Origin of the sequence: Arthrobacter sp. 9MFCol3.1 (genome assembly GCF_000620385.1) — a bacterium.
Taxonomy (GTDB): Bacteria; Actinomycetota; Actinomycetes; order Actinomycetales; family Micrococcaceae; genus Arthrobacter.
Genome location: NZ_JIBJ01000005.1, coordinates 1 through 56,251, shown reverse-complemented (window position 1 = coordinate 56,251; position 56,251 = coordinate 1). Strand labels below are relative to the sequence as shown.

Below are 56,251 nucleotides of genomic sequence, written 5' to 3'. Positions count from 1 at the left end.
CATGGGCATGGGAGCCATGTGCGCGGCCATGCTGCGGCTGCCGTTGACGTCGACGCTGCTGGCCACGCTGCTGCTGGGAGTGGACGGTGTGGCCGTAACACCGCAGGTGGTGGTGGCTGTGGCGGTGGCCTTCGTCATCTCCAACGTGCTTCCGGTCCCCGGGCCGAAAGCGCCCGCGGCGCCTGACGATGTCGGCAGCGTCCGACGTCGGGCCTCCTCGAGGGCCGACAATGACTGAGACCTCGAGCGCGGGCCGTCTGACCGTACGGGACCGGTGGATCGCCTGGTTGTTCATTATTGGCTCGAGTCTGTTCGCCCTGGGAGCGGTGCCGCTATACGCCGAGGCCGTGGGATTGCGCTTGTGTGCGCTCACCTTCTTCGTCGGTTCGCTGTTCTTCACCTCTGCGGCGTTCCTGCAGTACCGCGAAGCCGTTGACGCGCTCCCGGCCGTGGGTGCCACGCCGCGACATTCGTTTTGGGTTTGGGCGCCGCGAAATCCCGGTTGGCTTGCTGCCGCGGTTCAACTAGCCGGCACGCTGTGGTTCAACTGGAGTACGGCAAACGCAATGCGGGTCAATCTCAGTGCTGCGCTGACCGAGCAGCAGGTGTGGCGACCCGACGCTCTGGGTTCAGTCGCCTTCCTCGTTTCAAGCGGTGTGGCGTTGCGGGATGCCAGTCGCGCCATTGCCGGCAGGCCCAGGCCCCGGGTGTGGACGATCGGCGTGATCAACGTGGCCGGCTCTGTTGCGTTCGGCATCTCGGCTGTCGCGGCCTTTGTCATACCGTCGAGCGGCGATGTCTGGAACGCCGAGCTCTCCAATCTCGGCACATTCGTGGGAGGCCTGTGCTTCCTCACCGGCGCGATTCTGATGCTGAGTCCAGAATCCACCGATGCCTCGTCTCCCGCGGGCCGGGGAACTCATCCGTAACACCTTTTCAACAGTCTCTGAAGGAGAAGTGATGTCAATAAATTCCCAGCCATCGGATGCCGACGCGGCACTGTTCGGCAACCGCTTTGTCACCAAGGAAGTTCCGAGCCGGGAGTTCCCGGAGACCGGTCTTCCTGCTCAGGACGCTTTGCGGCTGGTGTCGGAGGACCTGGCGCTGGAGGGTGACCCGGCCCGGAACCTGGCGACCTTCGTGACGACATGGATGGAGCCGGAGGCCCAGCAGATCATCGCCGCGAACCTGCACCGCAATTTCATCGACCACGCCGAATATCCCCGCACGGCCGAGATCGAGCAGCGCTGCATTCGGATGCTCGCCGACCTCTTCCACGCGCCCGGCGAGACGACGGGAGCCCGAACCCAGGGATCGTCCGAGGCGATCATGCTCGGCGGCCTGTCCCTGAAGTGGAACTGGCGCAAGCGCCGCGAGGCCGCCAGCGCGTCGACGTCGAACCCGAACCTGGTGTTCGGCGGCGACGTGCATGTCGTGTGGGAGAAGTTCTGCCGCTACTTCGACGTCGAGCCGCGGATCGTGCCCCTGCAGCCGGGGAAGTACACGATCGGCCCGGAGGACGTGCAGGCCCATATCGATGAGAACACCATCGGCGTCGCAGCCGTGCTGGGCACGACGTTCACCGGGCACAAGGACGACATCGTCGGCATCAACGACCTGCTGGTCCGGATCAAGGGTGAGCGGGGCCTTGATGTGCCGCTGCACGTGGACGGGGCCAGCGGGGGGTTCGTCTGGCCCTTCCTGTACCCGGACTCCGAGTGGGACTTCCGGCTGGAGCAGGTCCGCTCGATCAATGTCTCCGGGCACAAGTTCGGACTGGTCTATCCCGGCATCGGCTGGCTGATCTTCCGGGAGAAGGCCGATCTGGCAAAGGACCTCGTCTTCGAGGAGAACTACCTCGGCAAAACCGACTCGACGTTCACCCTGAACTTCTCCACCGGCTCGGCGATGGTTCTCGCCCAGTACTACAACTTGGTGCGCTATGGCCGCGCCGGTTACACCTACATCATGCAGAACATGCAGACCAACGCCCGCGTCCTCGCCGAGAAGTTGGAAGCCATGGGCCGGTTCGAGATCATCGGCCCTGACGAGGAGCAACTCCCCCTGGTCGCGTTCCGGCTCGCCGCCGACCCCGGGTACGACGAGTTCGACATTGCCTGGCAGCTGGCGGCTGAGCGCGGCTGGATGGTGCCGGCCTACACCCTGCCGCCGAACGCCCAGGACGTGACGATCATGCGGGCGCTGGTCAAGGAAACGATGAGCCGCGAGCACGTCGACACGCTCGCCCGGGACATCGAGGAGGCGTGCTCAACGCTGGCGAAGAAGGGCGGCGCGCACGAATCCGAACGCAAGAAGATCGTCACCGGCCCCGGCCACTGACCGGGTGCACCGGTGACACGCCCGGCCCGGGACATCCGCCCGGGCTGGCGCGGGAACCGGCAGCGGTTCGTGCCTGCCAGACGGGGTTGGGAGCCCGGATCTAGTCCCCGGCCTTGGGTCATTTCTTCTCCGTGACCGCTGTCGTTTCGCGCTGGGTCGCGGCCCAGCTGGCGAGGACTTTCAGGGCGTCCTCGGAGGGTGTCCCGGGATCTGCTGTGTAGACGTTGATGCGCAGTCCCGGGTCCGCGGGCAGTTCCAGTGCTTCGAAGCTCAGGTCCAGGTCCCCCACGATCGGGTGGTGGAGCCGTTTGCGGCCGGTGCGGTGGTACTTCACGTCGTGCCGGGCCCACCGGGTGCGGAACTCCTCGCTGCGGGTCGAAAGCTCTCCGATCAGGTCGGTGAGGTCCCTGTCGTAGGGGTTTTTCCCGGCAGTGGAGCGCAGGACCGCGACGATGTCGTCCGCGCTGCGTTCCCAGTCGGCGAAGAACTCCCGCGCTTTCGGGTTCAGGAAGGTGAACCGTGCGCTGTTCGGCGGAGTGGTTGTTTCGGCCATCAAGTCCAGGTAGAGCGCACGGCCGAGCTCATTGGCGGCGAGGACATCCCCGCGGTCGTTGCGGACCCAGGCCGGCGCCGTCGTGATCGCATCAATGACGCGTTGCACGCTCGGCCGCACCGTCTGCGGGCTGCGCTTTCGCCGGACCCGGGGAGCGGCCGTGGCCGCGCGGGCCAGGTCAAAAAGGTGGGCCGTCTCGGCGTCGTCAAGCTTCAGCGCACGGCAGAGGGCTTCAAGGACGCTGTCCGAGGCGCCGGAGAGGTTTCCGCGCTCAAGGCGGATGTAGTAATCGATGCTCATCCCGGCGAGCATCGCGACTTCCTCGCGGCGCAGCCCGGTAACGCGGCGGTTGCCGCCGTAGACCGGGAGGCCGGCCTCGTCCGGCGTGATCCTGGCACGGCGGGAGGTCAGGAACTTCCGCACGTCGTCGCTGTGTGTCATGGCCTCCACGCTACCCGCGGCCGATGCGACGAGGGAGGCACTGGCATTACCCGGAACGACCGTGACTCCCCGCCGTTGAGGGATCAGGGTTGCATTGAAAGCATGAAACCTGAACCGGCACCTGCTGCCCACCCGGCAGCGATCCTGGCGATCATCCTCGTCAGCTACTTCATGATTTTGCTCGATAACTCGGTCATCTTCACGGCCCTGCCGAGCCTGCAGGCGGATCTGCAGCTGAGCACGGGTGAGCTCTCGTGGGTCCAGGACGCGTATACCCTGGTCTTCGGCGGCCTGCTGCTCCTCGGCGCCCGGGCAGGAGACCTGCTCGGCCGGCGGCGCGTCTTTGTGTTCGGGCTGGTGGTGTTCTCGATCGCGTCGCTACTGATCGGCCTGGCCCCGGCGGGCTGGTGGGCGATCGCCGGCCGGGCGATCCAGGGTATCGGGGCGGCGATTGTCGCGCCTGCCTCGCTGTCCCTGCTCACGGCGAGCTTCCCGGAGGGCCGTGGGCGCACCCGGGCCGTGGCGTTGTACGGCGCGACCGCAGGGATTGGTGCCAGCCTGGGCCTGGTCATCGGCGGGGCGTTGGCCCATTGGATCTCATGGCGTGCCGGGTTCTTCGTCAACGTACCCATTGGCGCGGCCATGATCGCGCTCGCTCCGCGGTTCCTCCCGGAAACCGGTCGGGCGAGCGGCCGCTTCGACGTGTTCGGGGCGCTCAGCGCGACCCTGGGTGTCGGCGCTCTCGTGTTCGGCATCATCAACACCGCCGACGCGGGCTGGACCTCCCCGGCCACGGTCACGGCCGTCACCGCCGGCGTCGGACTGCTCATCGTGTTCGTGCTGATCGAACGCGGGGCCGCCCAGCCGATCATGCCGCTGCGGCTGTTCGCCAGCCGCCGCCGCACCGGCGCCTACGTTGCACGCTTCCTGTACTTGGGCGCGATGATTGCGTTCTTTTTCTTCACCACCCAGTTCCTGCAGGAGGTACTCGGTTTCGACCCCCTGCAGGCCGGCCTGGGATTCCTGCCCATGACGGCCGTCAACTTCGCCGTCGCAATGAGCATCCCGCGGCTCCTGAACCGGATGCCGGGCTCATTTCCCCTCGTGGCCGGCATCCTGGTCACCCTGGCCGGGATGTTCTGGCTCAGCCGGGTCGGCGTCGACTCCTCCTACCTGACGGGCGTCGCTTTCCCGATGGTCCTCATCGGAGCCGGACAGGGCTTGGCTTTTGCGCCCCTTACGTCGTTCGGCATCGTTGGTGCGCCCGCGGCCGACGCCGGCGCGGCATCGGGCCTGCTGAACACCTTCCATCAGGTGGGCACCTGCCTCGGGCTGGGCATCGCGGTCGCGGCCGCAGCCACCGTCCCGGCCGCCGGTTCTGCCGTGGCGCACCTGGCCGCGCAGGTCAGCGCTGCCCTCACGACAGGCAGTGTCCTGCTGCTCCTTGCCCTGGCTGTCACCGCGGCCCTCATCCTGCCGGCTGACCTCGCGGCCCGCCGGGCCCGGACACCGCTCGGGGCCGCGCCCGAGGCGCTGCCCGCCCGCTGACCTCTCAACATCCGAGATGGGGGTACTCACGTGCCCTCCCACAATCCCGCACCTCTGAATACCGTGAAAGGCATGCACATGGAACTCACTCTCAACAACGGCGTCACGATGCCAGCCCTCGGCCTGGGCGTCTTCCACAGCGCGCCGGAGCAGACGACGGCGGCCGTCGAGGCGGCGCTGGAGGCCGGCTACCGGCACATCGACACCGCAGCCGCGGCGTACATCGACGCCCTCGAGCCCGGCGTGCGCAACGAACCGGATCCCGACGAGGCCCGCGAAGAGCGCTTCGCCATGGTCATCCCCGAAGCCTGAGACAGAGAGAAGGAACCACCATGAAATACCGCCCCCTTGGCCGCACAGGCGTGCAGGTCAGTCCCCTATGCCTCGGCGCGATGATGTTTGGCCCCTGGGGCAACAACGACACCGCGGACTCCATTCGCATCATCCACCGCGCCCTCGACGCGGGCATCAACTTCATCGACACCGCCGATGTCTACTCCGGCGGGGCATCCGAGGAAATCGTCGGGCAGGCACTGGAAGGCCGGCGTGAGGACGTGTTCCTCGCCACGAAGTTCTTCATGCCCATGGGCGAAGACCCGAACCAGCGGGGTGGATCCCGCCGCTGGATCATGCGGGCGGTGGAAGACTCCCTTCGCCGGTTGAACACCGATTACCTCGACCTCTACCAGGTACACCGGCCCAGCCCCGACACGGACGTGGAGGAGACCCTCGGCGCCCTCACCGACCTGGTCCGCCAGGGCAAGGTGCGTTACATCGGGTCCTCGTCGTATTCCGGATCCCAGATCGTGGAGGCCCAGTGGGCATCCCGGGACCGCAACCTGGAGCGGTTCGTCACCGAGCAGCCGCCGTACTCGATCCTCGTGCGCGGCATCGAGGAAGACATCCTTCCCACGGTGCAGCGCCACGGCATGGGCACCCTCACCTACAGTCCGCTCAGCGGCGGCTGGCTCTCCGGGCGCTGGCGCAAAGACTCAGCGTCCGCCCCCACCTCGAGTGCCCGCCCGAGCGCCCGGTTCGACATGACGAGCCCGGCCAACCAGCGCAAGCTCGACATCGTCGAAGAACTCGCCCAGCTGGCCGAACAGGCCGGGCTGACACTCATCGAGCTGGCCATCGCCTTCGTGATCAACCACCCCGGCGTCACGGCCGCCATCGTGGGACCGCGCACCATGGAACAGCTCGAGTCCTACCTGCCCGCCGCGGACATCACATTGGCCACCGACGTGTTGGACCGCATCGACCAGCTGGTCGCACCCGGCGTGACCGTCAACCCGGACGACAACAGCTACGGCGCCAACGAACTCACGGCGCAGTCACGGCGTCGGACGACCCCGTGACCGCCGCGGCTGTCGAGGCCCGCGGCGACGGCTGGGTCATGGCACGCACGGTCGCAGCAACCTGGTAACAGCCGGACACCTCCAGCCCGTCCTACGGGCGGATGCACCAAAAACATACATCGAGCAGATCGAGCTTCCACTGAAAGAAGGAACATCATGACTGACCAACCCAAGCAGGTCGGCGGGGGCCGGAACATGTTCGGAGACTTCGCCCCGAAGCTCGCCGAGCTCACCGACGACGTCCTCTTCGCGGACGTCTGGAACCGCCCGGAGCTTCGGGCCCGTGACCGCAGCCTCATCACCGTCGCCGTACTCACGGCCGGCGGCAACACCGAACAGCTCGGCTTCCACCTTGGCCGCGCCATCGAGAACGGCGTCGCCCAGGAAGAACTCATCGAAGCCATCACCCACGTTACGCTCTACGCCGGCTGGCCCAAGGGCATGGCCGCCATGGGCGTCGCCAAGCAACTCTTCACCGAGAGCAAGTAAGGATCACCATGAACATCGAACCCACTGTCCCCACGTCGAAGAACCCGCCGGCCCGGTTCGCCGGCGACGTCTGGCTCGATCCGATCGCGCTCCCGCACGAGCCGGATCAGACGATGGTGGTCGCGACCGTCCGATTCGCGCCCGGAGCCCGCACCGCCTGGCACTCCCACGAACACGGCCAGTACCTCCGCGTCACCCAGGGCGTGGGCCGCTTCGGGACCCGGGACGGCAAGATCATCGAGGTCCACCCCGGCCAGACGCTCTACACGCCGCCCGGCGAGGAGCACTGGCACGCAGCTGCCCCTGGCTGCTTCATGGAACATATCGCCATGCTCCAGAACGGCGAGGACCCCGCGGCCACCACCACGTGGGGCGCGCACATCACCGACGACGAGTACAACGGCCGCTGACCAGCCTGCGAGGCACTGGCGGGGCGCCCTGGATGACCGCAGGCAACAGAAAGGGCGCCCCGCTGAGCCGGAGCGCCCGAAAAATCGCCGTTGCCCGCCGTTTAGAGCTGGTAATCAGCTGCCGTGGTGATGTTCTCGTGGACGCACAGAATATTGTGCTCGGAGTCCATGAACCAGGCGCATTTCTCTGAATCCGTTGTACAAATGTGGTTCTCGGTCTTGAGATCCGGGCGATCGTAGTCCTGGAACATGACGCCCTTTGCCTCCATTTCCTGGACGGTGCGCTCGATCTCGTTGACTTCGAAGCTCAGGGTGGTGTGCTCTGAGTGCTTTCCATCCTTGACTGGCATCAGCTGCAGCATTGGGCCGCCTTCTGAGCCGAACAATTCGCTTCCGTCATCTGCCACGCCGCGGTGCGGGAGCCCCAAAGTGTCCGCGTAGAAATGCCGGGCACGCGCTGCATCATCAACTGGCAGGACTGTTGTGGCTTTATTGAGTACTAGGGTCATTTCGCCACCTCCTACGAGCAAGATTTTACGCCGGAGCGTGGTGGAAAGAGCCTGTAAATTGCCCCGCGGACAGCTGACGCTCCCTCACATTTTGCAGCCCAACAGCCAACGCCCCCTAAGAAGGTGAGGGAGCGTCGGCTGTGGAATCGCAGGAAGTGAGAGAGCGTCGGACGGGCTACTTCTCGACGAGGGTCAGGACGTCGTAGGTCGCCACGATTTCGTCGTTCTGGTTGGTCAAGACGGCGTCCCAGGCCACCTCGCCGTATTCGTCGGTCTCGCGCGGGGTGATCTTCTTGGCCGTCAGAGTCACCCGGATGGAGTCGCCCGCAGCCACCGGGGTGATGAACCGCAGGCTCTCCAGCCCGTAGTTGGCCAGGACCGGGCCCGGTGCGGGCTCCACGAACAGGCCGGCGGCCCAGCTGAGCAGGAGGTAGCCGTGCGCCACGATGCCGGGGAAGAAGGGGTTGGCCGCCGCGGCTTCCTGGTTGGTGTGGGCGTAGAAGGTGTCCCCGGTGGAGTTCGCGAACTTGGTGATTTCCTCCAGCGAGACCTCACGCAGCTCCGAGCGGATGGCGTCGCCGATGTGCAGCGTGGCCAGGGATTTCCGGAACGGGTGCTGGCCCTCGGTCTCGAGCGTGAAGTTGCGGTCGGCGCCGGTGTGCCACACCCCGGTGACGGCGGTGAGCATGTTCGGCGAGCCCTGGATGGCGGTGCGCTGCATGTGGTGCATCACCGAGCGGATTCCGCCGAGCTCTTCGCCGCCGCCGGCGCGGCCGGGACCGCCGTGGACCAGGTGCGGGACCGGGGAGCCGTGGCCGGTGGAGCTGCGGGCGTCCTCGCGGTTGAGCATGAGCACACGGCCGTGGTGGGCCGCGATACCGGTGACCAGCTGCTGGGCCACGGCGGGATCGTTCGTGCAGACCGAGGCGACGAGAGAGCCGCCGCCGCGGGCGGCGAGGCGGACGGCGTCGGCCAGGTCCGTGTAGCCGATCACCGAGGACACCGGGCCGAAGGCCTCGAGCGAGTGGACCTCCTCGGCCTCCGGGTTGGCCCAGCTCAGCAGGACCGGGGACATGAAGGCGCCGCCGTCAACGACGCCGATGCTTCCGTCCGCGCTGGTGACCTTGGGCGCATCGAGCGTGCCGTAGGCGAGCTCCCCGCCGGCGTCGAGCATGGACTGGACGGCGGCGCGCACGTCGGCGAGCTGCTCGAGGGAGGCCAGGGCGCCCATGGTGACGCCCTCGGCGCGGGGATCACCGAGCACCACGCGTTCGCGGATGCGGTCCCCCACGGCCGCGGTGACGTCGGCGACGAGGTCCTGCGGCACGATTGCGCGGCGGATCGAGGTGCATTTCTGGCCGGCCTTGGCGGTCATCTCGGTGACGAGGGACTTGATGAAGGCGTCGAATTCCGGTGTGCCCTTGACGGCGTCCGGGCCCAGGATCGCGGCGTTGAGCGAGTCGGTCTCGGAAGTGAAGCGGACCCCGCCCTTGACCACATTGGGGTGGGATTTGAGCGTGTTGGCGGTCGAGGCGGAGCCGGTGAAGGCCACGAGGTCGCGGTAGTCCAGGTGGTCCAGCAAGGTGCGGACGGAGCCGGAAATCAGCTGCAGCGAGCCGGTGGGCAGGATGCCGGATTCGTCGATCGCCTTGACCACGGCCGCGGCCACGTACCCGGTGGGGGTGGCGGGCTTGACGATGGTGGGGACGCCGGCGAGGAAGGCCGGGGCAAGCTTCTCCAGCATGCCCCAGACCGGGAAGTTGAAAGCGTTAATCTGCACGGCGACGCCGGGAATGCGGGTATAGATGTGCTCGCCGGCGAACGAACCGTCGCGGGACAGCACCTCCATGGGGCCATCCACCACCACCTGGGAATTGGGCAGCTCGCGGCGGCCCTTGGACCCAAAGGTGAACAGGACGCCGATGCCGCCGTCGATGTCGATCATGGAGTCGATCTTGGTGGCGCCGGTCTGCGCCGAGAGCGCGTAGAACTCCTCGCGGCGGCCGTTGAGGTACTGCGCCAGCTCCTTGAGCTTGAGCGCGCGCTGGTGGAAGGTCAGCGTGCCAAGTTCCGCCTGGCCGGTGGTGCGGCCATAATCCACGACGGCGGCGAGGTCGAGCCCCTCGGTGCTCACCTTCGCCAGGAGCTCGCCGGTGCTGGCGTCCAGTACCGGCGCCGCGCCGGCGGCGGAGGTGGCGTCGGGAGTCCACCAGGAACCCCGGATGAAACTGGGAACGATCTCGACAGTGTCTACTGTGGGTGCGGCTGTGGTGGTCATCGTTGACGGGTCCTTCCAACGGGGGAGCAAGATCAACACGGCCGGAACATTACTGACCGTCCGTTCGGTAATATGATCTACAGTACATGAATGAGGCCTGCCGCACACTAGCCGCGGCGGCACCGACTGTCCGGGCCCCGGCCGGGCGGCAACAAAGGAGACGCTATGACGCCCGAGACCGGCAGTACCGACTTGTGGAAGATTACCCTGGGCGAACTCGACGAGAAGATGGGCGTGAAGATCGTCGAGGAGTCCGTGGACCGCGTGGTGGCGACCATGCCGGTGGAGGGCAACCGGCAGTCGTTCGGGCTCCTGCACGGCGGCGCCTCACTGGCCGTGGGCGAGGCCGTGGGATCCTGGGCCGCCGTCATCCACGCCAGCACCCTGGGCAAGACGGCGGTGGGCGTCGACGTCTCGGCCACGCACCACAAGTCGGCCCGCGAGGGACTGATCACGATCACGGCAACCCCCATCCATCTGGGCGGCACCCTGACCACCCACGAGGTGCTGATCACGAACGAGGCCGGCCAGCGGATCTGCACGCTGCGGATCACCAACCTGCTGCTGGACCGCAAGGCCTGAGTAGCGTCCCCGCCCCTCGAGGTCGCCGGAACCGTGCGGGGTCGCCGTATCTTTCCGGCGACCCCGCAGCGTTCCGGCGAGCCGGGGCCTTAGCGGCTGAGCAGCCGGGGGCTGAGCACCCGGCTACACCGGACTCCGCCGGCGATGTAGGGCCGATGGACCCGGAAGGACCGCTGCCCCGGCTGTTAGCGTGGAAGTGCTGAGTCGCCCGGCACCGCTGGGTATCACCGGTCTCACCGGAAGGGATGCACCATGCTCTCAGACACTTCACTTCCCGTCATCCAGGCAACGCTTCCCGTGGTCGGCGAGCACATCGAGGAGATCGCCAAGCGCTTCTACAAACATATGTTCGAGGCGCAGCCGGATCTCCTGGACGGGCTGTTCAACCGGGGGAACCAGGCGGATGGCCGCCAGCAGCAGGCACTCGCAGGATCCATCGCGGCATTCGCCGGCATGCTCGTGGAGAAACCGGACCAGGTGCCGGACCATCTGCTCTCCCGGGTGGCCCACAAACACGTCTCGCTGGGACTGAGCCCGGACCAGTACCAGATTGTCCACGACCACCTCATGTGGGCGATCGTGGATGTTCTGGGGGATGCGGTCACGCCCGAGGTCGCCGCGGCCTGGGACGAGGTCTACTGGCTCATGGCGAACCTGCTCATCAACAAGGAGCGCGGGCTGTACAACGCAGTGCACCTGACCCCCGAGACCATTTGGCGGACGTGGCGGGTGGTGCAGCGGATCCAGGAGACCGCCGACGTCGTCTCGTTCGTCGTCGAACGGACCGACGAGCGGGACGTCAAACCGTCCCTGCCCGGGCAGTACGTGACTCTCAAGATGACCATGCCCGACGGCGTACAGCAGCCCCGGCAATACAGCCTGACCAAGGCCGACGACGGCCAGCACCGGCAGTTCGCTGTCAAGAGGGTCCACGGACTTCCGACTCCCGACGGCGAGATGTCCACGCTGCTCCACAACGATGTCCAGGTGGGCGACGAGGTGGTGCTCTCAGCACCGTTCGGCGACGTAGTGCTGGAGTACACGGACCGGCCCCTGGTCATGGCCAGCGCCGGAATCGGCATCACGCCCATGGCCGGAATGCTCTCCCACCTCGTGCAATCCGGGTCGCGACGCCAGGTGATGCTCCTGCATGCCGATGACAGCGAGGCAACCTTCCCGCTCAGCGCGCAGGTCACGGAGGATCTCGCGAAACTCGCGGACGGGACCCTGAAGACGTGGTTCCTGACTCCCGCGGAGGCGGCGGAGACCGGCGGGGCGGGCGAGACCGGCGGGACGGGGGAGACCGGCGGGACGGGCGAGACCGGCGGGGCGTCCGGGTCCGTGTTCTCCGGTTTCATGGACGTCAGCGACGTCGAACTCCCCGACGACGCCGAGTACTACCTCTGCGGTCCCCTGCCGTTCCTGAAATCGGTCCGGAGCGCCTTGATTGCCGGTGGCGTGCCAGCCAAGGACATTCAATACGAGGTTTTCGGCCCGGATCTCTGGCTGGCCGACTTCCAGTAACCGCGCCGGGCTGTTCTGTCCCGACCGCGCGGATTCGCCCAAAACTCGCGGGGTCGCCGTAGCCGTACGGCGACCCCGCAGGTTTCCGGCGAGCCCGGGCTTGGAGCCCCTGCTTACCGCACCGCCCGGCGCCGGCCGAACGCCACGAAGGCCGCGCCGAGCAGCAGGGCCCCGGCACCGAGCCCGGCGACAGGCAGAAGCCCCCCGGCGCCCGTGCTCGCCAACTGGTCTGCGGTGCCCGGTGTGTTGCCGGGTGCTGTGCTGTCCGGTGCTGTGTTGTCCGGTGCTGTGCCGCCCACGCTGACGGAGGTGTCCGACGGCGGGGCGGGGGCCTGCACCGGTTTGGCCGGTCCGGAGGGAGCCCCGGCGGGGTTGGCCGGCTGCTGCGGGACTGCCGGCTGGCCGGGCGTTGCCGGCGTCCCGGCTCCCGGTTTCCCGGATCCCGGCGTGCCGGCCGGGGTGCCCCCGGGAGCAGGCGCGGCATCGACAACGAATGCCACGGCTGCCGGCAGCGATGCGACACCGTCAATGGCTTGCGTCACGGTCACGGTGTGCGCTCCGGCGGCAAGTTTCGCGGGGAACGGGACACTCCACCGTGCACTGCCGGCCGAGGTCTGCGTGATCCCGGGCTCAAGCGCGGTCTCCGCCGCTCCGGAGCCGGGACCGGCCTGCACGGAGTCAACAGCAACGCCGTCCACCGCCACGGCCACGTCGGCGCCATCAATTGCCCTGCCGGAGATGGTCGCTGGGAGGGCGTCCTGGCGCAGGTGTTTGCCGTCCCTGAGGTTCGACACCGCCGGTGCCGGCGGAATGACGGAGTAGGTGCGGGTCACCGCGGGGCTGTCCACTTCTCCGGGGGCGGTGAGCACGGCCGTGACCGAAATTTTTCCGAAGACCGGCTGATCGGCCACGTTGATGCTCCAGCGGCCGTCTGCGTCGACGAGTCCGGTCCCGGTGAGGTCGCCGGAGAGCCGCACCGTGCCTCCGGCTTCTCCGGTGCCCGCGATGGTTTCGATGGCGGCGAGTCCGGGGCCGTCCACCGGTGAGGTGATGGCCGGAGCCGCGAGGCTGGAGACGTCGACGGACAAGGCGACTGTACCGGAGCCGCTGAAGCCGTTCACGGTTTCAGCGGAGAACTTGAAGGTCCCGGCCGACGACGGTGCGGGGAACTGCCAGTTTCCCGACGCGTCGACCGGCACTTCCAAGGGCTCGCCGTCCTTCTGGCCTGGTGTCTGGCCCGGTTTGTGGTTCAGGACGGTGATGCGGACCTTGGAATTCGGAGCCACCACAGAGGCCGGACCGGCATCGATGTGCCCGGTAATCGGCTCACCCGCTGTGACAGGTGCGTTGAAGGCCGCCGCGAGCGTTGGCTTGGCCAGGAACAGTTGCAGCTGGACACCGCCGGGGACGTGGCCCATGGCGTCCTCGAGGGAGGTCGCGATGGCCCGTGTCTGGACGCCCTCGTCTGTACTTTCAGCCCCTGTGTGCAGCCCGACAGCGAAATTCCCGCTGATCCACGGCCCGCCGGAGTCCCCGCCGCCGGAGGTGACGGACGTCGAGTCGAAGCCCCGGACCGCCCGGAGATCGTTGTCATAGTCCGGCGGCAGTGAATTTGGCCCAGGGATGGCCCAGATGCCGACCGAGTCCACCGTGCCGCACCTCCACCCGGTGGTCCGGCCGGAACGGCACACGGGCTGGCCTTGGAAGGGCGCCACAGTTCCCACGATCTTCACGGACGTCGGTCCCGGATCGGCAGGATTGTCCCATCGGGTGACGGCGGGCTGGAGGTCCAGGCCTCTCCTGATGCCTTGGAGGACGGTGATGTCCGTGCCGACGTTGGTGCCGTCCGACGCAACCCTGGAATTGCCGGAGCCGCCGAACTGGCTGAACCCGAATGTGCCCAGGATCCCGGCGGCCTCACCCGAACCGGCACCCCCGGCCGCCGGCGCACCCGCCGGATTTTCGATCTCGGCCTGCTTCGCGGAGCCGTCACCGGCGCAGTGCCCGGCGGTCAGGACCAGAGGCTCGCCCGCCGGGCTGAAGGCCCCGAACCCGGCCGAACAGAGCGTGCGTCCGTCAACGATGTACCCCTGGCCGCCAAAGTAGTCTTCCTCGGTGGTGATCCGGGATCCTTGTTCCAGCGTCACGTTGGCGTAGCGGGCCACGAACTCGGCCGCGGACATCTTCGTGCCCGGCTCTCCCGCCGGCTCCAGATTCAATCCGGCATCCAGAACGGCGCCGGAGGCGGGAACGGACTGCGCCGTGTTGGTGCCGCCGGTGCGGATGACGAAGTGGCCGTCGGTGTAGGTGACGGCCTGGAGCCCGGCGGTCCCGACCTCGCGGACGTAGGCCTCGAACAGTTGCTGGGTGCTGGAGGCCAGCAACTCCGCGGCCGAGGGGACAGCGGTGGCGGCCGCGGGGGCGGCAAGCAGGAAGTCGGCCGGGCCGGACCGGTTCAGTTCGGCCACGCGGGCCCGGAGGTCGGGGCCGACGCCTTCAACCGCGATCTTGCCGCCGGAGAGGCTGATCCCCACGTAGCCGGGGAGCGCACGCAGGGAGGGCGCGGCGTCGGCGGCCCGGCGGGCAAGGGCACCGGCGGCGTCGAATTCCGCAAGGGTCATGCCCAGATCCCGCCGCACGGCCTCGGCGAGCCCGGCATCGCTGATCGGCGTCGCGGACGGCACCGCAGAAGAACCGGCCAAAGGCGCGTCAGACGGCGCCGGCACCGGCGCGGCCGGACTGGGGCTAGCCGCCGGCGCCGGGTCCGTCGCGGCCGGACTGGGGCTAGCCGCCGGCACCGAGCCGGTAGGGGCCGGGGCGTTGGCTTCGGCCATTGCCGGGACTGCGGTCACCGCAAAGGCAGGCAGGGTACCGGCAAGCGCAATCGCGAGGGCCGCAGCGGCCCGCCCCAGCGGCTGGAACTTCGGAGTCTTCACTGGCCTACCCTAACTGCGCGCACCCTATCTGCCGAGCTTTCCCAGGATGGCCGCGAGTTCCTCGGACGTCACTCCGTGGCGGACCAGGTAGTCCGCGGTGTTGAGGGACCGGACGAAGTGCAGCAGGCTCTTGCCCCGGGATTCCAGCAGGGGCACCAGCACGTTCTCGGGCAGGAAACGCTCGTGGGGATGCGGGACGGCAGCGTGCCGGAGGTGCTCGTTGATGCCCCGCATGGAGCGCTGGTAGCCGCGCACAATGGCCTCGTCGCTGTCGCCGGCGAGGTCCTGGAGCATGGCGGCGATCATGCCGCTCCGGTCCCGCCCGGCGGAGCAATGGATCACCACGCCGCCATCCGCGGCGGCCACCGCTTTGAAGACACGGGCCAGCAGGTGCGGGAACAGCCTGGCGTTGTCGGCATAACAGGCGGGGTCGTTCAGGTAAGGCACGCAGAGCTCGCGGAATTCGCGGTTATCCGGGTCTTCGGTGGGGGCCAGCACGACGTCGAAGCCGGCCAGGGCCGCCGCCTGCACCGGCGGATCGGTCTCCCGGCGCCGGATTTCGGCTTCGTTGCGGAGGTCGATGACGGTCCGGATGCCCCGGCGGTGCACCTGCCGCCAGCCGGCCTCGGTGAGCCACTCCCGGCGTCCCATGCGGAACACGTCCCCGGCCACGTGCCACGCGTTGACGGCCCCATCCCACTCCATCGTCCCGGGCACCGCCTGCCCCTTGGCTTGGCCCAGGGGCGCTGCAGGAATCGTCATCCAGACAGCTAAGCACACGCACCGGCGCGATCCGCGGCAGGATTCACAAACGTTATACAGAGTGGGACCATTGGCAGAGTCTGGGGTTCACGCCTCGCGACCCGTTTCACGGCAGGCGCGCTGAAACCAGCGTGCCACTGAGGGGAAACACCATGGGAACTCTGAAACTTCGACGCCGGCGAACGGCTCTGGCGGCCGGTCTCGCCACCCTGGCCATGGCGGCCGGTGTGGCGGTTGTGCCGGCGCAGGCTGTGGACAGGACCAGGTACGTTGCACTCGGAGACTCCTACGCCGCCGGGCTGGGGGCGGGGCCGTACTTGGATGATTGCTACCGCAGCGAGAACAGCTATTCCGAACTCGCTACCCACACGAAAACCGTCAAGCTGGTTGCCAACGCCGCCTGCAGCGGCAAGACGACCCAGGACGTCGTCGACACCCAGCTCAACCGGCTGAACAGGGCTACCGGGCTCGTCACCATCACTGCTGGCGGCAACAATCTCCGGTTTGCGGAAATCCTCGCCTCCTGCGGCGCTGCCATCGTCAATCCCGCCGCGGACCCACTGTGCGAGGCCGCCGGCGCCTACGCGGAGGACCAGATCTCCAGCCACAAACTGGCCGGTGACGTGACCGCGATGATCCAGCGCGTGAAGGCTGCCGCGCCCAACGCCAACGTTGTGGTGACGGGCTACCCCTACCTCTACGATCCGGTCGCCCCCGGCCAGACTGATTCGATGTCCCGGTTCATCTACAAGGCCACGCACTTGGCTGACGGCCTGAACGGCTCCATCGCCGCCGCTGCCCGTGCCACCGGGGCGGAGTACGTCGATGTCCGGGCCGCCTTCGCCGGTCACGGCGTCAACTCTGCGGCCCCGTGGATCAATCTCCACCGTTGGGCCCCGGCCAGTCCGGAAAACTTCCACCCGAACGCCAAGGGCTACGAGGCGTACTTCGCATCCCTTAGTGCGGCCAAGGCCTACTCGGCACCCTAGCGCCGCTTGGCCAGCCTTGATTCAAGGGCGTTCCGGACCATCGGCCACTCGTGTTCCAGGATGGAATACACGACGGTGTCGCGCAGCGCCCCGTCAGCGCTGCGCGTGTGGCTGCGGAGCACGCCGTCCTGTTTGGCCCCCAGCCGGGTGATTGCCTCCCGGGACTGGTGGTTGAGCCAGTGCGTCCGGAACTCGACGGCGGGGCAGCCCAGCGTCTCGAAGGCGTGCCGCAGCAGCAGCAACTTGGAGTCCGGGTTGCTGCCGCTGCCGTGTGCGGACGCCGCGTTCCAGGTGGAGCCGATCTCCACCCGGGGCGTGGCGGCGTCGATGTTCATGTAGGTGGTCATCCCGATCACCCGGCCCGGTCCGCCCGTGGCGGGGTCGAGCAGCCGCGTGGTGAAGGGCAGCATGGCGCCGCTGTCCTGCAGGGCCAGGCGCCGCTCGATCTCGGCGGCCATCTGCTGCGGGGCGGGCACGCTGGTGTACCAGAGGTGCCACAGCTCGCCGTCGCGGGCCGCCTCGACGAGGCCGTCATGGTGGTCCTGGCTCAGCGGCTCAAGGACGACGTATTTGCCGGTCAGGGTGATGGGGGCGATCGCGGTGCGGTCCAGGGAGGTCACCGCACCATCCTAGGGGCACGGACGAAGGCCGGTCACTTGGTCCAGTCGAAGAAGCCCTTGCCGGACTTGCGTCCCAGTTCGCCGCGGGCAACCTTGTCGCGGAGGATCTGCGGCGGAGCGAAACGATCGCCCAGCGTGGACTGCAGGTACTCCGCGATGCCGAGGCGGACGTCCAGGCCCACAATGTCGGTGGTCCGCAGCGGGCCCGTGGGGTGCTTGTAGCCCAGAACCATGGCGTTGTCGATGTCTTCGGCGGTGGCCACGCCCTCTTCCACCATGCGCATCGCTTCGAGGGCGATCGCGACGCCCAGCCGGGAGGAGGCGAAGCCAGGTGCGTCGTTGACCACGACGGCGGTCTTGCCGAGCGCTTCGACCCAGCCTCGGGCGGCCTGGGCCAGGGCGTCGGAAGTCTGCTCGCCGAGGACCACCTCGATGAGCGTCGACGCCGGCACCGGGTTGAAGAAGTGCAGGCCCAGGAAGTTCTGCGGCCGCTTCAGTTCACGGGCCAGCCCGTTGACGGACAGCGACGACGTGTTGGAGGCAAGGTAGGCGCTGTCGGCGAGCCGTTCCTCGATGCCGCGCAGCGCCGTGACCTTCAGGTCCCAGTCCTCCGGAACGGCCTCGACCACCAACTGCCGGCCGGCGAAGTCGTCATAGTCCACCGTGACCGCGAGCCGGGAAACGATCTCGTCCAGGTTGCCGTCCACGGCGCCCCGCTCGATGCTCTTGGCGGCGGCGGACTCAACCCGCTCCCGGGCTGCCTCGGCCGACGCTTCATCGCGCTCGACCACCACCACGTTGGCTCCGTTGATCAGGAAGGCGTGGGCGATGCCGGCGCCCATGCGGCCGCCGCCGAGAACTCCGACGGATGCGGGGAGGTTATCGGGGAGTACGGAGTTGCCCATGTTTATTTCTGCTTCCCTGATTCTTTGGCTGACTTTTTCGCTGATTTCTTATCCAGAAAAGCCTGCATACGGTCGAACTTGGCCTGGGACTCGAAGAGGATCCCCTGTGCCAGCTGGTCAATGAGGGGATGCGCCTCGGCCGGGGCGTGGAACACGGATTTGGTAATCCGGACGGCCAGCGGATCCTGGCTGGCGATCCGGTCGGCGAGGCTGTGGGCCGCTGCCATCAGCTCGGACGGTTCATGGATTTCGGTGATGAGATTGACCGCGAGGGCACGTTCTGCGCGCAGCACGGAACCGGCGAGCAGCATTTCCTTGGCGACAGGCTCTCCCACGAGTTCCTTGAGGCGCCAGCTGGCACCGGCGGCGGCCAGGATGCCGAGTCCGGTTTCGGGATTGCCGATCCGGACCGACGGTGTGCCGATCCGGAAGTCGGCGGCGTACGCCAGCTCGGCGCCGCCGCCGAGGCAGAAGCCGTCGAGGGCCGCGATGACGGGCATCGGCAGCTTGGCGATCCGGACGAAGATGGTGGAGTTGATGCCCTGCAGGGCATCGTCGCGGCGGCGTTCGCGGAGCTGGCCGATGTCGGCACCGGAGGCGAATACCCCGTCCGTACCGGCGATGATGAGGGTCTTGGGGTGCCGCTCGAGATGGGCGCAGACGGTGTGGAGTTCGTCGACCATCTGCTGGTCGATTGCGTTGCGGACCTCGGGGCGGTTGAGCAGCACCACCACCCGGTCCTCGCGCTCTTCGACCAGGAGCGTGCTGAAGGTAGCGGTCTCGAGCGCTGCCGCCGGGGCCGCCACTAGACGCGCTCCAGCAGCATTGCCGTGCCCTGGCCGACGCCGATGCACATGGTGGCGAGGCCGATCTTCGCGTTTTCGCGTTCCATCCGGCCCAGCAGCGTGATGGCGATCCGGGAACCGGACGACCCCAGCGGGTGGCCCAGGGAAATCGCGCCGCCGTCGCGGTTCACGATCTCCGGGTCCAGGCCAAGCCGGCGCACGCTGGCCAGGGACTGGGTCGCGAACGCCTCGTTGAGTTCGACGGCGCCGAGGTCCTCGACGCTGAGCCCGGAACGGGCGAGCACCTTTTGGGTGGCCGGGACCGGGCCGATGCCCATGATTTCGGGCTCGCAGCCAGCGGAGGCGCCGTCGATGATGCGGGCGCGGGCTGTGAGGCCAAGCTTCTGGATCGCGGCCTCCGAGGCAACGATGATGGCGGACGCGCCGTCGTTGAGGGTGGAGGAGTTGCCCGCGGTGACGATCGAGCCGCCCTTGACTACCGGCCGGAGCCCGGCGAGGACGTCCATGGTGGTGCCGGCGCGGGGACCCTCATCGGTGTCCACCACGGTCTCGCCCTTGCGGGTCTTGACGGTCACGGGGACGATTTCCTCGGCGAAACGGCCGGCGGCGATGGCGGCCAGGGCGCGTTCGTGGGAGCGGACGGCGAAGGCGTCGGCGTCCTCCCGCGAGATGCCGTCAACGCGCCCCACCTCTTCCGCCGTCTCGGGCATGGAGTATGTCATTTTCCCGTCCCGGGACAGCTCGCCCTTGGTGAACTGGGGGTTCACGAAACGCCAGCCGATGGAAGTGTCAAAGATTTCGCCCGGTTTGGCGAAGGCGGTCCGGGGTTTTTCCTGGACCCAGGGAGCGCGGCTCATGGATTCGACGCCGCCGGCGATCACGATGTCCGCGGCGCCGGACTTGATCATATGGCTGGCCATGATGATGGCGCTGAGCCCGGAGGCGCAGAGCCGGTTCACGGTGATGCCGGAGATGTGGAGGGGCAGCCCGGCAAGGAGGGTGGCCATGCGGGCCACGTTGCGGTTCTCTTCGCCGGCCCCGTTGGCGTTGCCGAGGATGACCTCGTCGATGGTGTCCGGATCGACGCCGGCGCGGGCCACAGCCGCGCGGACCACCAGTGCGGCCAGGTCATCGGGGCGGACCGCGGAGAGGGCGCCGCCGTACCGGCCCACGGGGGTGCGGGCGCCGCCAACAAGAAAAGCCTCGACCATGAGAACATCCTTCACCAAGAAAGCGGGGCCGGCAGCAAAGTAATTTACCGACCGTTCGTTCTATAAAGATTACACGGCGGTGCAAGGGGGTCAACCGGATGCCGCCGGATTACGCGACGACGACGCCCAGATGGGCCGCGAGCAACGGAGCGAGCAGGGTGAGCTGGTAATCGTCGACGACGAGGCCGGCCAGGCTGCCCAGGCCGCTGATTGTGCGGAAGTCGGTGCCGCGGAGGTCGAAGTCCCTGAGCCTGGCTCCGGTGAAATCAAGAGTGCCGATCGTGCAGTTCTTCAAGGCGACCCGAGTGGCCGTGCAGGAGCCCAGATCCAGCTCGCTAATGATGCAGTCGCTGATCTGCACGTCCGTGAGCTTGGATCCGCGAAGGTTCACGTAGTCGAGTTTGCCGCCGTCGATCCGCACGGACTGCCAGCCACTTTCATAGAGCTCCGCCGATCCCCAGCGGGGGTTGCCGATCTCGACATCCCGCAGGCTGGTCCGGGCCGCCATCAGCACCGGGGCGTAAGCCTCGGTCAGGACGCAGTCACGAAAAGTCGCACCCCGCAGCTGCGTCTCATTGAACGACACCCCGCTGAACTCGCACTCGGCAAAGTCCGTACCGCCCAGGTCCAGACCGTCCGCCGACGCGCGGCTGTATCGGACGCCGTCGTACCGAACACCTCGCCGGAACTCCGGGGCAGGGTCATCCCGCAGATCCCCGGTCCGGACCGGTGCGAGCCGGGGGGCGGTGATCTTCGGGGTTTTGTCCGCCGCAGTCCGCCGGACCATCACAGGGACTCGGCCTTGGCCGCGATGTCCGCCAGGTCTTTTGCAAGGGCCTTGCGGGTGATGCGTATCCCGAGCGGACCGAACACGGTGAGCATGATCCTGCTGAACCGGGTCGGCTTGACGACTTCGGCGCCGAAGGTCAGCGTGAGGTCGGTTCCGCCGCCGCGCTCCGCCAGGGCGAACCTGGTGGTGTAGTCGGCGCCGCCCTGGAGGGCCTTCACCGTGGTGCTGCCGCCCCGGCCGTTCGACGGCGCCTCGGACTGGGACACCCACATCTCCACCGTTTCCGAGCGCCCCATCATGGTGCGGGTCTCCTTCCAGCGGGTGCCCACGGCATAGGGTCCGTCGGTGAGCATCTGGATCGAATCGACGCCGGACAGGGTCGCGGCAGATCCGGGAATGTCCGACACCACCGCCCAGACCGAGTCCGCCGGAGCATTGATGTGCTGCGTGAGAGTGGTCTTGTGGTCCATGACCTCGAGCCTAGCCCGCGGACCGGGGGAACTTCACCCTTTGACAAACCGCCTCGCAAACCGCCGCAGACGACGCTCCGGAGGATTACCCCGCGAAACCCCTTGAATTAGTAAGCATGCTTTGTGTTAGGCTGATCGGACAGTATTTTCAACCGGAACGAAAGGTGGCCTACACCATGGGTGTCGGAGACAAGATTCAGAACGAAGCAGAGCACCTCGGCGGCAAGGCCAAGGAAGCTGCTGGCAACGCCACTGACAACGACCAGCTTCGAGCCGAGGGCCAGCGGGACCAGGTTGTAGCCGACGCGAAGAAGGTCGGCGAAAACGTCAAGGACGCCTTCAAGAAGGACTAGTCCTTAGGGCGACCGCGGCGCCGGATTTTCCTTTGGGGGATCTCCGGCGCCGCTTTTTTGTGCCCGTTTTGTCGTGCCGCGGTTTTGGGGTTTTGTGGCCATGCAAGAATGGCCCCACAGCCGACGGAGGGGCCAGCATGGACCGGACACACGCAGGACGCGGCAAGCCCGCCACCCGGGGTCTCAGCAATACTGACCTCAGCCAGGCCAGCGGCGCCGCGGCCGGCGGTTCGCCGGCGCTGCGCGGCTACCTGGCGAAGCCGGCGGGCGACGGGCCTTTCCCGGCCGTCCTGATGGTCCATGAAGCCTTCGGCCTGGACGACGTCACTGTCCGCCACGCCGACCGGATGGCGGCGGCCGGTTACCTGACACTGGCCGTTGACCTGTACAGCGACGGCGGGGTGCGCCGCTGCCTCGTCGCCACCATGCGCGCGCTGTCCGCGGGCGAGGGCCGGGCCTTCACCGATCTGGCCACCGCCCGGGACTGGCTGCTTGCGTCCGGCCGGACCACGGGCAAGATCGGCGTGATCGGCTTCTGCATGGGCGGCGGCTTTGCTTTGCTGCTGGCCAATGACGGCTTCGACGCCGCCGCCGTCAACTATGGACGCCGCCCGAAAGACCCCGCGGCGGCCCTCGCCGGCGCCTGCCCGATCGTGGCCAACTTCGGCGGCCGGGACCGCACCCTGCCCGGCGAAGCGGCAAAACTCGCGGCTGTGCTTGACGGGCTGGGCGTGGAGAACGACGTGAAGGAATTCCCGCACGCCGGGCACGCCTTCCTCAACGATGTGGAGACCGGGCCGAGAGTGCTGCGGCCGCTCATGCGGGTCATGGGCATCGGCCCGGATCCGGAATCGGCCCCGGAAGCCTGGCAGCGGATCGAGGACCACTTCGCCAAGTACCTGAAACCCAACTGACTCGAAGCAGGGGCCGTTTTGAAGGGTCAAAACGGCCCCTGCTGCGACTTACTTGGGCAGGCGGGCGCTGGGCGTGAAACCATACGGACCATGGTCCAGAAGATTGCGTACCAGGGTGAGCCCGGCGCCAATTCAAATATTGCCTGCGCGCAGATGTTTCCCGGGCTGGAGAGCGTCCCCTGCGCCAGCTTCGAAGACGCTTTAGAGCTGGTATCCAGCGGCGAGGCCGACCTGGCCATGATTCCGATCGAGAACTCGATCGCCGGCCGGGTGGCTGACATCCACATCCTGCTGCCCCAATCCCGGCTGCAGATAGTGGGCGAATACTTTCTTCCGATCCATTTCGACCTGATGGGCATCCCCGGCAGCACCATCGAGGGGGCCACCGAGGTCCACAGCCATATCCACGCCCTGGGTCAGTGCCGCAAGTTGATCCGCAGTGCCGGCCTGAAGCCTGTTATTGCCGGGGATACCGCGGGTTCCGCCCGTGAAGTGCGGGAGTGGAACGATCCAGCCAAGCTGTCCCTCGCTCCCCCGCTCGCGGCCCGGATCTACGGCTTGGAGGTGCTGGCTTCGCGGGTGGAGGATGATCCGTCCAACACCACGCGGTTCGTGGTCCTGGCGCCGGAAAAGGAGCTGCCGTCCCGGGAGGCGTTGCCGGGACCGGCTGTGACCAGTTTCCTGTTCCGGGTCCGGAACGTCCCCTCCGCACTTTTCAAGGCGCTGGGCGGGTTTGCCACGAATGGCGTGAACATGACAAGGCTGGAGAGCTATATGGTGGGCAACGAGTTTGCGGCAACCATGTTCATGGCCGACGTCGAGGGGCACCCCGAGGATTTGCCGCTCAGCCTGGCGCTGGAGGAACTGGAGTTCTTCACCACCGAGGTACGCGTCCTTGGCGTCTATTCCGCCGCCGAATACCGGACCGGGCAGGCAGCCGGCCTCTGACCGCCAGCCCGGACCAACGTTGCGAAGAAGGCCACCCCACGCGGTCACACCGCCGCAGCCCGCCCTGCCTGCAGGAGGGGTGCGAAGAATGCGGCAAGCTCCGCCGTCGCCTTCAGCGGCAGGATGTTGGCCACGTACTGGTCCGGGCGCACCACCACGATGACGCCGCCGCGGTCGATGCCGCGCAGCTCAAAGATGTCCGCCGCCGGATCGGTGCCGTAGACCTTCTCGAGGTAGGGGAGCTTGAACGGCCCCACCTCCGGTGTGAAGACCGCGGGGACGTTGCCGATATCGATGCCCGTGTGGTCCTGCTGGTAGATCACCTTCACGTCGAACCACGCATCACGGTCGGCCCCTGCGGGGGTGGCGGCGAGCGGCGAGTCCGGCGCGCCGGCCAGCCACGCGGCGAGGTCCGCGGCGGGCGACGGGGCCCCGGCCTGTTGTCCTGGCGCTGCCGGGTCCGCGAAGACGTAGATGCGCCAGCGGCCGTCCGCCATGGCCTGGTGGCCGAGCTGGAGCGGGTTGGTGTCGCAGACCCGCACAACGGGCGCGGACTTGAAGCGCTTGCCGACGGGAAAGCCGGTGGCCAGGTGCTGGTGCGTCGCCTCGGCGACGACCATCGAGGGTGAGTACTCGGTCATGAACCCGGCAGGGAACTCGGCGGTGCGCACGTAGAAGTCCTCGAGCTCGGAGGGGTTTTCAAACTCCTCGGGCTTCTTCGCCATGAGCGTCGACCACACTTTGTCGAAGTCAATGAGGTTCTTCGCGACGACCTGCCGCTCGGCCGAGTACGTGGACAGCAGGCTCTCCGGGCTGCGGCCCTCCAGCACGTGGCCGAGCTTCCAGCCGAGGTTGAAGCCGTCCTGCATGGAGACGTTCATGCCCTGGCCGGCCTTTGCGCTGTGCGTGTGGCACGCATCGCCGGTGATGAACACGCGCGGCGTGCGGGTGCCCAGCTCCTCCGGCAGGACGTCGTCGAACCTGTCGGTGAGGCGGTGGCCCACCTCGTAGACGCTGTGCCAGGCCACGTTGCGCACGTCGAGCGTGTAGGGGTGGATGATCGCGTTGGCCTTGGCGATGATCTGCTCGATGGTGGTCTTGCGGACGGCCCCGCGGTCGTCCGCGGCGACCTCGCCGAGATCGACATACATGCGGAAGAGATGCCCGCCCTCGCGCGGAATCAGCAGGATGCTGCCGCCGTCGTGGGACTGGATGGCGCATTTGAGCCGGATGTCGGGGAAGTCCGTGGAGGCGAGCACGTCCATGACGCCCCAGGCGTGGTTGGCCTGGTCGCCGGCCATGGTGCAGCCGATCGACTCGCGCACCCTGCTGCGGGCGCCGTCCGCGCCCACGACGTACTTGGCCCGGACGATGCGTTCCCGGCCCTCGTCGGGACCGGCGGTGTGCGCCAGCGTCACCGTGACCGGGTATTCACCCTCGCCGGTGACCTCCAGGCCGCGGAACTCCAGACCGTAGTCCGGGGTCATTCGGGTCGGGGACATGGCCATGAACTCGGAGAAGTAGTCGAGCACGCGGGCCTGGTTGACGATCAGGTGCGGGAACTCGCTGATCCCGCCCGGGTCATCCAGGGTGCGGGCGCTGCGGACGATGTTCGAGGGGTCCGCGGGATCCGGCTTCCAGAACGCCATTTCGGTGATGCGGTACGCCTCGGCGATGATTCGTTCGGCGAAACCGAAGGCCTGGAAAGTCTCGACGCTGCGGGCCTGGATGCCGTCGGCCTGGCCGATCGCGAGCCGGCCCGGCCGGCGTTCCACGATCCGGGTGGTGACGCCCGGGAACTGGGACAGCTGGGCCGCGGCGAGCATGCCCGCGGGGCCGGAGCCCACGATCAGCACATCAACCTCGTCGGGAAGCTGCGTGGGCCGATCGATGCCGACGCCGGCGGCCGGCTGGACTCGCGGGTCACCGGATACGTAACCGTGGTGGTGGAAATGCACGGGCTTTCCTCACTTCGTTGTGTGGCGGCCTGTCAACGGCCAAGCGTGTTCGATATTAGAACGTGACGTTCGATAATAGAATTTCCGTTCCTGATCCAGAACTGTACGGCAGATATGACGCGGGTTACAAGTGCGCCAGATGGTCCCGGCAAATGCCCGCGCCAATGTCCCCGGCGCAGGGGGTTGACGCTCCGCCATTCCCGCGCCATAGTGTTTCGTATACGATTTCGTACTCGATGAGGAGTAACACTTGGAACAGGTCACCGACCACATCCTGGCCGCGGCCCGCAAGGTCATCGCGGTGCATATCAACTACCCCAGCCGGGCAGCCCAGCGCGGCCGCACACCCGAGCAGCCCTCCTACTTCCTGAAGCCGTCATCGTCCCTGGCCCTGGGTTCGGCAGCAGCCCCTTCGACCGTGGAGCGCCCGGCCGGCTGCGAACTCCTCGGCTACGAGGGCGAGATCGCCCTGATCATCGGCAAGCCCGCCCGCCGCGTGGGCATCGAGGATGCGTGGAGCCATGTCGAGTGGGTCACCGCCAGCAACGACCTCGGTGTCTACGACCTCCGCTACGCGGACAAGGGCTCCAACCTCCGCTCCAAGGGTGGCGACGGCTTCACGCCCGTGGGCCCGGGCCTGATCGCGGCAGACGCCGTCGATCCCGCAAAACTGCGGATCCGCACGTGGCACAACGGTGAGCTGGTCCAGGACGACACCACCGGTGACCTGCTCTTCCCGTTCGCCCGGCTCGTGGCCGACCTCTCCCAGCTGCTCACCCTCGAAGAGGGCGACATCATCCTCACCGGCACCCCCGCCGGGGCGTCGGTCGCCACGCCGGGCGACGTCGTCGAAGTGGAAGTAGACAACGACGGCGGCGGGCTCACCACCGGCCGGCTGGTCACCCGGGTGGTGGAAGGCACGACGCCGTTCGCGGACTTCGGCGCCCGTCCCAGGACCGATGATCTCCAGCGGGAGGAGGCCTACGGTTCCCGTGAGGCGGCCGGCCTCGCCGCCGCCCAGCCGTCAGGGACGCCGGTCCTCTCCCCGGAGCTGAAGACCAAGCTGGAGTCCGTCTGCACGGCCACCCTGTCCTCCCAGCTGCGCAAGCGTGGCCTGAACAACGTCAGCATTGACGGCCTGACCTCCACCCGTCCGGAGCGGCGGATCGTGGGACTGGCCCGGACCCTGCGCTACGTGCCCAACCGCGAGGACCTGTTCAAGACCCACGGCGGCGGCTTCAATGCCCAGAAGAAGGCCATCGATTCCGTCAACGAGGGCGAGATCCTGGTGATGGAGGCCCGCGGCGAAAAGGGCACCGGCACGATCGGCGACATCCTGGCCCTGCGCGCCCAGGTCCGCGGCGCCGCCGCCATCATCACCGACGGCGGCGTGCGCGACTTCTCCGCCGTGGCCGCCATGGACATGCCGACCTACTATGCCAACCCGCATCCGGCCGTCCTGGGCCGCCGGCACATCCCCTGGGACACGGACATCACCATCGCCTGCGGCGGCACCACCGTGCAGCCCGGGGACATCATCGTCGCGGACGCGGACGGCATCCTGGTGATCCCGCTGGCCCTCGCCGAAGAGCTCGCGGACGACTCGATCGCGCAGGAACGCGAGGAAACCTTCATCGCCGAGATGGTGCAGCAGGGCCACAGCGTCGACGGCCTCTACCCGCTCAACGCCGGATGGCGGACCCGCTACGAGCAATGGGAAGCTGGCAAGGCCAATGACTGAGACAGCCCGGGCCGCAGCCACGCCGGCCGCGACCTCCGGCAGCAAATCCGAGCAGGCCTATGCAGCCGTCAAGGCCCGGATCGTGGACGGGACCTACTCCCCGGGCTACCGGCTGGTGCTGGCCAAGATCGCCGAGGACCTGGGTGTCAGCGTGGTGCCGGTCCGCGAAGCGATCCGCCGGCTTGAGGCCGAGGGCCTGGTCAAATTCGAACGGAACGTCGGCGCCACCGTGTCCGGGATCGACCCCACCGAATACCTCTACACGATGCAGACCCTCAGCATCGTCGAGGGCGCCGCCACGGCACTCTCGGCCCCGTTGATCGGGGCGGCGGATGTGGCCCGCGCCCGGGCCGTCAACGCCGAGATGCGCGAGTGCCTGCAGCACTTCGACCCCGTCCGGTTCACCCGGCTGAACCAGGACTTCCACAGCGTCCTGTTCGAGCACTGCCCCAATCCGCACATCCTGGACCTCGTCCACCGGGGCTGGAACCGGCTGGCGTCGCTGCGGTCCTCCACGTTCCGCTTCGTCCCGGGCCGTGCCCACGAATCCGTCGATGAGCACGAGGCACTGCTGCAGCTCATCGAGTCCGGCGCCAGCCCGGATGACATCGAAAAGGCCGCCCGCCGCCACCGCAGCGCCACCCTCGACGCGTACCTCGCCCAAACCAACGCGGGGTCACTTAGCGCCCATTAAGGCCCCCCTCATGGGCCGTAAGTGACCCCGCGTTGCACTACCAGTAAGGAAAAACAATGACGTTTACTGCCGCAGAAACCGCAGCCCACTACGTTCCGCAGGACCTTCCCACCCACATCCAGCACTACATCAACGGCGAATTCGTTGATTCGGTGGGCGGGGCAACCTTCGACGTCCTGGACCCGGTGTCCAACACCAATTACGCCACCGCCGCCGCCGGCCAGAAGGAAGACATCGACCTCGCCGTCGCCGCGGCCCGCGAGGCGTTCGTCAACGGCCCGTGGCCGAAGATGAAGCCGCGCGAGCGGGCCCGGGTCCTGAACCGGATCGCCGACGCCGTCGAGGCCCAGGAGGCACGCCTGGCCGAGCTCGAAACGTTCGATACCGGCCTGCCGATCACCCAGGCCAAGGGCCAGGCGCTGCGCGCGGCGGAGAACTTCCGCTTCTTCGCGGACCTGATCGTGGCCCAGTTCGACGACGCCATGAAGGTCCCCGGCGCCCAGATCAACTACGTCAACCGCAAGCCGATCGGCGTCGCCGGGCTCATCACGCCGTGGAACACCCCGTTCATGCTCGAGTCCTGGAAGCTCGCCCCGGCCCTGGCCACCGGCAACACCGTGGTGCTCAAGCCGGCCGAATTCACCCCGCTCTCGGCCTCGCTGTGGGCGCAGATCTTCAAGGACGCCGGGCTCCCCGACGGCGTGTTCAACCTGGTCAACGGCCTCGGCGAGGAAGCCGGGGATGCCCTCGTGAAGCACCCGGATGTGCCGCTGATTTCCTTCACCGGCGAGACCACCACGGGCCAGACGATCTTCCGCAACGCCGCGGCGAACCTCAAGGGCCTCTCCATGGAGCTCGGCGGCAAGTCACCGTGCGTCGTGTTCGCCGACGCGGACCTCGACGCCGCGATCGACTCCGCCCTGTTCGGCGTCTTCTCGCTCAACGGCGAGCGCTGCACCGCCGGCTCCCGGATCCTGGTGGAGCGCGCCGTGTACGAGGAATTCTGCGACAAGTACGCCGCCCGGGCCAGGAACATCGTGGTCGGTGACCCGCACGATCCCAAGACCGAGGTCGGCGCCCTGGTCCACCCCGAGCACTATGCCAAGGTGGCCTCCTACGTGGAGATCGGCAAGACCGAAGGCCGGCTGCTGGCCGGCGGCGGCCGTCCCGACCACCTGCCCGCAGGGCTCAACAACAGCAACTACATCGCACCCACCGTGTTCGCCGACGTCGCCCCGGACGCGCGGATCTTCCAGGAGGAGATCTTCGGCCCCGTGGTTGCCATCACCCCGTTCGATACCGACGCCGAAGCACTCGCCCTGGCGAACAACACCCGGTACGGGCTCGCGGCGTACATCTGGACCCAGAACCTGACCCGCGCGCACAACTTCTCGCAGAACGTCGAGGCCGGCATGGTCTGGCTCAACAGCCACAACGTCCGCGACCTCCGCACCCCGTTCGGCGGCGTCAAGGCTTCCGGCCTGGGCCACGAGGGCGGGTACCGCTCCATCGACTTCTACACCGACCAGCAGGCCGTCCACATCACCCTGGGCACCGTCCACACGCCTAAATTCGGCGCCTAAGTTTCCCGCCGGCGCCACCCAGACCCCTTTCAAAGAAGAGAGAGCACCATGACCAACTTCGTCCCCACCCCCACTGTCCCGGCTCCGGACATCGTCCGCTGCGCCTACCTGGAACTCGTGGTCACGGACCTCGCCAAGTCCCGCGAGTTCTATGTGGACCTGCTGGGCCTGCACGTCACCGAGGAAGACGAGAACACCATCTACCTGCGCTCCCTCGAGGAGTTCATCCACCACAACCTGGTGCTGCGCAAGGGTCCCGTGGCCGCTGCGGCCGCCTTCGCCTACCGGGTGAAGTCCCCGGCGGAGGTGGACGCCGCCGAGGCCTACTACAAGGAACTCGGCTGCCGCACCGAGCGCCGCAAGGAGGGCTTCACCAAGGGCATCGGCGACGCCGTCCGCGTCGAGGACCCGCTCGGCTTCCCCTACGAATTCTTCTACGAGACCGAACACGTCGAGCGCCTCACCCAGCGCTATGACCTCTACTCCGCCGGCGAACTGGTCCGGCTGGACCACTTCAACCAGGTCACCCCGGACGTCCCGCGCGGCCGGGCGTACCTCGAGGACCTCGGCTTCCGCGTCTCCGAGGACATCAAGGACTCCGACGGCGTCACGTACGCCGCGTGGATGCACCGCAAGCAGACCGTGCACGACACCGCCCTGACCGGCGGCAACGGCCCGCGGCTGCACCACATTGCCTTCGCCACGCACGAGAAGCACAACATCATCCAGATCTGCGACAAGATGGGAGCCCTGCGCATCTCGGACCGGATCGAACGCGGCCCCGGCCGGCACGGTGTCTCCAATGCGTTCTACCTCTACATCCTGGACCCGGACGGCCACCGCATCGAGATCTACACCCAGGACTACTACACCGGCGACCCGGACAACCCCACCATCACCTGGGACGTCCACGACAACCAGCGCCGCGACTGGTGGGGCAATCCCGTGGTCCCGTCCTGGTACACCGAGGCCTCCCTGGTCCTGGACCTCGACGGCAACCCGCAGCCCGTGATCGTCCGCGAGGAAAAGAGCGAGATGGCCGTGACCGTGGGCGCCGATGGCTTCTCCTACACCCGCAAGGAAGAGGACGGCTCCGCCGGCGAAGCGGCGGGCTTCAAGCTCGGGGCGCAGGTCTAGCGTGCTGGATCCCGCAACGATCGAGGCCATCGCGGACGAACTGCTGGAGGCCGGCCGCAACCGCACACCGGTCCCCCGCCTGACCACCCGCTACCCGGAGATGACGGTGGAGGACTCCTACGCCGTCCAGCAGCTGTGGCGGCGGCGCAACGAGGACGCCGGACGCCGGCTGGTGGGCCGCAAGATCGGCCTCACGTCCAAGGCGATGCAGGCCGCCACCGGCATCACCGAGCCGGACTACGGCGCCATCTTCGATGACATGGTGCTGGAAACCGGCTGCTCGGTGCAGTGGGACCGGTACACGCATCCCCGGGTCGAGGTGGAGCTCGCGTTCGTGTTGAAGAAGCACCTCGCCGGCCCCGGCTGCACCATCTTCGACGTCCTGAACGCCACCGACTACGTGGTCCCGGCCCTGGAGATCCTGGACTCCCGGATCGAGATGGAGGGCCGGACGATCGTGGACACCATCGCCGACAACGCGGCCATGGGCGCCATGGTGATCGGCGGCAACCCCGTCCGTCCCGACGCCGTGGACCTGCGCTGGGTCTCCGCTATCCTCTACAAGAACCAGACAGTGGAAGAAACCGGCGTCGCGGCAGGGGTCCTGGACCACCCGGCCAACGGCGTGCACTGGCTGGCCAACAAGATCGCCGCCCACGGCGACGGGATGAAGGCCGGCGACATCATCCTCGCCGGCTCCTTCACCCGGCCCCTCTGGGTCTACAAAGGCGACACCGTGCACGCCGACTACGGACCGCTGGGGAGCATCACATGCCGCTTCGAGTAGAACCCGACGCAACGTTCAGGCACGCCCTGCTCAAGCAAACCGGCGCTGCCGGCCGGCCGCTGGCCGGGATGTGGGTGTGTTCGGGCAGCCCGCTCGTGGCCGAGCTCTGCGCCGGGTCCGGCCTGGACTGGCTCCTGATCGACGCCGAACACAGCCCCAACGGGCTCGAGTCCGTCCTGGCCCAGCTGCAGGCCGTGCACGGCTACCCGGTCCAGGCCGTGGTCCGGCCGCCGGTGAACGACACGGTGCTCATCAAGCAATACCTGGACCTGGGCGTCCAGAACCTGCTGATCCCCATGGTGAACTCCGCAGCCGAGGCGGAGGCCGCCGTGGCCGCCACCCGCTACCCGCCGCACGGGGTCCGCGGCGTCGGCTCCGCCCTGGCCCGGGCCGCGCGCTGGAACCGGATCCCGGACTACCTCGCCCGCGCCTCCGACACCGTCAGCGTCACCGTCCAGATTGAATCCAAAGCCGCGGTTGCGGCCGTGGAGAACATCCTGGCGGTGGACGGGGTGGACGCGATCTTCCTCGGGCCCTCCGACCTCGCTGCCTCCATGGGGCTGCTGGGCCAGCAGGAACACCCCCGGGTGCGCGCCGCCGTCGAACACTGCCTCGCCGCCGCCACCGCGGCCGGCAAACCCGCCGGCGTGAACGCCTTCAACCCCGCAACCGCCCGCGCCTACCTGGCCGCCGGCGCGGCGTTTGTGCTGGTCGGGGCCGATGTGTCCATCCTGGCCCGCGGCTCCGAGGCCCTTGCCGCCGACTACATCCCACAGGACCCGGCGGCTGAGCCGGGCGGCACCCCCGCCAGCTACTGAAGGCTCTCCGCGATAACGGCGGTTAACCGCGACGGCGGCAGCCACCTTCTCCAGGTGGCTGCCGCCGTCGCCGCGTTAAGCGCCGGACCGGTGGTTCCTAGCTGTAGAGCTCGCTCTTGGGTGCGTTGTTCTTGACCTTCTGCCAGCCCAGCCACAGCACCAGGGCGAAGAACGGAACGGTCGCCAGGGTCCACAGGCCCAGGTGGAAGACCTCGCCGGTCTTGCTGGTCATGGTGTCGAAGCCAATCAGCACGGTGATGGCCAGCAGCGCGACCAGTCCGGCCCAGCTGGTCCACGGCGAGCCCGGCATGGGCAGGCTGGAGACGCGGCCCTTCTGGTGGCGAAGCGCGATCTGGCTGGCGAAGATGGCGCCCCAGGTGAAGATCACGCCGATCGAGGCGGTGTTCAGTGCGAGGTCGAAGGCGTGCGAGCCGCCGAGCCAGATGTTCAGCAGGATGCCCACGAGGTAGAAGGCGGCGATCGCCAGGATGGCCGCGTACGGCACGTGGCGCTTGGACATCCGGGTGAGCCACTGCGGGGCATGCCCGTTGTTGGCCATGGTGCGGAAGACGCGGCCGATCGAGTACAGGCCCGAGTTGCAGGAGGACAGCGCGGCGGTGATGACGATCATGTTCATCACGTCGCCCACCCAGCCGAGGCCCATCTGGCCAAACACGGTGACGAACGGGGACACGCCGGCCTTGTACTGGTCCGAGGGCAGCAGCATGGCCAGCAGCAGCACGGAACCGACGTAGAACACCACAATGCGCAGTACGACGGCGCGGATCGCCTTGGGCACTTCGCGCTTGGCGTTCTCCATCTCGCCGGCGGTGATGCCGACGAGTTCGATGCCGTTGTAGGCGAAGATCACGGCGTTGAGCACGAGGACCATCACCAGGGCGCCCTTGGGGAACATCCCGCCGTCGTCGGCGAAGAGGTTGGCGACTGAGGCGTGGCCGGTGCCGACCTTGGCGTTGGTGACCACCATGAAGGTGCCGACGGCCAGGAAGATCAGGATGGCGCCGACCTTGAGGCAGGACGCCCAGAATTCAAACTCGCCGAACGCCTTGACGCTGAGCAGGTTGACGGCCACGAGCAGCGCGAGGGCGGCAATCGCGGACGCTTCCACCGGCACGTTGGGGAAGAAGAACTGGAAGTACAGGCCGATCGCGATCAGCTCGGCGATCCCCGTCATGCCCCAGTTGATGAAGTACATCCAGCCGGAGAGGAAGGCGCCCTTCTTGCCGAACATTTCGCCGGCGTAGCTGACGAAGGAGCCCGAGGTCTGGCGGTACATGATGAGCTCGCCCAATGCCCGCATGAGCAGGTAGGCGATCACGCCGGCGATGGCGTAGGAGAAGATCAGCGCCGGGCCCGTGGAGGCCAGTCGTCCGCCGGCGCCCATGAACAGGCCGACGCCGATTGCGCCGCCCATCGAGATCATCGTCACGTGGCGCCCGCTCAGGGTCTTCTTATAGCCCTCGGCGCTGAGGGTCGAGTCGACGGCGGATTCCGCCGGGGCGCTCTGGAGTTCTGTGGGGGTAAGTGATGGCACAACGGTTCCTTGTAGGTCGGATTATGGCCGGGACGGGACCGGGATTCGGTTACACACCATTCGGGTTCTGCCCGGTGGGGCAGCAAGATGTACCGAACCTCACAAGGAGTCAAACCCTCGCGCGGCTCATCCATCGTACTGGATTTCCCGGCCTGGCCGTGACGCGGGCAACACCAGCCCGTCGCTATCCCTAATTAATGACACCTGTTTTGCCGATTGGCCGAATAATGTTCTATTTGGGCTCCGCCAGCCCCGGCGAATCGTTCCGCTAGGCCAGGGCGCCGTCCCGCATCGCGTACCGGAGCCAGTTCCCGGTGCTGTTCCCGTGCGCTATTTCCTGCCCGGCGTCGTGGCTCGTTCCTCGCCGGGCGCAGGTGCTGAACCACTCCCCCAGCGCGCGGTCGTGGCTGACCATGACCAGGGTTCCCGCGAACTCGGACAGGGCCGCTTCGAGCTGTTCCACCAGCACGGGCGCCAGGTGGTTGGTGGGCTCGTCCACCAGCATCGTCCCGAACCCGCCGAGCAGGAGCCGGGCCAGCGCCAGCCGGCGTTGCTGTCCCGCGGAAAGGCTGCCCACCGGCACGTGGAATTCGCTGGTCCGGAAGAGCCCCAGCCGCAGCAGGGCCTCGGCGTGCTCATCGATGTTGCCGCCCAGGCCCGCGGCAAAAGCGGGCAGGAGACGCAGTCCCGGGCGCTGCGGGAGTTCCAATTCCTGCTGCAGGTAGCCGATCCGGCCGTGCCTCACCACTTTGCCCTGGGCCGGTTCCAGCGTGCCGGCGAGGACGGAGAGCAGCGTGGACTTCCCGGCACCGTTGGGGCCCGTAATCAGGATCTTCTGGCCGGCTTCCACCCGAAAGTCCGTGGGTTCCAGGCGGCCGGGCACGGCGACCCCCTTCGCCTCCAGAGCCGGGCCTTCGGCTACGTCCGCCCGCAGATCCGTCGCCAGCTTCAGGGGCACCGGGGGACGGTCAATGGGGCTTGCCTCCAGCCGGCGCAGCCGCTCCTGGGCGTTGCGGACCTTGCTGGTGGCGGCCTTTTGCCACGTGCCGGCCTTGAAGTCGAACCCCATTTTGTCGCCGTCGCGCTGGCGGGCGTAGCCCATCTTCCCGGAAACAGTGTCCGCCTGGAGCCGTTCGGCGGCCATCGCGTCCAGCCATCCGTGGTACTGCTGGGCCCAGCGCTGGCGTTCGGCAGCCTTCTCCCGCAGATAGCCTTCGTACCCGTTGCCATACCGGTTGACCGTCCGGCGTTCGGCATCGACCTCAATCACGGTTGAGGCCACTTTGCGCAGCAGGACGCGGTCGTGGGAGACCACCACCACCGTACCGCGGTGCGCGGCCAGCCGTGCCTCCAGCCAGGCCGTGCCGGACGCGTCCAAGTGGTTGGTGGGTTCGTCCAGGAGCAGGATGTCCGCGGGATCGGCGAGAACGCAGGCCAGTGCCACCCGTTCCTGTTCCCCGCCGGAGAGCGAGCCCAGTGTCCGCATCCGGTCCAGCCCGCCCAGGCCGAGCCGGTCCAGCGCCGCCTCCACCCGGGATGCCGCGGCGTAACCTTCCCTGAGCTGATACTGCGTCTGCAGGTTTCCGTAGCGCTCCAGTTCGTCCGCTTCCGCGCCGGCCAGCCCGTCCTCCAGACGGTCCAGCTCGGCCTCCAGCGCGCGCAGCGATTCCAGTGCGGCGTCGATCGCGTCGCGGACGGTGAACTGCTCCGGCAGGCCATGGGTCTGGGCCAGGTAGCCCACGCGGCTGTGGCTGACGGCCGTGCCCTCGTCCGGGGCCTCGAAGCCGGCCAGGATCCGCAGCAGCGTGGATTTGCCCGCGCCGTTTTCGCCAACGATCGCCACATGTTCACCGGCCGTGATGGCAAGGTCGACGCCGGCAAAGAGCTGGCGGTCCCCATAGCCGTGGGATACGCCCGAAAGGCGGAGATGTTCGCTCAAGGAGTCCTCGCAAGTAGGTGCCAGCCTGCCCGACGGCGGCCTGCAGCCTCAGTATGGCACCGCCGGCCGTCACTGGGGCACCGGGCGCCGGGGCGGGTGCCGCCAGGTGCCGCCGTCGAGCGTCAGGTCTGCCGTGGTGCCGGGGATGATGGGCTGGACCGCTTCCTCCTGCCTCGGCGCTAGGCTGGGGACATGGGCACAGCTCTCCGCACACCACCCGCGCCGCAGCCGGAGCTTTACCGGTTCTCCCGGCTCGATTTCATCACTGTTGGACTCTATGTTGCCGTAGCCGGTTTATTCGCCGTGGCGGGCAGCCTGCTGGAGCCGCTGCTGCTGCAGCTGTCGCCCAATCCTGCGGTGGCGTCCTACGCGGTGAACCTGATCTTCTACGCAACCGTCGGCGTCCTGGCCGTGACCGCCGCCCGGCGTGTTGCGGTCCGCGATCTCCGCGTCCTGGCCACGAGGCCCTGGTTCACGGCCCTGATGGTGCCCCTGACCGTCGTGGCGATGCTCATCCTCACCGCGGTGCTCGTGGCCCTTAGCGGGCCGGTGCAGACCTCCGCCAACCAGGCCGGCCTCCAGGCGCTCATGCAGCAGGTCCCGGTCTGGCTCATGGTGCCCCTGCTGGTGCTGGTCGGCCCGTTCGTCGAGGAATACATCTTCCGCCATCTGCTGATCGGCAAACTGAGCCGCCGGGTTAACCTCTGGGTCTGCTGCACCATGTCCGTGATTCTCTTCGCGGCCCTGCACATCGTGGGCCAGGAGCAAATGACCCTGCAGGTGCTGATGCCGTACCTCGCCATGGGCGCCGTCCTGGTGTTCGTGTACGTCTGGACCGGGAAGAACGTCATGTTCTCCTACTTCGTCCACGCCTCCAAGAACCTCCTGGCCGTCATCTTCATCTACGCGATTCCGCCCGAGGTGCTCGAACAGCTGCAGCAGGTCCAGGGCTGACCGAAGGAACGCGACGCCTTGTGGGGCCTGAACCCTACCGCCGCACGCGGCGACGTCGTAGGTTCTTTCCATGACACTGAAAATCCAGATCGTCGTCGACTGTAAGAACCCGCACGAGCTCGCCGACTGGTGGGCCGAAACCCTGGACTGGGCCGTGGAGCCGCAGGATGAGGTGTTCATCCACTCCATGATCGAGCAGGGCTTCGCGACGGAGGCAGAGACCACCACACACCAGGGCAGGCTTGTGTGGCGCGAGGGCGCCGCCATCCGCCCGCCGGAGGAACTCGATGCCAAAGCGCCCGCCCACCGCGTTTTGTTCCAGATCGTCCCGGAGGAAAAGACGGTCAAGAACCGGGTCCACTGGGACGTGCGGCTCGCGGGAGCGGACAAGGACGCCGTGCGGGCCGCCCTTGTTGCCCGCGGCGCGACGTTCCTCTGGTCCGCCAATCAGGGGCCGCATTCCTGGCACACCATGGCGGACCCGGAAGGCAACGAGTTCTGCATCAGCTGACGCGATTACTAGACTCGGACTGTGAGCAACGAAATCCCCGCCAAGGTATCCGACGTCTTTGACCCCTCCCGGTGGCGCACCGTGTCCGGTTTCGACGACTTCCAGGACATGACCTACCACCGGCAGGTGGAGCGTTCCGCCGACGGGGAGGTGGTCCGGGACCTGCCCACCGTCCGCATCGCCTTCGACCGCCCCGAGGTCCGCAACGCCTTCCGGCCCGGCACCGTGGACGAGCTCTACCGCGCCATGGACCACGCCCGGATGACCCCGGACGTCGCCACCGTCCTGCTCACCGGCAACGGCCCCTCCCCCAAGGACGGCGGGCACTCGTTCTGCTCGGGCGGGGACCAGCGGATCCGCGGCCGTGACGGGTACCGCTATGCCAATGGTGAAACGACCGAAACCATTGATCCGGCCCGCGCCGGCCGGCTGCACATCCTGGAAGTCCAGCGGCTCATGCGCACCATGCCCAAGGTGGTCATCGCCGTCGTCAACGGCTGGGCAGCCGGCGGCGGGCACTCCCTCCACGTGGTCTCGGACCTCACGATCGCCTCCCGCGAGCACGGCAAGTTCAAGCAGACCGACGCCACCGTGGGCAGCTTCGACGCCGGCTACGGCTCGGCCCTCCTGGCCCGCCAGATCGGCCAGAAGTCCGCCCGGGAGATCTTCTTCCTGGCCCGCGAATATTCCGCCGAGGACATGGTCCGGATGGGCGCCGTGAACGAGGCCGTGGACCACGAACGCCTCGAGGAGGTCGCCCTGGAGTACGCCGCCGACATTGCCCGGCAGTCCCCGCAGGCCATCCGCATGCTTAAGTTCGCCTTCAACCTGGCCGACGACGGCCTGGCCGGCCAGCAGGTCTTCGCCGGCGAGGCGACCCGCCTGGCGTACATGACCGACGAGGCCGTGGAGGGCAAGGAAGCCTTCCTCGAGAAGCGCGATCCAGACTGGTCCGCCTTCCCGTACTACTTCTAAGGCGCGCTGTGACTTCCGGAGCCGTAAACATCGAGCCTGCGCTCAAGGCGCTGGCTGCTGCCCTCCATGGCGAGGGACCCGCCGTCGAACTCTCCGCCGGGCCGGACGGCTCGCCGGTGCTGGGATTCCCTGACACGGCCGGCATCGAGGACGCGGCCGTCGTGGTCCGGACCTCCGGGTCCACCGGCACACCAAAGGCGACCGTCCTGACCGTCGATGCCCTGGCGGCGTCGTCCGTGGCGACCGCCTTTGCGCTCAAGGGCGAGGGGCAGTGGCTGCTGGCCCTTCCCGTCCAGTATGTGGCCGGCGTCCAGGTCCTGGTCCGCTCGCTCTTCGCGGGGACCCGCCCGTGGGTCATGGACCTCTCGGGCGGTTTTACGCCGGAGGCCTTCACCGCCGCGGCGCTGGAACTGACGGACAAGCTCCGTTTCACCTCGCTGGTGCCCACCCAGCTCCAGCGGCTGCTGGACGCGCCCTCCGCCGAGACGCTGGCGGTGCTGCGGCGCTTCAACGCCGTCCTGCTCGGCGGCGGTCCCGCGTCCACGGAGCTCCTCGCCGCAGCCCGGGACGCCGGAGTGCGGGTGGTGACCACCTACGGCTCGTCCGAGACCTGCGGCGGGTGCGTGTACGACGGCTTCCCGCTCGAGGACGTCCTGGTCCGCGTGGAGGACGACGGCCGCATCCTGCTGGGCGGGGCAACCATTGCCGCCGGCTATCTTCAGGCCCCCGAGCTCTCGGCGGCGGCGTTCATCGAAGCGGACGGCGTCCGCTGGTACCGGACCAATGACCTCGGTGAGCTGGACGCCGACGGCCGGCTCACCGTGCTCGGCCGCGCCGACGACGTCGTCATCACCGGCGGCGTCAAAGTTTCGGCCGCGCATGTCCAGGCTGAGCTGGAAAAGCTCGACGGCGTTCGGGCGGCTTTTGTCGCCGGCGTGCCGTCCGCCGAGTGGGGCCACGCCTTGGCCGCGTACGTCGCCGTGGCCGACAGTTCCCCGGAAGGGCTGGCGGCGTTCGCCGACCGCCGGAACGAGACCTGGGCACCGTCGCTGGGCGCGCTGGCCCCAAAGACGGTGCTGCCCGCCGCGGAACTGCTCATGCTGCCCAACGGCAAACCGGACCGGCTGGGCATGACGGTCCTGCTGGACGCCCTCCATCAGGGAAAATAGACAAGCCGCCTCCGGCTTCGGGCCGGCTGCGTGTTTCAACCAACGAGTATTCAACCAACCAACGAGGTACTGACCGTGGCTACAGCCGCACAATGGATCCAAGGCGCCCGACTGCGCACCCTGCCGGCAGCGATCGCACCGGTGCTGATCGGCAGCGCGGCCGCCTACGAGATGGATTCGTTCATCCTGCTGAACGCCGTGCTGGCCGCGCTGGTCGCCCTGCTCCTGCAGATCGGCGTCAACTACGCCAACGACTACTCGGACGGCATCCGCGGCACGGATGAGGACCGGGTGGGTCCCCTCCGGCTGGTGGGCTCTGGGGCCGCCAGCCCGGAGCACGTCAAAAGGGCAGCGTTCGCGGCCTTCGGGCTGGCGATGCTGTTCGGCCTGATCCTCGTGATTATCACGCAGGCCTGGTGGCTGATCCTGGTCGGTGTCGGCTGCGTGCTGGCCGCCTGGGGCTATACCGGCGGCAAGAACCCGTATGGCTATCTCGGCCTGGGCGACGTCTTCGTGTTTGTGTTCTTCGGCCTCGTCGCAACGCTTGGCACCACGTACACCCAGGCGGGGCAACTGAGCCTCGCCGCGATCATCGGGGCGATCGGCACCGGACTGATCGCGTGCGCCCTGCTGATGGCCAACAACGTCCGTGACATCCCCACCGACAGAAAGGCGGGGAAGAAAACCCTGGCCGTGCGGCTCGGGGACAAGCACGCGCGCGAAAGCTACGTGCTGATGCTGGCGGTAGCGATCCTGCTGGTCATCGTCCTGGCCCCCGCCCGGCCCTGGATGCTGATTGTGCTCCTGCTGATCCCCGCCAGCCTCATGCCGTCCTGGCTGATGATCTCCGGGCGGCGCCGCAAGAGCCTGATCCCGGTCCTGAAGCAGACCGGACTGATCAACCTCGGCTTCGCCGCGCTGTTTTCACTCGGGCTCGTCCTCAGCCACGGCTTCTAGGCCCGGGGGCTCAGGCCCCGGGCTGCCGGGACTGCAGGGGACCGGCGCGGGGGCTCAGACCCCGGGTTGCCGGGACTGCACGGGACTGGGCCGGGGGCTCAGGCCCCGGGCTGCCGGGAATCTTTGGGGCGGTTGTCCGTGCGGACGGCAATGTCGGGGTTCTCGTCCACGAGGCGGTCTTCGGCCTCAGCGTCGGCCACCTCGCCGGCACTGCGCATCGGCTTGGCCTTGCCCGAGAACCGGTGGTGGAGCGTCGCGGTGGCCGCGTCGCGCTGCTTCTGGAAGAACAGGAAGCTGACGGCGAAGGACATCATTCCGGCGCACAGGGCGGCCAGGAGCAACCCCAGCTGAAGGTAGAGGAAGAGCGCAAACAAGGGCGCAAACAGCGCCAGCCGAATCAGGGTGTATTTGAGGAAAGCCACGCCTCAAGTTTAGCCGCCAGGACGGCGCGTTGCTTCGGCCTTCCCGTTCCCAGCGGCCGCGGTGCCGGTGGCCTGCACCCGGGCATAGTGACCGGCGCCGTCGAGGCGCCCGACGGCTAGACTGAAGGTATGCTCCGTGTAGTGGTTCCGATCGTCATACTGGCCGTGTTTGTCTATGGACTAGTCGACCTCATCCGCACTGACGCGCGGCTGACCAGGGGCATCTCCAAGACCGCCTGGATCTTCGTGCAGGTCCTCCTCCCCGTGGTCGGCGCCACCCTGTGGTTTCTCATTGGACGCCCCCGCGCCACGGACACCGCACCGGTTGCCTACAGCCACCCGGTAGCGCCCGATGACGACCCCGAGTTCCTGCGCAACCTTGAGATACGCCGCCGCAACCAGGCCGAGGCCGACAGGCTCAAGAAGCTCAAGGAAGAATTCGACGCCAAGGGCCGCAAGCACGACGCCGGCAACGCGGAAGCCGGCGGCACCGAAGGCGCCGGCGATGCCCACGAACCCGGCGACGCCGGAACGCCCGGCACGGACGAAGTCAAGTAGAGGTCAAGTAGCACCATTCCGAGCCTCCAACTGCGGCCGTTCGCCGCAGATGGCCGGAATCCCACGCTCTAAGCGGCCATCTGCGGCAAATGGCCGCCACTCATTCGCGCCCGCGTCTGCTGACACCGCCCTTCCGCTGGCCTCTGTTTCCGCGCACCGGGCCCAGACCCCTTTCTTATCTTCGGCCGTCCCGCGTCATCCCGGGCCTCCAACTGCGGCCGTTCGCCGCAGATGGCCGGAATCCCACGCTCTAAGCGGCCATCTGCGGCAAATGGCCGCCTCTCATTCGCGCCCGCGTCTGCTGCCCATACCGCCCACTCCTCCCCCACACTGTGCCTGCTCTGTGGATAACCTCCGCGCCTTGTCCGCGCGGGCGCAGAATGCCCGTATGCGCCCGCCCAGTGAGCTTCCCCCGCATCTTCGAAACCAGCCCTTCACCGTGGCCGCGGCCCGCACTGCCGGTGTGGGGCGACGACGGACCCGGGCCAGGGATCTCGTCAGCCCCTGTTACGGGGTCCGCGCCACGGCGGCCACCCCAGACAGTTTGCTGAAACGTGTGCATGCCCTGGCTGCCGTGACGGGCGCAATCGTAAGCCACCTGTCTGCGGCACTGCTGTGGGGATTTCCACTGCCGCGGGCCCTGGAGAACCTGGCGGTCATCCATCTGACGAGTCGGCCGGGCCAGCGTGCGGTCCGGCATAAGAATGTGGTGGGCCATCAGCAGTCACTTGAACCGGAGGAAATCGTCGCCGGGGTGCGGGTGAGCTGCACATCTCCGTTGCGGACGTGGTTCGATCTCGCGGGCACACTAAGCCTCGATGACTTGGTGATCGCCGGGGACTTCCTGCTGCGGCGGAGAAATCCATTGACCAAGCTCGCTGAGCTGGACGCATTCCTCGCCGGGAAGCAAGGCCGGGCGGGCTACCGGCGGGCCATGCAGGCCCGCTCCCTGATACGCGCCGGCACGGACAGCCCCAAGGAGACCGAACTCCGGCTCCTCCTGATTCGGCATGGCCTGCCCGAACCCGGAATCAACGTCCCCATGTCCGATGAAACCGGCGGTTGGATCCAGGACCCGGATCTCTCCTATGAGCAGGAAAGGATCGCGATCCAGTACGACGGCGGTCACCACGCCGATCCGGCCCAGCGTCGCAGCGACATCTTCCGGGATGAGAACGCCAGGGATGCCGGGTGGCGCGTCGTCGTATTGACCCAATGGCACTTGACCCCGCCCGGCCCTGGGATGGAGCCGGCCGCAGTTACCCGCGTGCGTGCGGCGCTGACGGAGCGCGGCTGGACCCCGGACCCGGGCCAAAAGCCGGGGCGGCGTCAACGTGCCCGTCCCCAGCCGCACCCGTTTGACACGAATGGCCGCTAAGCGCATCGGCTTAGCGGCCATCTAAGGCGAATCGCTGGAGCGCGGTCCCTGCCAGCCTCCGAAAGCACCGTCCGAGGTCCGCAGCGCCCAGCATATAGGTGCCGGCACGCCACGCCGCCCCAGCGCCACCCCAGCCGCACGCCACACGGCCTCCAGCCGCCCCCGTTTGACACGAATGGCCGCTAAGAACATCGGCTTAGCGGCCATCTGTGGCAAATCGATGGAGCGCGGTCCCTGCCAGCCCCGAAACCACCCGCCCGGGTCCGCGGCGCCCAGCATGTAGGTGCCGGCACGCCCCGCCGCCCCAGCGCCACCCCAGCCGCACGCCACACCGCCCCCAGCCGCACCCGTTTGACACGAATGGCCGCTAAGAACATCGGCTTAGCGGCCATCTAAGGCGAATCGATGGAGCGCGGTCCCTGCCAGCCCCGAAAGCAGCCGTCCGAGGTCCGCGCCCAGCACACAGGTGCCGGCACGCCACGCAGCCTCCTGCCGCACCGACCTGACACGAATGGCCGCTAAGCGCGTCGGCTTAGCGGCCATCTGTGGCAAATCGCTGGAGCGCGAGCCCGGAAGGACCCGGCTGCGGTGCGACTTACAGTCCCGAGTAGGAGTGCAGGCCGTTGAAGAACTGGTTCACGATCGTGAAGTTGAAGACCACGCACAGGTAGCCGACGATCGACAGCCAGGCGGCACGGGTTCCGGTCCAGCCGCGGGTGGCGCGGGCGTGCAGGTATCCGGCGTAGACCACCCAGATCACGAACGTCCAGACTTCCTTCGTGTCCCAGCCCCAGAACCGGCCCCAGGCCTTCTCCGCCCAGATGGCGCCGAACATGAGCGTGAAGGTCCAGCCGACGAACGCGATCGCGTTGATGCGGTAGGACAGGTTCTCCAGGCTCAGGGCGTTCGGGACCAGGCGCATGAACCCGAGCTTGTCGGCGCCGCCGGCCGCGATGGTCTTCTGCCGGTGCGACTGCACGAGCTGCAGCGCGGACATGGCGAAGGTCAGGGTGAACAGGGCCGAGGACATTACCGCGATGGACACGTGGATGATCAGCCAGTAACTCTGCAGCGCCGGCACGAGGTGGCCCACGGGGGTCCAGAAGGCGATGGAGGCCGCGACCAGCATGATGATGGCCAGCCCAATCACAAACGTGCCCAGGAAGCGCAGGTCGCGGCGGATCAACACCAGCAGGAAGACGGCCACGGCCACGAACGCGCCCGTAGTGAGGAATTCGTACATGTTGCCCCACGGCACCCGGCCGGCACCCAGCGCGCGGGTGATCACGCCGGCCGCATGAATCGCGGCGCCGAGGACGGTCAGCGCGACGGCCACCCGGGCGGGGGCGCGCCGCTCGCCGGCGTAGCGCATGCTGCCGTCGGCGGTCTGGCCCGCGCCTGCCGCGGTGCCGCGGCGGGAGGTGGCCGACGTCGGACGCTCGGCACGGCCTGCCGGTCCGCTGACGTCCGCATCGGAGCGGGCGACGTCGGCTCCGGCGGCCGCCGCAGCGACGCCGACGGGAACCCGCGCGGCATCGGCCTCGGCCGTCCCGGAGAGCTCTGCGGCCTTGAGGTCCACCGCGCGCAGCGTTTTGCTGCTCTTGGCCAGGTCCCAGGCGAAGGCGATGAACGCCACCGTGTACGTGCCGGCGGCCAGCAGCATGAACAGCTCGCTGTACTGGCCCATGGTTTCGTTGATCGAGAACGGCATTACTGGTCCTTCTTCGACTCGGAAGAGCCGGCTGTTGACTGGATGAAGTCTTCTGCGGGTTGTTCAGGAGAGGCGTCTGCGCCGCTGGCACCGATCGCGGCGGTATCCGCCCGGTCATTATCCGCTGTTGCGCTGGGAGCGGGCTGGGAGCCGGTCGGGGCGTCATCGCCCAGCAGCCAATCGTCGGAAAGGAGCTTGCGGATGGCCGCGGCCTCCCCGGCCAGGCGGTGGTCTTCGCCGCGGGCCAGCAGACCGTATTCCACCATGGTCCGTCCGTCCTCGTGGGTGCCCGTGCGGACCCAGACGCGGCGGCGGTTCACGTAGAGCGAGGTCACCAGCCCGGCGACGGCCAGGAGCGCGAAGATCAGGGCGTAGAGCTGTCCGGGGTTGTGGTGGATGTCCACGCCGATGTAGCGCTTGACGCCGTCGAAGCTGATGGAACCCTTGCCGTTCGGCAGCGTGTAGCTGCTTCCGGGCGCCAGGACGATGCCCTTCGTGTCCAGGTTGCGGGCGTTGAGCGGCGTGAGCTTCTTGACGTCGAGCTCGAAGACGTTCTGCGGGGAGCCCGCGTCGAGGCCGAGGTCGCCGAAGTAGGAGTTCAGGGTCAGCTGCGGGTTGATGAGCTCCGGATCCCCGCTGAAGGACACCCCCTGGTCGGTGACGAACGCCGTCGGCAGGAAGAACCCGGCGAAGGCGAGCTGTTCCGGTTTGGCGTCCGGGACCTTGATGACCACGGAGGAGTAGTAGTTCTCGCCCTGGAGCTTGGCGACCACGGGACCCTGCATGGCAACATTGCCGGCGCCGTCGCGGATGGTGACCACGGGAGCGTAGCCGTTGCCGGTGAGGTACACGCTGGTGCCGCCGAGGCTGAGGGGGTCGTTGACCTTGAGCACCTCCTTTTTGGCGGGTGCGTCCGGGTTTTCCTTCGTGGTCACGGCGGCGCTGAAGTCGATGGGCTGACCGAACTTGCCCTTCGATTCGCGGTCGAAGGTGATGTCGAACTTGTCCAGCTGGACCGAATAGGGCTGCAGCTGGCTGCTCTGGAAATTGGTGCCGGGGGTGAACTGGTCGTAGCCGACGAGGGTGTTGACGAATGTGTCCCCCTCCACGAGGATCCGCTGCCCGCTGTAGCCGAAGAGGCCGCCGGCCGCCACCGAGACCAGCACCCCGATCAGCGCGGTGTGGAAGACGAGGTTGCCGACTTCCTTCAGGAAGCCGCGCTCGGCACCCAATGACGGGCGGGCGCCGTCGCGGTCCCGCACGTCGACGCGGTAGCCGCGCTTCTTCAGCAGCTCGGCGGCATCGGTGATGGCGGCCGACGCCGGGATCCCGGCGTCGGCCGGAATCACCAGGGTGCCGTATTCGGGAAGTCTGGACAGGCGGGCGGGGGTGCGCGGGGGCTGGGAGCGCATCGCTTTGTAGTGCGCGATGGCGCGGGGGATCACGCAGCCGATCAGCGAGACGAACAGCAGGATGTAGATCGCCGAGAACCAGGCCGAGGAGTAGACGTCGTAGAGCTGCACCGAGTCCAGGATCGCGCCGTAGTCCGGGTGGTCCTTGATGTACTGCGTGACAATCGCCGGGTTGGCCGGGCGCTGCGGGAACAGCGAGCCGGGCACGGCGGCGACGGCCAGCAGCAAGAGCAGGAACAGGGCTGTGCGCATGCTGGTCAGCTGCGTCCACGCCCACCGGAGCATGCCCAACGGACCCAGGGTGGGCAGGACGGCCTCGGGCTTCGGGGACTTCTTCTTTTCGTTCACGCGCTCGCTCATCAGATTGGCAATTTCACATCGGTTTGGAACCAGTACTGCAACCCGGAGACCCAGGTGCCCCACACGCCGCTCGCCATCAGGATCCCGAGCAGGATCAGGATGCCGCCTCCGGTGCGCTGGATGGCGAGCCGGTGGTTGCGGAAGAAGGACATCACGCCGATGCCGCGGCGCACGGCCAGGGCGATCAGCAGGAACGGGATTCCCAGCCCAAGGCTATAGACGAACGCCAGGAACGCCCCCTTGGCCGCCGAGGAGCCGCCGGAGAGGCTAAGCAGCTGGACGGCCGAATACGTCGGACCGATGCACGGCGCCCAGCCCAGCCCGAAGGTGATGCCCAGCAGGGGCGCGCCCCAGAGGCCGGCCGGCGGTTTGGCGTGGATCTTGGCATCGCGCTGGAACCAGCCGAAGCCGCCCATGAACACCACGCCCATGACGATCACCAGGACGCCCAGCAGCTGGGTGATCCAGGTGTTCTGCGAGCCCGTGATGACGCTGCCCAGCTGCCCGAAGGCGCCGCCGAGCAGCACGAAGATCACGGAGAAGCCGAGGACGAACAGCCCGATGCCGGCCAGCATGCGCCCGCGCCTTTGCTTCTGCAGGTCGACGCCGGTCAGTCCCGTGACGTAGCCCAGGTATCCGGGCACCAGCGGGAGGACGCAGGGCGAGAGGAAGGAGACCAGTCCGGCCAGCAGCGCGACAGGAATGGCAAGCAGGAGCGATCCGTTCAGGATGGCTTCGGCGAAGGGGCTGTTCACAGTGGGGCCGCGCTACTCGGCCACGGCGGCGGCGATGAGGGACTTCAGGGTGCCCTGCTGGATTTCGCCCAGGACCCGGGAGGCGACGCGGCCCTGCTTGTCCAGCACGAGGGTGGTAGGCACGGCGCCGGGCGGCACGAGTCCGGAGACGGCCAGCAGCACGGCGCCGTCCTTGTCATTGAAGCTCGGGTACGTCAGGTTGAAGGTCTTGTCGAACGCGTCGGCCGTGGCCTTCTCATCGCGCAGGTTGACGCCGAAGAACTGCACGCCCTTGGTCTTGAATTCCTGGTTCAGCGCCTCGAGGGAGGGCGCCTCGACCCGGCAGGGGGCGCAGGCGGCGAACCAGAAGTTCAGCACTGTCACCTTGCCGGGGAAGTCCGCCGACGTCACGGCCGTGCCGTCGAACAGCGTCCCCTTGAGCGCCACGGGACTCTTGCGGTCCGCGACGGCGAACTCGGTGACGGACCCGTCGCCGGCCACATAGTTCTTGTTGTCTCCGGCCTTGGCCTGTTTGGCCAAGGCGTCGTCCTGGGCGCAGCCGGACAGCCCGAACACGGCGGCCAGCGCGGCCCCGCCGGCGGTCAGCACGCGGCGGCGGGACAAAGGAGTTTCTTCGCGGCGGTTCGCGGCCATGGTCAGGCTCCCGGGGTGCTGGCGGCACCGGGCAGCAGGGCGGCGGCGGGCTCGCTGTAGTCGACGCGCACGAGGCCGCCGGCGTCGTCGAACACCAGGGACGTCAGGGACGTCAGGGTGCATTCGCGCTTGCGGGGGTCGTGCCACAACGGCCGGCCTTCGGCGCTGAGCCGCGTGGCCCAGATGGGCAGCTGGTGGCTGACAAGGATGGCTTCGGCCCCGTTGCCGCCCAGTTCGATGGCCCGGACGCGTGCGTCCTGGACTGCCGCGATGACCCGTGCGGCCTGCTCCTTGTAGGGCTCACCCCACGAGGGCCGCAACGGGTTGTACAGCCGGGCCCAGTGTTTGGGCCGCAGCAGCTCCGCTTTGGAGACGTGGAGGCCCTCGAAGTAGTTGGCGGCCTCGATAATGCGGGCTTCGGTGGCAATCTCCAGGCCCAGGGCGTCGGCGATCGGCTGCGCAGTCTCCTGCGCGCGGGTCAGCGGGGACGCGGCGAGGTGGACAATCCGGGCCCCTTGCGCGGAACGCTCCCTGAAGTGTTCCGCCAGGGTGCGGGCCATCTCCCGGCCGAGTTCGGAGAGGTGGAATTCCGGCAGCCTGCCGTACAGGACACCATCGGGATTGTGGACCTCGCCGTGGCGGAGCAAATGAACAGTGGCTTGGGGCATGTCTACCAGTTTCTCAAAGATGCCGGTCGATCTGAAATCTTCTACAGGAGGTAGAACTGATGAGTTTGGAAAAATGTTCCCTGGAGTTGGAATAAAAGATGCAAATGCATGTTTATACTGGGTGAAGCAGTTAGTTGAGAGTTCAACCAATGATGCTTCAACTAGCGATCAGACGAATCACCGCAGTACCAACCCGACTCAAGGAGAACCACCATGGCACTTCCCGCAAACGTCACCACCGGCACCTGGACCCTCGACCCGTCGCACAGCGAGATCGGCTTCACCGTCCGCCACGCCGGCATCAGCAAGGTCCGCGGTCAGTTCACCGATGCCTCAGCCACCCTGGACCTCGCCGAGAACGTCACCGACTCCAAGGTCAACGCCTCGATCAAGACCGCAAGCTTCGACTCCGGCGACGCCAACCGCGACGGCCACGTCCGCGGCGAAGACTTCTTCGACGTCGAGACGTTCCCGGAGATCTCCTTTGTCTCCAACACCATCGTCCCCAAGGGCGACGCCTACGAGCTTCAGGGCGACCTCACCATCAAGGGCATCACCCGCCCCGTGGCCCTCGAGACCGAATTCAACGGCGTGGCCGTCGATCCCTTCGGCAACACCCGCGCCGGCCTGAGCGCCGAAACCACGATCAGCCGCAAGGACTTCGGCCTGACCTGGAACGCCGTCCTCGAAGCCGGCGGCGTGCTGGTCAGCGACAAGGTTGCCATCAACCTGGAACTGGCCTTCATCGCTCCCGCAGCGTAGCCAGTATTCAACAGGCCGGTATTCAACAGGTCCGGTCCCGGTCACTCCAGTCCGGGCCTGATGGCCGACGCCGGTCAGCCGGCTCCAGCGCCCTGCTTCATCTTCGCGACGAAGCAGGGCGCTGCTGTTTGCGCCGCTGCTGTTTGCCCCTTTTGGGCGCCGCCGGCGGGCACCGGGACGCGGCTGCAGATTCCCTAGATAACAGGGAAACGGCGGTCTACAGTGAGAGCCATGAGCAACCCGAGTGATGTACCTCCGCAGCAGCCGGGCGCCCAGCCACCGGCGTCGGGCAACGTCCCGCCCGCGGGACCGCAGCAGCCCCCGGCCAACCCGCCGTTCCCTCCGGGCTACCAGGCACCGCCGCCGGGGTACCAGGGCGGGCCCGGTTATCAGGCACCGCCACCGGGGTACCAGGCGCCGCCACCGGGGTACCAGGGCCAGCCGGCCCCTGCCGGCGGATTCCGCTTCGAGCTGCCGACCGACCGCCCCCGGAATTTCGGCGATGCACTGCCTGCCGGCGGGCTCTCCGGCATGTTCAAGGTCGCTGCAATGCCCACCGAGCTGAAGGTCTCGTACTGGATCTGGCTTATCGGCGGGCTCCTGGGACTCCTCGGTGGAATCATCGGGTTGTTCGGGTCCTTCGTTTTGATCGCCTTCGCGCCGGCAATCGGGCTCCTGGTGCTGTTGCTCGTCATCGTGGCGCTCATGCTGGCAACTGCTCAGATCATCCTGGCGATGAAGATGAAGGAAGGCCGGGAATGGGCCCGCTTCGCCCTCACTGTCCTTGTTGGCATCTCCTTGGTGCTGGCACTGATCAGTTCCGGCATCGCGGATGGCCGGGCGGGCGGAAACCTGCCGGGCTTCCTCATCAGCCTGGTGGCGACCGTGCTCATGTGGCTGCCGAACGCACAGGCCTGGTTTGTCGCCAACCGGGGCCGAATCTAGGCCTGCCGGCGCGCAGGGCACCTTCCGGATCGTGGCAGCGCCAGGGCTCCACCGCGGCCACTCGCCGGCCACCGAATGAGGGTTGAGAATACCTCTCCGGAATGATCCGCACGGGGGCCAGCCCGCGGTACGGTTGAGCTAAACCATGCTGGGGGCAGGGCAGGATCTCTGATCCCGGTGGCCGATTCGATCGATCGACACGCAAAGGACCGCTTCATGAGCAACCCGCCAGTCCAGCCCCCACCTTCCGACGGCTCCGAGCCGGGCCAGGAATCCACTCCGGCCCCGCAGGCACCCCCCGCTTACGGCCAGAACGCCCCCCAGGCACCGCAATACGGCCCGCAGACGCCCCCGGCTTACGGGCAGAACGCCCCGCAGGCACCGCAATACGGCCAGCAGACGCCGCCGGCCTACGGCCAGAACGCCCCCCAGGCGCCGCAATACGGCCAGCAGACACCCCCCGCCTACGGCCAGAACGCCCCCCAGACACCGCAATACGGCCAGCAGACACCCCCCGCCTACGGCCAGAACGCCCCCCAGACACCGCAATACGGCCAGTCCCCCTACGGCCAGTCCCCCTACGGTCAGTCCCCCTACGCCCAGTACCCGTCCGAACAGCCGCAGGCTCAGGGCGCGGTTCCCCAGCTGGTCAATACTTCGTTCTGGCTGATCATCGCAGCCGGAGCCCTCTGGGTCATCTCGATGCTGGTGTCCCTGGGAACCCTGGACAGCCCTGCCGTCAGGGACATGTTCGAGCAGCAGATGGCAGCGAGCGGCACGAGCATCGATTTCGAATCCATCAAGGGTGTGCTGATCGGCACCATCGTGGTGTTCGCCGCCATCAGCGCCGGGCTGTACGCCCTCGTGGCATTCAATGTCCGCAAGGGCAAGAACTGGGCCCGCATCCTGGGCACCGTGTTCGCCGCCTTGTCGGTCTTCAACCTCATCCCGCTCAGCCTCGCCACCCTGGCGGCACTGGTCGGCATCGCGGCCATCGTGCTGCTTTACCTGCCCGCGGCAGCGCCGTACTTCCAGAAGCGGCAGCCCTTCGCCAACCCCTACGGACAGCCCGGAGCCCCGTTCGGGAAGTGACTTCGCCAGTCTCCGCCCAGTAGGGAACGACCCCGCGGCGCAGGACCCGGAAGACGCCGGCCTTAGTCGGCGTCTTCCGGGTCCTGCGCCCTTTGTGCGTGATAGGCCAGAATCTGCAGTTCCGTTGCCATGTCCACCTTGCGGAGGTTGACCCCAGGGGGGACCTGCAGCATCACCGGCGCGAAGCTGAGGATGCTCCGCACACCGGCGGCAATCACCCGGTCGCAGACGTCCTGGGCCACAGCGGCAGGCAAGGCGAGGACCACCATGTTGGCGCCCGTCCGCTGCAGTACCGGCTCAAGGTCGGCGGCGTCGCTGACCCGCAGCCAGCCGACCTCGCTGCCCACCACCATCTGGTCGGCGTCGAAAATTGCCACGATGTCAAAGCCCCGCGACTCGAATCCGCCATACCGGGCCAGGGCCTTGCCCAGGTTGCCCGCTCCGACGATCGCGACTTTCCAGTCATGCGTCAGCCCGAGCGCGGCCGCGATGTTGCGGTTGAGGTACTGGACCTCATAACCGACACCCCGGGTTCCGTAGGAGCCGACATAGGAGAGGTCCTTGCGCAGCGTCGAGGAGCTGACGCCGGAGGCCTCGGCCAGCGATTCGGACGAGACCCGGTCCACCCCCTCAGCCAGCAGTGTGGTCAGGGCGCGCAGATAGATGGTCAGCCGGGCCACGGCCGCGGGTGGAATCTGTTTGGCCGCAGTCCCGGCTCCCCCGGGGACAGCCCCGGGAGATGAATCCAGCGAAGTCACTATCTGCTCCATTGCGTCGCGTTGTGCTTCCCACTCTAGAGCCCCCGCGCATCACGCAACAAAGCACCCGCCGTCAGGAGGACTGGTCGAGGACCCGTTGCAGGGTCCGGGTCAGGCGGGCCTCGTCGATCTTCCAGAAATCCCGCTGGACACCATTGACCAGCACCACCGGGATCTCCTCGGCAAAGCGTTCCCGCAGCCCGGCGTCGTCGTCCACCGATTTCTCCGACCAATCTATTCCGAGCGCAGCGGTGACGCGGCCGACGGCGGCGCGCGCCTCTGTGCACAGGTGGCAGTCAGCTTTGGTAATCAGAACTACATCGGGGAAGGACGCTGGTTTGGCCATGCGTCCACCGTAGCCCGGCGGCCACTTAGGCGTCGACGCGCGGCACAGTCCGCCCGGGTCCGGGGCCGTCCTGCCGTCGCGCCGCGCGCCACGCGGGCGGCCGGGGGCCGGTCATTGACTAGACTCGTGGCATGCCCGAGGAGAAATACGTCATTGTGGCCAATGAGCCTGCTGCATCGACGCAGCACGGCGAGGCCGCATTTTTCGACGTCGACAACACCCTCATGAAGGGCGCAAGCCTTTTCCATGTCGCCCGGAAGCTTCACCAGCGTGGCGCCTTCACCCTGCCGCAGGCTGCCGGGTTCGCCTGGAAGCAATTCATGTTCGTACTGCGCGGCGAAAACATGGATGACGTCCATGCCGTCCGCGATTCGGCCCTGACGCTGGCCGCCGGCATCACGGCGAAGGACATCGAGGCGTTGGGCGAAGAGGTCTACGACGAGATGATTGAGTCTCGGATCTGGCCGGGGGCAAAGGCCCTGGCCGAGCAGCATCTCCGGGTCGGGCGCAAGGTATGGCTCGTTACGGCGACGCCGATCGAGGTGGCCACGGTCATTGCCGCCCGGCTGGGCCTGACCGGGGCGCTGGGCACGGTGGGCGAGATCATGGACGGCTCGTACACGGGGCGGCTTGTCGGCGAGATCCTCCATGGACCGGCTAAAGCGGTTGCAGTCCAGCACATTGCCGAGGAGCAGGGCCTGGACCTGAGCCGCTGCTGGGCGTACAGCGATTCCCACAACGACATCCCGTTGCTGAGCATGGTGGGGCACCCCGTTGCCATCAATCCCGACTCCAAGCTGCGCCGTTACGCCCGCGAGCACAACTGGCCGGTCTACGACTTCCGTGCCGGCCGGCGCGCCGCCACGTTGGGCTTCAAGGCCGCGACGGTCGGAGGGGCCATCTACGGCCTGTGGCGGGGGTTCTCCCGCTTCCGCGGCCCCAGCCGCTAGGCCGCCCGCGGCTTTCCGCTGCAATTTCGGACCCGGGTTGCGGTTTCAGGCCCGTGCGCCGCGGATCCGGGCCGCCTGTGTCCGATGCCGTAGCCCGTGTCCCTGACCGGTGCGAAATCTTCCCACCGGGGCGGGGCAAGAAAAATGCCCGCCGCCTGGAAGGCAACGGGCATTTCATGCATTTCGAAGTATTGCTACTTCTTATTGCGACGCTGGTGGCGCGTCTTGCGAAGCAGCTTGCGGTGCTTCTTCTTGGCCATACGCTTGCGACGCTTCTTAATAACTGAACCCACGAAAGTTCCTTACCGGCTAGATGCAGTACCTGCCTGTTGGGAAGTGTCCGCGGGCTAAGCAGCAGACTAAAACAACTGACAGGTTCTTACAATGACGTAAAACGTTCCTTAACAGGGTACCGCCTCTGCGAGGCACCCCACGACCGCGGGCCCCGTGCGGGACCCAAAGCAGTCGATTCACGCTGTGAATGTTGCCGCTGACTGTTCAGCCAGTTCCGGCGTGGCCGTCGTTCCGGTCGACGACGGCACCCTTGAGGTACTGTTCGACGGCGTTTTCCGGCACGCGGTAGGAGCGGCCGAACCGCACGGCCGGCATCTCCCCCGAATGCACAAGACGGTACACAGTCATTTTTGATACCCGCATAAGTTCCGCGACTTCGGCCACGGTCAAAAAACGGGCCTTGGAGAAGTTGGCCTCCGTAGACATTTCCCTATTCCTTTGCTCAAGCGAACGGCAGCCCCACCTGTTGACATGGCGGTGTGCCGATGCTGAGCCATCAAACAACCATGTGTTAGCAACACTAGTTGCTCATGGTGCCAAAGTGAAAGACTTCCTCAGGAATCCCCCCACGATTTCCGCAGGAATCTCGAAAAACTCGCAGCACCGGCCTCCTCCAGTTCCCGACTCAGGCAAGCGTCCGCCGGGTGCGGGCCGAGGCGGCCAGCTGGCCAAGTACCGATGCCGTTTCGTCCCAGTCCATGCAGGCATCCGTGACGCTCTGGCCGTAGACCAGCCCGTCGCGTCCGGCGCCTGTGACGGTGTTGACGGCGGCATTGACCTCAAGGGTCTGCGCCCCGCCCACCAGGAAGCTCTCCAGCATGACGCCGGCGATGGCCCCGGCGGCGGCTCCGGCACTTTCCAGCTGCGCACCGATTTCGAGGGCGACCTCGGCCTGGCGGTGGTGGTTCTTGCCGCTGTTGGCGTGGCTGGCATCGACGATCAGGCGGGGGTTCAACTGCTTCGCGGCGAGCTTCGCCGAGGCCGCTTCAACGTCGGCGGCTGAGTAGTTGGGGCCCTTGCGTCCGCCTCGGAGGATGACGTGGGTGTCCGGGTTGCCGGCGGTAGCCACAAGCGCCGCCCTGCCGTCGTCGTCGATCCCGAGGAATGCCTGGGCGGCGGCGGCGGCGCTGCACGCGTCCAGCGCCACCTGGAGATCGCCGTCGGTCCCGTTCTTGAAGCCGATCGGCATCGACAGCCCGGAGGCCAGCTGGCGGTGGATCTGGCTCTCCGTGGTGCGGGCGCCGATGGCGCCCCAGGCGACCAGGTCCGCGACGTACTGGGGGCTGATGGGCTCAAGGAACTCAGTGGCGGTGGGCAGGCCGAGGGCGGTGACCTGCCGCAGGAAGGCGCGGGCTGCGCGGAGGCCCGCGGCGATGTCGTGGCTGCCGTCCAGCCGGGGGTCGTTGATCAGGCCCTTCCACCCGACCGTGGTGCGCGGCTTTTCGAAGTAGGTGCGCATGACGATCAGCAGGTCCTCGCGGTGCTTTTCTGCCTGGCTGACCAGCCGGCGGGCGTATTCCAGCCCTGCCTTGGGGTCGTGGATGGAGCAGGGGCCCACGATGACGAGCAACCTGTCGTCCACGCCGTCCATGATGGCCCGGACCTCATCCCGGCCCCGCCCGACCACCTCGGCCAGGCGGGCCTCCAAGGGCAGTTCCGCCATGAGGTCCTGCGGGGTGGGCAGCGGGGTGAACTCGCTGACGCGCAGGTTCGAGGTGGGGTGCTGGGTGCCGGTGGCTGCTTCGATGCTCATGTTCGGGTCCTGTTCCGGATGTGGAGCGGGCCCTGATCAGAACCCGCCGGAGAAATGGCGAAGGGCAGAGAATGATCTCTGCCCTGTTGGCTCTGAAGGAAAGTTGGATGCGTGTCAGTTAGACGCGGGCCCCTCCAGAGCCAACGAAAAATACGCATACCAACGGTTAGTCATAGCGTCGACCATAGCCCCGGAGCCGCGGCCGGGGCAAACGTCGGGCGTAACAATCCGCCGTCGCACCGGGCCGGGACGTAACTCCCGTCATCGGGCAGCAGGTCAACGGTTCCTGCGGGCACCAGGCTGTTCGGTGATGCCCACGGGTCTGGCCCGAACGCCCTGGCAGCCACTGGGCCACACCTGCCGGGGCCTAGAAGCATGGCCATTAGAGTGTTCTGGAGCACACGCTTAAGATCCTGCAGAACCGGAGGCAGCCATGACGCAGACCGTCCCGCCCCGCAACCCCGAGGCTCCGACCACACCCGCGGCCACTGCGCCCGGCCACGGGGCCGCCGCATCCGGCCACGACACAGCCGCGGCCGCCCGCGGGGTCCCCGCCGCGCTGAAGCGCCGGGTGCCCAAATACGCCGACCTTGCGCCCCTGATGCAGTTCAAGAAGCCGGAGTTCAGCCGGGCCGCCAGGCTCCGCCGGGCCAGCACCATCTGGGACCTGCGGGACATGGCCAAGCGCCGCACGCCCCAGGCGCCCTTCGACTACACCGACGGCGCCGCCGAGGCCGAAATCTCCCTCCGCCGCGCCCGCCAGGCGTTCCTGGACATCGAGTTCCGGCCCGGGGTCCTGCGGGACGTCTCCAGCATCGACCTCAGCACCGACATCCTGGGCGGGCCCTCCCGCCTCCCGGTGGGCATCGCGCCCACCGGCTTCACCCGGATGATGCAGTCCGAAGGCGAATACGCCGGCTCCCAGGCCGCCGAAGCCGCC

Annotated in this window: 56 protein-coding genes and 1 pseudogene (1 of these 57 cut by a window edge); 32 read left to right on the top strand and 25 right to left on the bottom strand. The window is 67.6% G+C overall.

The annotated features are described in order from the left end of the window. The 3 genes in view from C560_RS0105475 to C560_RS0105465 are tightly spaced (at most 31 nt apart) and all read left to right on the top strand, a layout consistent with a single transcriptional unit that may run on beyond the window. Positions 1-238 carry the 3' end of a chloride channel protein gene (locus C560_RS0105475; protein ID WP_051533027.1) on the top strand. 1,139 nt of this gene lie to the left of the window's left edge, so 238 of the gene's 1,377 nt are visible here — the last part of the coding sequence; the start codon falls outside the window, past its left edge; it ends in the stop codon at positions 236-238. Continuing rightward, positions 231-929 carry a hypothetical protein gene (locus C560_RS21315; protein WP_043422641.1) on the top strand — a complete coding sequence of 233 codons (699 nt, stop codon included), beginning with the start codon at positions 231-233 and terminating at the stop codon, positions 927-929. The genes C560_RS0105475 and C560_RS21315 overlap by 8 nt, the downstream gene beginning before the upstream one ends. 31 nt (positions 930-960) lie before the next feature. Further along, positions 961-2,340: a glutamate decarboxylase gene (locus C560_RS0105465; protein WP_026537430.1), complete on the top strand. Its 1,380-nt coding sequence runs from the start codon at positions 961-963 to the stop codon at positions 2,338-2,340. A 118-nt stretch (positions 2,341-2,458) separates the two neighbouring features. Here the strand turns inward: C560_RS0105465 and C560_RS0105460 are convergent, their stop codons facing one another. Then, the gene (locus C560_RS0105460; protein WP_026537429.1) at positions 2,459-3,334 is read right to left on the bottom strand and encodes a helix-turn-helix transcriptional regulator; all 876 of its coding nucleotides are present in this window, start codon (positions 3,332-3,334) and stop codon (positions 2,459-2,461) included. 102 nt (positions 3,335-3,436) lie between these two features. Between C560_RS0105460 and C560_RS0105455 the strand changes: the two genes are divergently transcribed. The 5 genes and pseudogenes from C560_RS0105455 (at position 3,437) to C560_RS0105435 (ending at position 7,139) form a co-directional block, all read left to right on the top strand. Beyond that, a complete protein-coding gene (locus C560_RS0105455) occupies positions 3,437-4,882 on the top strand; it encodes an MFS transporter (protein ID WP_026537428.1) in 1,446 nt (481 codons plus the stop codon). A 78-nt stretch (positions 4,883-4,960) separates the two neighbouring features. Then, positions 4,961-5,098 (top strand): annotated as a pseudogene (locus C560_RS0105450) (aldo/keto reductase); the annotation flags it as partial. A gap of 116 nt (positions 5,099-5,214) precedes the next feature. Continuing rightward, entirely contained in the window at positions 5,215-6,240 is a 1,026-nt protein-coding gene (locus tag C560_RS0105445; RefSeq protein ID WP_026537426.1) for an aldo/keto reductase, read from the top strand. Between the two features lie 156 nt (positions 6,241-6,396). Next, entirely contained in the window at positions 6,397-6,729 is a 333-nt protein-coding gene (locus C560_RS0105440) for a carboxymuconolactone decarboxylase family protein (protein WP_026537425.1), read from the top strand. Between the two features lie 8 nt (positions 6,730-6,737). Further along, entirely contained in the window at positions 6,738-7,139 is a 402-nt protein-coding gene (locus C560_RS0105435; RefSeq protein ID WP_026537424.1) for a (R)-mandelonitrile lyase, read from the top strand. A 101-nt stretch (positions 7,140-7,240) separates the two neighbouring features. On the opposite strand, the gene C560_RS0105430 is transcribed toward C560_RS0105435, so the two are convergent. Next, complete coding sequence (locus tag C560_RS0105430; RefSeq protein WP_026266718.1) at positions 7,241-7,648, bottom strand: VOC family protein; 408 nt, start codon at positions 7,646-7,648, stop codon at positions 7,241-7,243. Between the two features lie 175 nt (positions 7,649-7,823). Beyond that, a complete protein-coding gene (gene paaZ / locus C560_RS0105425) occupies positions 7,824-9,926 on the bottom strand; it encodes a phenylacetic acid degradation bifunctional protein PaaZ (protein WP_026537423.1) in 2,103 nt (700 codons plus the stop codon). Positions 9,927-10,091: 165 nt separating this feature from the next. Here paaZ and C560_RS0105420 point away from each other — a divergent pair, with 165 nt between their 5' ends. Together C560_RS0105420 and C560_RS0105415 are read left to right on the top strand one after the other, a co-directional pair. After that, positions 10,092-10,508, top strand: a complete 417-nt coding sequence (locus C560_RS0105420) for a PaaI family thioesterase (protein WP_026537422.1) — start codon at positions 10,092-10,094, stop codon at positions 10,506-10,508. Between the two features lie 252 nt (positions 10,509-10,760). Then, entirely contained in the window at positions 10,761-12,032 is a 1,272-nt protein-coding gene (locus tag C560_RS0105415) for a globin domain-containing protein (protein WP_026537421.1), read from the top strand. A gap of 113 nt (positions 12,033-12,145) precedes the next feature. On the opposite strand, the gene C560_RS0105410 is transcribed toward C560_RS0105415, so the two are convergent. Both C560_RS0105410 and C560_RS0105405 read right to left on the bottom strand, forming a co-directional pair. Further along, positions 12,146-14,968, bottom strand: a complete 2,823-nt coding sequence (locus C560_RS0105410) for a hypothetical protein (RefSeq protein ID WP_026537420.1) — start codon at positions 14,966-14,968, stop codon at positions 12,146-12,148. Positions 14,969-14,992: 24 nt separating this feature from the next. After that, positions 14,993-15,673, bottom strand: a complete 681-nt coding sequence (locus C560_RS0105405) for a tyrosine-protein phosphatase (protein ID WP_026537419.1) — start codon at positions 15,671-15,673, stop codon at positions 14,993-14,995. Between the two features lie 209 nt (positions 15,674-15,882). Here C560_RS0105405 and C560_RS0105400 point away from each other — a divergent pair, with 209 nt between their 5' ends. Then, positions 15,883-16,719 (top strand): SGNH/GDSL hydrolase family protein, encoded by an 837-nt coding sequence (locus C560_RS0105400; protein WP_043422636.1) that lies wholly within the window; start codon positions 15,883-15,885, stop codon positions 16,717-16,719. Here C560_RS0105400 and C560_RS0105395 read toward each other — a convergent pair. The 6 genes from C560_RS0105395 to C560_RS0105370 form a co-directional block, all read right to left on the bottom strand. Further along, entirely contained in the window at positions 16,716-17,339 is a 624-nt protein-coding gene (locus tag C560_RS0105395; RefSeq protein WP_026537417.1) for a GNAT family N-acetyltransferase, read from the bottom strand. The genes C560_RS0105400 and C560_RS0105395 overlap by 4 nt on opposite strands. A 32-nt stretch (positions 17,340-17,371) precedes the next feature. Continuing rightward, positions 17,372-18,244 carry a 3-hydroxyacyl-CoA dehydrogenase family protein gene (locus C560_RS0105390; RefSeq protein WP_018775085.1) on the bottom strand — a complete coding sequence of 291 codons (873 nt, stop codon included), beginning with the start codon at positions 18,242-18,244 and terminating at the stop codon, positions 17,372-17,374. A 2-nt stretch (positions 18,245-18,246) separates the two neighbouring features. Beyond that, on the bottom strand, positions 18,247-19,050 hold the full coding sequence (locus tag C560_RS0105385; protein ID WP_026537416.1) for an enoyl-CoA hydratase/isomerase family protein: 804 nt from the start codon (positions 19,048-19,050) through the stop codon (positions 18,247-18,249). Further along, positions 19,050-20,261, bottom strand: coding sequence for a thiolase family protein (locus C560_RS0105380; RefSeq protein ID WP_026537415.1), 1,212 nt, complete (start codon positions 20,259-20,261; stop codon positions 19,050-19,052). Before C560_RS0105380 ends, C560_RS0105385 begins: the two co-directional genes overlap by 1 nt. Before the next feature lie 109 nt (positions 20,262-20,370). Next, positions 20,371-21,048, bottom strand: coding sequence for a pentapeptide repeat-containing protein (locus C560_RS0105375; RefSeq protein ID WP_026537414.1), 678 nt, complete (start codon positions 21,046-21,048; stop codon positions 20,371-20,373). Further along, positions 21,048-21,521 carry an SRPBCC family protein gene (locus C560_RS0105370; protein ID WP_026537413.1) on the bottom strand — a complete coding sequence of 158 codons (474 nt, stop codon included), beginning with the start codon at positions 21,519-21,521 and terminating at the stop codon, positions 21,048-21,050. The genes C560_RS0105375 and C560_RS0105370 overlap by 1 nt, the downstream gene beginning before the upstream one ends. A 176-nt stretch (positions 21,522-21,697) precedes the next feature. On the opposite strand from C560_RS0105370, the gene C560_RS21310 reads away from it, so the two are divergent. The 3 genes from C560_RS21310 (at position 21,698) to C560_RS0105355 (ending at position 23,736) form a co-directional block, all read left to right on the top strand. Next, positions 21,698-21,874, top strand: a complete 177-nt coding sequence (locus tag C560_RS21310; protein WP_043422699.1) for a CsbD family protein — start codon at positions 21,698-21,700, stop codon at positions 21,872-21,874. A gap of 137 nt (positions 21,875-22,011) precedes the next feature. Beyond that, a complete protein-coding gene (locus tag C560_RS21305) occupies positions 22,012-22,788 on the top strand; it encodes a dienelactone hydrolase family protein (RefSeq protein WP_043422633.1) in 777 nt (258 codons plus the stop codon). 90 nt (positions 22,789-22,878) lie between these two features. Beyond that, positions 22,879-23,736 carry a prephenate dehydratase gene (locus tag C560_RS0105355; RefSeq protein WP_026537412.1) on the top strand — a complete coding sequence of 286 codons (858 nt, stop codon included), beginning with the start codon at positions 22,879-22,881 and terminating at the stop codon, positions 23,734-23,736. 44 nt (positions 23,737-23,780) lie between these two features. On the opposite strand, the gene C560_RS0105350 is transcribed toward C560_RS0105355, so the two are convergent. Further along, the gene (locus tag C560_RS0105350) at positions 23,781-25,694 is read right to left on the bottom strand and encodes an FAD-binding monooxygenase (protein WP_026537411.1); all 1,914 of its coding nucleotides are present in this window, start codon (positions 25,692-25,694) and stop codon (positions 23,781-23,783) included. A gap of 250 nt (positions 25,695-25,944) precedes the next feature. Here C560_RS0105350 and C560_RS0105345 point away from each other — a divergent pair, with 250 nt between their 5' ends. The 6 genes from C560_RS0105345 to C560_RS0105320 are packed head-to-tail and all read left to right on the top strand — an operon-like array spanning position 25,945 to position 32,454. After that, on the top strand, positions 25,945-27,435 hold the full coding sequence (locus C560_RS0105345; RefSeq protein ID WP_026537410.1) for a fumarylacetoacetate hydrolase family protein: 1,491 nt from the start codon (positions 25,945-25,947) through the stop codon (positions 27,433-27,435). Next, on the top strand, positions 27,428-28,129 hold the full coding sequence (locus C560_RS0105340; protein WP_026537409.1) for a GntR family transcriptional regulator: 702 nt from the start codon (positions 27,428-27,430) through the stop codon (positions 28,127-28,129). The genes C560_RS0105345 and C560_RS0105340 overlap by 8 nt, the downstream gene beginning before the upstream one ends. A gap of 56 nt (positions 28,130-28,185) precedes the next feature. Beyond that, positions 28,186-29,712, top strand: a complete 1,527-nt coding sequence (gene hpaE / locus C560_RS0105335; RefSeq protein WP_026537408.1) for a 5-carboxymethyl-2-hydroxymuconate semialdehyde dehydrogenase — start codon at positions 28,186-28,188, stop codon at positions 29,710-29,712. Between the two features lie 48 nt (positions 29,713-29,760). Further along, a complete protein-coding gene (gene hpaD, locus C560_RS0105330; protein ID WP_026537407.1) occupies positions 29,761-30,849 on the top strand; it encodes a 3,4-dihydroxyphenylacetate 2,3-dioxygenase in 1,089 nt (362 codons plus the stop codon). 1 nt (position 30,850) lies between these two features. Continuing rightward, entirely contained in the window at positions 30,851-31,636 is a 786-nt protein-coding gene (gene hpaH / locus C560_RS0105325) for a 2-oxo-hept-4-ene-1,7-dioate hydratase (RefSeq protein ID WP_026537406.1), read from the top strand. Next, positions 31,621-32,454 carry an HpcH/HpaI aldolase family protein gene (locus tag C560_RS0105320; RefSeq protein ID WP_026537405.1) on the top strand — a complete coding sequence of 278 codons (834 nt, stop codon included), beginning with the start codon at positions 31,621-31,623 and terminating at the stop codon, positions 32,452-32,454. The genes hpaH and C560_RS0105320 overlap by 16 nt, the downstream gene beginning before the upstream one ends. A 97-nt stretch (positions 32,455-32,551) precedes the next feature. Here the strand turns inward: C560_RS0105320 and C560_RS0105315 are convergent, their stop codons facing one another. After that, positions 32,552-34,009, bottom strand: coding sequence for an amino acid permease (locus C560_RS0105315; RefSeq protein ID WP_026537404.1), 1,458 nt, complete (start codon positions 34,007-34,009; stop codon positions 32,552-32,554). 268 nt (positions 34,010-34,277) lie between these two features. Next, entirely contained in the window at positions 34,278-35,948 is a 1,671-nt protein-coding gene (locus tag C560_RS0105310) for an ABC-F family ATP-binding cassette domain-containing protein (protein WP_026537403.1), read from the bottom strand. A gap of 192 nt (positions 35,949-36,140) precedes the next feature. On the opposite strand from C560_RS0105310, the gene C560_RS0105305 reads away from it, so the two are divergent. The 5 genes from C560_RS0105305 to C560_RS0105285 all read left to right on the top strand — a co-directional run bounded on the left by C560_RS0105305 (position 36,141) and on the right by C560_RS0105285 (position 40,514). Then, positions 36,141-36,902, top strand: a complete 762-nt coding sequence (locus C560_RS0105305; protein WP_026537402.1) for a CPBP family intramembrane glutamic endopeptidase — start codon at positions 36,141-36,143, stop codon at positions 36,900-36,902. Between the two features lie 70 nt (positions 36,903-36,972). Further along, positions 36,973-37,413: a VOC family protein gene (locus C560_RS0105300; RefSeq protein WP_026537401.1), complete on the top strand. Its 441-nt coding sequence runs from the start codon at positions 36,973-36,975 to the stop codon at positions 37,411-37,413. Positions 37,414-37,434: 21 nt separating this feature from the next. Continuing rightward, entirely contained in the window at positions 37,435-38,388 is a 954-nt protein-coding gene (locus tag C560_RS0105295; protein WP_026537400.1) for a 1,4-dihydroxy-2-naphthoyl-CoA synthase, read from the top strand. Positions 38,389-38,396: 8 nt separating this feature from the next. Then, positions 38,397-39,557 (top strand): AMP-binding protein, encoded by a 1,161-nt coding sequence (locus C560_RS0105290; protein ID WP_026537399.1) that lies wholly within the window; start codon positions 38,397-38,399, stop codon positions 39,555-39,557. Positions 39,558-39,632: 75 nt separating this feature from the next. Then, positions 39,633-40,514: a 1,4-dihydroxy-2-naphthoate polyprenyltransferase gene (locus C560_RS0105285; RefSeq protein ID WP_018775061.1), complete on the top strand. Its 882-nt coding sequence runs from the start codon at positions 39,633-39,635 to the stop codon at positions 40,512-40,514. Between the two features lie 98 nt (positions 40,515-40,612). Here C560_RS0105285 and C560_RS0105280 read toward each other — a convergent pair whose 3' ends face one another. Continuing rightward, positions 40,613-40,936, bottom strand: a complete 324-nt coding sequence (locus C560_RS0105280; RefSeq protein ID WP_026537398.1) for a DUF4229 domain-containing protein — start codon at positions 40,934-40,936, stop codon at positions 40,613-40,615. Between the two features lie 129 nt (positions 40,937-41,065). On the opposite strand from C560_RS0105280, the gene C560_RS0105275 reads away from it, so the two are divergent. After that, positions 41,066-41,494 (top strand): PLD nuclease N-terminal domain-containing protein, encoded by a 429-nt coding sequence (locus C560_RS0105275; protein ID WP_018775059.1) that lies wholly within the window; start codon positions 41,066-41,068, stop codon positions 41,492-41,494. Between the two features lie 439 nt (positions 41,495-41,933). Continuing rightward, a complete protein-coding gene (locus tag C560_RS0105270) occupies positions 41,934-42,872 on the top strand; it encodes a hypothetical protein (protein WP_231494276.1) in 939 nt (312 codons plus the stop codon). A gap of 595 nt (positions 42,873-43,467) precedes the next feature. Here the strand turns inward: C560_RS0105270 and ccsB are convergent. From ccsB to C560_RS0105245, 5 genes are read right to left on the bottom strand one after another with little or no spacing between them, the layout of a single operon-like run. After that, positions 43,468-44,583, bottom strand: coding sequence for a c-type cytochrome biogenesis protein CcsB (ccsB, locus tag C560_RS0105265; protein ID WP_026537396.1), 1,116 nt, complete (start codon positions 44,581-44,583; stop codon positions 43,468-43,470). Continuing rightward, positions 44,583-46,355, bottom strand: coding sequence for a cytochrome c biogenesis protein ResB (resB, locus tag C560_RS0105260; protein WP_026537395.1), 1,773 nt, complete (start codon positions 46,353-46,355; stop codon positions 44,583-44,585). Before resB ends, ccsB begins: the two co-directional genes overlap by 1 nt. After that, a complete protein-coding gene (locus tag C560_RS0105255) occupies positions 46,355-47,110 on the bottom strand; it encodes a cytochrome c biogenesis CcdA family protein (RefSeq protein WP_026537394.1) in 756 nt (251 codons plus the stop codon). Before C560_RS0105255 ends, resB begins: the two co-directional genes overlap by 1 nt. A 12-nt stretch (positions 47,111-47,122) precedes the next feature. Next, entirely contained in the window at positions 47,123-47,743 is a 621-nt protein-coding gene (locus C560_RS0105250) for a TlpA family protein disulfide reductase (protein ID WP_197026116.1), read from the bottom strand. 2 nt (positions 47,744-47,745) lie between these two features. After that, complete coding sequence (locus C560_RS0105245; RefSeq protein ID WP_026537393.1) at positions 47,746-48,411, bottom strand: histidine phosphatase family protein; 666 nt, start codon at positions 48,409-48,411, stop codon at positions 47,746-47,748. A 213-nt stretch (positions 48,412-48,624) separates the two neighbouring features. Between C560_RS0105245 and C560_RS0105240 the strand changes: the two genes are divergently transcribed. The 3 genes from C560_RS0105240 to C560_RS0105230 all read left to right on the top strand — a co-directional run bounded on the left by C560_RS0105240 (position 48,625) and on the right by C560_RS0105230 (position 51,210). Beyond that, positions 48,625-49,173, top strand: coding sequence for a YceI family protein (locus C560_RS0105240; RefSeq protein WP_018775052.1), 549 nt, complete (start codon positions 48,625-48,627; stop codon positions 49,171-49,173). Positions 49,174-49,404: 231 nt separating this feature from the next. After that, entirely contained in the window at positions 49,405-50,118 is a 714-nt protein-coding gene (locus C560_RS0105235) for a hypothetical protein (RefSeq protein ID WP_231494275.1), read from the top strand. A 216-nt stretch (positions 50,119-50,334) separates the two neighbouring features. Beyond that, positions 50,335-51,210, top strand: coding sequence for a Yip1 family protein (locus C560_RS0105230; protein ID WP_026537391.1), 876 nt, complete (start codon positions 50,335-50,337; stop codon positions 51,208-51,210). A 62-nt stretch (positions 51,211-51,272) separates the two neighbouring features. On the opposite strand, the gene C560_RS0105225 is transcribed toward C560_RS0105230, so the two are convergent. Together C560_RS0105225 and C560_RS0105220 are read right to left on the bottom strand one after the other, a co-directional pair. Then, the gene (locus tag C560_RS0105225; protein ID WP_018775049.1) at positions 51,273-51,968 is read right to left on the bottom strand and encodes a redox-sensing transcriptional repressor Rex; all 696 of its coding nucleotides are present in this window, start codon (positions 51,966-51,968) and stop codon (positions 51,273-51,275) included. A gap of 73 nt (positions 51,969-52,041) precedes the next feature. Beyond that, positions 52,042-52,314 carry a glutaredoxin family protein gene (locus C560_RS0105220; RefSeq protein WP_026537390.1) on the bottom strand — a complete coding sequence of 91 codons (273 nt, stop codon included), beginning with the start codon at positions 52,312-52,314 and terminating at the stop codon, positions 52,042-52,044. 131 nt (positions 52,315-52,445) lie between these two features. Between C560_RS0105220 and C560_RS0105215 the strand changes: the two genes are divergently transcribed. Next, entirely contained in the window at positions 52,446-53,264 is an 819-nt protein-coding gene (locus C560_RS0105215) for an HAD family hydrolase (protein WP_026537389.1), read from the top strand. Positions 53,265-53,458: 194 nt separating this feature from the next. Here C560_RS0105215 and C560_RS22945 read toward each other — a convergent pair whose 3' ends face one another. The 3 genes from C560_RS22945 to C560_RS0105205 form a co-directional block, all read right to left on the bottom strand. Beyond that, complete coding sequence (locus C560_RS22945; RefSeq protein ID WP_003792170.1) at positions 53,459-53,557, bottom strand: 30S ribosomal protein bS22; 99 nt, start codon at positions 53,555-53,557, stop codon at positions 53,459-53,461. 205 nt (positions 53,558-53,762) lie between these two features. Beyond that, positions 53,763-53,984 (bottom strand): helix-turn-helix domain-containing protein, encoded by a 222-nt coding sequence (locus C560_RS0105210; protein ID WP_018775046.1) that lies wholly within the window; start codon positions 53,982-53,984, stop codon positions 53,763-53,765. Positions 53,985-54,183: 199 nt separating this feature from the next. After that, positions 54,184-55,311 carry a 3-deoxy-7-phosphoheptulonate synthase gene (locus tag C560_RS0105205; RefSeq protein ID WP_026537388.1) on the bottom strand — a complete coding sequence of 376 codons (1,128 nt, stop codon included), beginning with the start codon at positions 55,309-55,311 and terminating at the stop codon, positions 54,184-54,186. A 433-nt stretch (positions 55,312-55,744) separates the two neighbouring features. On the opposite strand from C560_RS0105205, the gene C560_RS0105200 reads away from it, so the two are divergent. After that, positions 55,745-56,251: alpha-hydroxy acid oxidase (locus C560_RS0105200; protein ID WP_026537387.1), on the top strand; the 507-nt coding region annotated here is incomplete at its 3' end.

What these genes read in the sequence shown, in the direction of transcription:
- C560_RS0105300 (WP_026537401.1), top strand. Translation starts at nt 36,973, where the DNA reads ATGACACTGAAAATCCAGATCGTCGTCGACTGTAAGAACCCGCACGAG.
- C560_RS0105320 (WP_026537405.1), top strand. Translation starts at nt 31,621, where the DNA reads ATGCCGCTTCGAGTAGAACCCGACGCAACGTTCAGGCACGCCCTGCTC.
- C560_RS0105435 (WP_026537424.1), top strand. Translation starts at nt 6,738, where the DNA reads ATGAACATCGAACCCACTGTCCCCACGTCGAAGAACCCGCCGGCCCGG.
- C560_RS0105430 (WP_026266718.1), bottom strand. Translation starts at nt 7,648, where the DNA reads ATGACCCTAGTACTCAATAAAGCCACAACAGTCCTGCCAGTTGATGAT.
- C560_RS0105275 (WP_018775059.1), top strand. Translation starts at nt 41,066, where the DNA reads ATGCTCCGTGTAGTGGTTCCGATCGTCATACTGGCCGTGTTTGTCTAT.
- C560_RS0105455 (WP_026537428.1), top strand. Translation starts at nt 3,437, where the DNA reads ATGAAACCTGAACCGGCACCTGCTGCCCACCCGGCAGCGATCCTGGCG.
- C560_RS0105405 (WP_026537419.1), bottom strand. Translation starts at nt 15,673, where the DNA reads ATGGAGTGGGATGGGGCCGTCAACGCGTGGCACGTGGCCGGGGACGTG.
- C560_RS0105390 (WP_018775085.1), bottom strand. Translation starts at nt 18,244, where the DNA reads ATGGGCAACTCCGTACTCCCCGATAACCTCCCCGCATCCGTCGGAGTT.
- hpaD (WP_026537407.1), top strand. Translation starts at nt 29,761, where the DNA reads ATGACCAACTTCGTCCCCACCCCCACTGTCCCGGCTCCGGACATCGTC.
- C560_RS0105230 (WP_026537391.1), top strand. Translation starts at nt 50,335, where the DNA reads ATGAGCAACCCGCCAGTCCAGCCCCCACCTTCCGACGGCTCCGAGCCG.
- C560_RS0105245 (WP_026537393.1), bottom strand. Translation starts at nt 48,411, where the DNA reads ATGCCCCAAGCCACTGTTCATTTGCTCCGCCACGGCGAGGTCCACAAT.
- C560_RS0105465 (WP_026537430.1), top strand. Translation starts at nt 961, where the DNA reads ATGTCAATAAATTCCCAGCCATCGGATGCCGACGCGGCACTGTTCGGC.
- C560_RS0105305 (WP_026537402.1), top strand. Translation starts at nt 36,141, where the DNA reads ATGGGCACAGCTCTCCGCACACCACCCGCGCCGCAGCCGGAGCTTTAC.
- C560_RS0105415 (WP_026537421.1), top strand. Translation starts at nt 10,761, where the DNA reads ATGCTCTCAGACACTTCACTTCCCGTCATCCAGGCAACGCTTCCCGTG.
- C560_RS0105400 (WP_043422636.1), top strand. Translation starts at nt 15,883, where the DNA reads ATGGGAACTCTGAAACTTCGACGCCGGCGAACGGCTCTGGCGGCCGGT.
- C560_RS0105340 (WP_026537409.1), top strand. Translation starts at nt 27,428, where the DNA reads ATGACTGAGACAGCCCGGGCCGCAGCCACGCCGGCCGCGACCTCCGGC.
- C560_RS0105445 (WP_026537426.1), top strand. Translation starts at nt 5,215, where the DNA reads ATGAAATACCGCCCCCTTGGCCGCACAGGCGTGCAGGTCAGTCCCCTA.
- C560_RS21315 (WP_043422641.1), top strand. Translation starts at nt 231, where the DNA reads ATGACTGAGACCTCGAGCGCGGGCCGTCTGACCGTACGGGACCGGTGG.
- C560_RS0105375 (WP_026537414.1), bottom strand. Translation starts at nt 21,048, where the DNA reads ATGGTCCGGCGGACTGCGGCGGACAAAACCCCGAAGATCACCGCCCCC.
- C560_RS0105220 (WP_026537390.1), bottom strand. Translation starts at nt 52,314, where the DNA reads ATGGCCAAACCAGCGTCCTTCCCCGATGTAGTTCTGATTACCAAAGCT.
- C560_RS21310 (WP_043422699.1), top strand. Translation starts at nt 21,698, where the DNA reads ATGGGTGTCGGAGACAAGATTCAGAACGAAGCAGAGCACCTCGGCGGC.
- C560_RS0105420 (WP_026537422.1), top strand. Translation starts at nt 10,092, where the DNA reads ATGACGCCCGAGACCGGCAGTACCGACTTGTGGAAGATTACCCTGGGC.
- C560_RS0105440 (WP_026537425.1), top strand. Translation starts at nt 6,397, where the DNA reads ATGACTGACCAACCCAAGCAGGTCGGCGGGGGCCGGAACATGTTCGGA.
- C560_RS0105235 (WP_231494275.1), top strand. Translation starts at nt 49,405, where the DNA reads ATGAGCAACCCGAGTGATGTACCTCCGCAGCAGCCGGGCGCCCAGCCA.
- C560_RS0105460 (WP_026537429.1), bottom strand. Translation starts at nt 3,334, where the DNA reads ATGACACACAGCGACGACGTGCGGAAGTTCCTGACCTCCCGCCGTGCC.
- C560_RS0105370 (WP_026537413.1), bottom strand. Translation starts at nt 21,521, where the DNA reads ATGGACCACAAGACCACTCTCACGCAGCACATCAATGCTCCGGCGGAC.
- C560_RS0105380 (WP_026537415.1), bottom strand. Translation starts at nt 20,261, where the DNA reads ATGGTCGAGGCTTTTCTTGTTGGCGGCGCCCGCACCCCCGTGGGCCGG.
- C560_RS0105240 (WP_018775052.1), top strand. Translation starts at nt 48,625, where the DNA reads ATGGCACTTCCCGCAAACGTCACCACCGGCACCTGGACCCTCGACCCG.
- C560_RS0105205 (WP_026537388.1), bottom strand. Translation starts at nt 55,311, where the DNA reads ATGAGCATCGAAGCAGCCACCGGCACCCAGCACCCCACCTCGAACCTG.
- C560_RS0105250 (WP_197026116.1), bottom strand. Translation starts at nt 47,743, where the DNA reads ATGGCCGCGAACCGCCGCGAAGAAACTCCTTTGTCCCGCCGCCGCGTG.
- paaZ (WP_026537423.1), bottom strand. Translation starts at nt 9,926, where the DNA reads ATGACCACCACAGCCGCACCCACAGTAGACACTGTCGAGATCGTTCCC.
- hpaE (WP_026537408.1), top strand. Translation starts at nt 28,186, where the DNA reads ATGACGTTTACTGCCGCAGAAACCGCAGCCCACTACGTTCCGCAGGAC.
- ccsB (WP_026537396.1), bottom strand. Translation starts at nt 44,583, where the DNA reads ATGCCGTTCTCGATCAACGAAACCATGGGCCAGTACAGCGAGCTGTTC.
- C560_RS0105210 (WP_018775046.1), bottom strand. Translation starts at nt 53,984, where the DNA reads ATGTCTACGGAGGCCAACTTCTCCAAGGCCCGTTTTTTGACCGTGGCC.
- resB (WP_026537395.1), bottom strand. Translation starts at nt 46,355, where the DNA reads ATGAGCGAGCGCGTGAACGAAAAGAAGAAGTCCCCGAAGCCCGAGGCC.
- C560_RS0105355 (WP_026537412.1), top strand. Translation starts at nt 22,879, where the DNA reads ATGGTCCAGAAGATTGCGTACCAGGGTGAGCCCGGCGCCAATTCAAAT.
- C560_RS21305 (WP_043422633.1), top strand. Translation starts at nt 22,012, where the DNA reads ATGGACCGGACACACGCAGGACGCGGCAAGCCCGCCACCCGGGGTCTC.
- C560_RS0105215 (WP_026537389.1), top strand. Translation starts at nt 52,446, where the DNA reads ATGCCCGAGGAGAAATACGTCATTGTGGCCAATGAGCCTGCTGCATCG.